The sequence below is a fragment of the Corynebacterium suranareeae genome, assembly GCF_002355155.1.
In the GTDB taxonomy this organism is placed as follows: Bacteria; Actinomycetota; Actinomycetes; order Mycobacteriales; family Mycobacteriaceae; genus Corynebacterium; species Corynebacterium suranareeae.
In genome coordinates, this window is sequence record NZ_AP017369.1 from 519,043 (window position 1) to 576,713 (window position 57,671).

The 57,671-nt window shown below is 50.2% G+C and carries 48 protein-coding genes (1 of these 48 running past the window's edge); 34 read left to right on the forward strand and 14 right to left on the reverse strand.

Going from position 1 to position 57,671, the window contains the following annotated elements; genetic code table 11:
• The first annotated feature begins 484 nt into the window (after positions 1–484).
• The 13 genes from N24_RS02505 (at position 485) to N24_RS02565 (ending at position 16,066) form a co-directional block, all read left to right on the forward strand.
• A complete protein-coding gene (locus tag N24_RS02505; RefSeq protein ID WP_096454041.1) occupies positions 485–1,921 on the forward strand; it encodes a polysaccharide biosynthesis tyrosine autokinase in 1,437 nt (478 codons plus the stop codon).
• Positions 1,911–2,516, forward strand: a complete 606-nt coding sequence (locus N24_RS02510) for an arsenate reductase/protein-tyrosine-phosphatase family protein (protein WP_096454043.1) — start codon at positions 1,911–1,913, stop codon at positions 2,514–2,516. Before N24_RS02505 ends, N24_RS02510 begins: the two co-directional genes overlap by 11 nt.
• On the forward strand, positions 2,516–3,490 hold the full coding sequence (locus tag N24_RS02515; RefSeq protein ID WP_231910841.1) for a WD40/YVTN/BNR-like repeat-containing protein: 975 nt from the start codon (positions 2,516–2,518) through the stop codon (positions 3,488–3,490). Before N24_RS02510 ends, N24_RS02515 begins: the two co-directional genes overlap by 1 nt.
• Positions 3,481–5,277 (forward strand): polysaccharide biosynthesis protein, encoded by a 1,797-nt coding sequence (locus tag N24_RS02520; RefSeq protein WP_096454045.1) that lies wholly within the window; start codon positions 3,481–3,483, stop codon positions 5,275–5,277. Before N24_RS02515 ends, N24_RS02520 begins: the two co-directional genes overlap by 10 nt.
• A 106-nt stretch (positions 5,278–5,383) precedes the next feature.
• Positions 5,384–6,376, forward strand: a complete 993-nt coding sequence (locus N24_RS02525) for an MraY family glycosyltransferase (protein ID WP_157736388.1) — start codon at positions 5,384–5,386, stop codon at positions 6,374–6,376.
• The gene (locus N24_RS02530; RefSeq protein WP_096454049.1) at positions 6,373–7,368 is read left to right on the forward strand and encodes an NAD-dependent epimerase/dehydratase family protein; all 996 of its coding nucleotides are present in this window, start codon (positions 6,373–6,375) and stop codon (positions 7,366–7,368) included. Before N24_RS02525 ends, N24_RS02530 begins: the two co-directional genes overlap by 4 nt.
• 7 nt (positions 7,369–7,375) lie before the next feature.
• A complete protein-coding gene (locus tag N24_RS02535; protein WP_096454051.1) occupies positions 7,376–8,617 on the forward strand; it encodes a glycosyltransferase family 4 protein in 1,242 nt (413 codons plus the stop codon).
• Between the two features lie 41 nt (positions 8,618–8,658).
• On the forward strand, positions 8,659–9,678 hold the full coding sequence (locus N24_RS02540; RefSeq protein ID WP_096454053.1) for a polysaccharide biosynthesis protein: 1,020 nt from the start codon (positions 8,659–8,661) through the stop codon (positions 9,676–9,678).
• Entirely contained in the window at positions 9,679–10,791 is a 1,113-nt protein-coding gene (locus N24_RS02545; protein WP_096454055.1) for a polysaccharide biosynthesis C-terminal domain-containing protein, read from the forward strand.
• A 2-nt stretch (positions 10,792–10,793) separates the two neighbouring features.
• Entirely contained in the window at positions 10,794–11,924 is a 1,131-nt protein-coding gene (wecB, locus tag N24_RS02550) for a non-hydrolyzing UDP-N-acetylglucosamine 2-epimerase (RefSeq protein ID WP_096454057.1), read from the forward strand.
• Positions 11,924–13,300, forward strand: a complete 1,377-nt coding sequence (locus N24_RS02555; protein WP_096454059.1) for a hypothetical protein — start codon at positions 11,924–11,926, stop codon at positions 13,298–13,300. Before wecB ends, N24_RS02555 begins: the two co-directional genes overlap by 1 nt.
• A 62-nt stretch (positions 13,301–13,362) precedes the next feature.
• Positions 13,363–14,727 carry a phenylacetate--CoA ligase family protein gene (locus tag N24_RS02560; protein ID WP_096454061.1) on the forward strand — a complete coding sequence of 455 codons (1,365 nt, stop codon included), beginning with the start codon at positions 13,363–13,365 and terminating at the stop codon, positions 14,725–14,727.
• A gap of 130 nt (positions 14,728–14,857) precedes the next feature.
• Positions 14,858–16,066, forward strand: a complete 1,209-nt coding sequence (locus tag N24_RS02565) for an MATE family efflux transporter (protein ID WP_096454063.1) — start codon at positions 14,858–14,860, stop codon at positions 16,064–16,066.
• Between the two features lie 402 nt (positions 16,067–16,468).
• Here the strand turns inward: N24_RS02565 and N24_RS02575 are convergent, their stop codons facing one another.
• Both N24_RS02575 and N24_RS02580 read right to left on the reverse strand, forming a co-directional pair.
• The gene (locus N24_RS02575) at positions 16,469–17,419 is read right to left on the reverse strand and encodes a glycosyltransferase family protein (RefSeq protein WP_096454065.1); all 951 of its coding nucleotides are present in this window, start codon (positions 17,417–17,419) and stop codon (positions 16,469–16,471) included.
• Complete coding sequence (locus tag N24_RS02580; protein WP_231910843.1) at positions 17,416–18,717, reverse strand: nucleotide sugar dehydrogenase; 1,302 nt, start codon at positions 18,715–18,717, stop codon at positions 17,416–17,418. Before N24_RS02580 ends, N24_RS02575 begins: the two co-directional genes overlap by 4 nt.
• A gap of 717 nt (positions 18,718–19,434) precedes the next feature.
• Here N24_RS02580 and lpdA point away from each other — a divergent pair.
• The 3 genes from lpdA to ybaK all read left to right on the forward strand — a co-directional run bounded on the left by lpdA (position 19,435) and on the right by ybaK (position 22,487).
• Positions 19,435–20,844, forward strand: coding sequence for a dihydrolipoyl dehydrogenase (gene lpdA, locus N24_RS02585; RefSeq protein ID WP_096454069.1), 1,410 nt, complete (start codon positions 19,435–19,437; stop codon positions 20,842–20,844).
• A 157-nt stretch (positions 20,845–21,001) separates the two neighbouring features.
• Positions 21,002–21,925, forward strand: coding sequence for a UTP--glucose-1-phosphate uridylyltransferase (locus N24_RS02590; RefSeq protein WP_096454071.1), 924 nt, complete (start codon positions 21,002–21,004; stop codon positions 21,923–21,925).
• A 40-nt stretch (positions 21,926–21,965) separates the two neighbouring features.
• Complete coding sequence (gene ybaK / locus N24_RS02595; RefSeq protein ID WP_162493166.1) at positions 21,966–22,487, forward strand: Cys-tRNA(Pro) deacylase; 522 nt, start codon at positions 21,966–21,968, stop codon at positions 22,485–22,487.
• A gap of 50 nt (positions 22,488–22,537) precedes the next feature.
• Here ybaK and ramB read toward each other — a convergent pair whose 3' ends face one another.
• The gene (gene ramB / locus N24_RS02600) at positions 22,538–23,962 is read right to left on the reverse strand and encodes an acetate metabolism transcriptional regulator RamB (protein WP_096454073.1); all 1,425 of its coding nucleotides are present in this window, start codon (positions 23,960–23,962) and stop codon (positions 22,538–22,540) included.
• 438 nt (positions 23,963–24,400) lie between these two features.
• Here ramB and N24_RS02605 point away from each other — a divergent pair, with 438 nt between their 5' ends.
• From N24_RS02605 to N24_RS02625, 5 genes are all read left to right on the forward strand, one after another.
• Positions 24,401–25,174 (forward strand): succinate dehydrogenase cytochrome b subunit, encoded by a 774-nt coding sequence (locus tag N24_RS02605; protein ID WP_096454075.1) that lies wholly within the window; start codon positions 24,401–24,403, stop codon positions 25,172–25,174.
• 21 nt (positions 25,175–25,195) lie between these two features.
• Positions 25,196–27,205 (forward strand): fumarate reductase/succinate dehydrogenase flavoprotein subunit, encoded by a 2,010-nt coding sequence (locus tag N24_RS02610; protein WP_096454077.1) that lies wholly within the window; start codon positions 25,196–25,198, stop codon positions 27,203–27,205.
• Entirely contained in the window at positions 27,205–27,954 is a 750-nt protein-coding gene (locus N24_RS02615; RefSeq protein WP_003855467.1) for a succinate dehydrogenase/fumarate reductase iron-sulfur subunit, read from the forward strand. Before N24_RS02610 ends, N24_RS02615 begins: the two co-directional genes overlap by 1 nt.
• Before the next feature lie 58 nt (positions 27,955–28,012).
• Complete coding sequence (locus tag N24_RS02620) at positions 28,013–28,342, forward strand: hypothetical protein (protein ID WP_096454079.1); 330 nt, start codon at positions 28,013–28,015, stop codon at positions 28,340–28,342.
• Positions 28,343–28,480: 138 nt separating this feature from the next.
• A complete protein-coding gene (locus tag N24_RS02625; protein ID WP_197702369.1) occupies positions 28,481–29,362 on the forward strand; it encodes an ABC transporter substrate-binding protein in 882 nt (293 codons plus the stop codon).
• Positions 29,363–30,079: 717 nt separating this feature from the next.
• Here the strand turns inward: N24_RS02625 and N24_RS02630 are convergent.
• The 7 genes from N24_RS02630 to N24_RS02660 form a co-directional block, all read right to left on the reverse strand.
• Complete coding sequence (locus N24_RS02630; protein ID WP_096454081.1) at positions 30,080–31,273, reverse strand: aminotransferase-like domain-containing protein; 1,194 nt, start codon at positions 31,271–31,273, stop codon at positions 30,080–30,082.
• A gap of 35 nt (positions 31,274–31,308) precedes the next feature.
• Positions 31,309–32,940, reverse strand: a complete 1,632-nt coding sequence (locus N24_RS02635) for a dipeptide ABC transporter ATP-binding protein (RefSeq protein WP_096454083.1) — start codon at positions 32,938–32,940, stop codon at positions 31,309–31,311.
• A gap of 14 nt (positions 32,941–32,954) precedes the next feature.
• Entirely contained in the window at positions 32,955–33,800 is an 846-nt protein-coding gene (locus N24_RS02640; protein WP_096454086.1) for an ABC transporter permease, read from the reverse strand.
• Positions 33,797–34,819, reverse strand: a complete 1,023-nt coding sequence (locus N24_RS02645; RefSeq protein ID WP_197702370.1) for an ABC transporter permease — start codon at positions 34,817–34,819, stop codon at positions 33,797–33,799. Before N24_RS02645 ends, N24_RS02640 begins: the two co-directional genes overlap by 4 nt.
• On the reverse strand, positions 34,804–36,477 hold the full coding sequence (locus N24_RS02650) for an ABC transporter substrate-binding protein (protein WP_096454090.1): 1,674 nt from the start codon (positions 36,475–36,477) through the stop codon (positions 34,804–34,806). The genes N24_RS02645 and N24_RS02650 overlap by 16 nt, the downstream gene beginning before the upstream one ends.
• 26 nt (positions 36,478–36,503) lie before the next feature.
• Positions 36,504–37,922 carry an FAD-binding oxidoreductase gene (locus N24_RS02655; protein WP_096454092.1) on the reverse strand — a complete coding sequence of 473 codons (1,419 nt, stop codon included), beginning with the start codon at positions 37,920–37,922 and terminating at the stop codon, positions 36,504–36,506.
• Between the two features lie 439 nt (positions 37,923–38,361).
• On the reverse strand, positions 38,362–39,339 hold the full coding sequence (locus N24_RS02660) for a winged helix DNA-binding domain-containing protein (RefSeq protein ID WP_096454094.1): 978 nt from the start codon (positions 39,337–39,339) through the stop codon (positions 38,362–38,364).
• A gap of 71 nt (positions 39,340–39,410) precedes the next feature.
• On the opposite strand from N24_RS02660, the gene N24_RS02665 reads away from it, so the two are divergent.
• The 6 genes from N24_RS02665 (at position 39,411) to N24_RS02690 (ending at position 45,528) form a co-directional block, all read left to right on the forward strand.
• Complete coding sequence (locus N24_RS02665; protein ID WP_167382001.1) at positions 39,411–40,715, forward strand: DUF445 domain-containing protein; 1,305 nt, start codon at positions 39,411–39,413, stop codon at positions 40,713–40,715.
• 15 nt (positions 40,716–40,730) lie between these two features.
• Positions 40,731–41,153 (forward strand): CGLAU_01105 family protein, encoded by a 423-nt coding sequence (locus tag N24_RS02670; protein WP_096454096.1) that lies wholly within the window; start codon positions 40,731–40,733, stop codon positions 41,151–41,153.
• 18 nt (positions 41,154–41,171) lie between these two features.
• Positions 41,172–41,477: a DUF2516 family protein gene (locus N24_RS02675; RefSeq protein ID WP_096454098.1), complete on the forward strand. Its 306-nt coding sequence runs from the start codon at positions 41,172–41,174 to the stop codon at positions 41,475–41,477.
• A 144-nt stretch (positions 41,478–41,621) separates the two neighbouring features.
• Entirely contained in the window at positions 41,622–42,275 is a 654-nt protein-coding gene (locus N24_RS02680) for a TetR/AcrR family transcriptional regulator (protein ID WP_167382002.1), read from the forward strand.
• Positions 42,272–43,921, forward strand: coding sequence for a DHA2 family efflux MFS transporter permease subunit (locus tag N24_RS02685; protein WP_096454100.1), 1,650 nt, complete (start codon positions 42,272–42,274; stop codon positions 43,919–43,921). Before N24_RS02680 ends, N24_RS02685 begins: the two co-directional genes overlap by 4 nt.
• A 74-nt stretch (positions 43,922–43,995) precedes the next feature.
• The gene (locus N24_RS02690; RefSeq protein ID WP_231911057.1) at positions 43,996–45,528 is read left to right on the forward strand and encodes an MDR family MFS transporter; all 1,533 of its coding nucleotides are present in this window, start codon (positions 43,996–43,998) and stop codon (positions 45,526–45,528) included.
• Between the two features lie 80 nt (positions 45,529–45,608).
• On the opposite strand, the gene purU is transcribed toward N24_RS02690, so the two are convergent.
• On the reverse strand, positions 45,609–46,523 hold the full coding sequence (gene purU, locus N24_RS02695) for a formyltetrahydrofolate deformylase (protein ID WP_096454104.1): 915 nt from the start codon (positions 46,521–46,523) through the stop codon (positions 45,609–45,611).
• 49 nt (positions 46,524–46,572) lie between these two features.
• On the opposite strand from purU, the gene deoC reads away from it, so the two are divergent.
• Together deoC and N24_RS02705 are read left to right on the forward strand one after the other, a co-directional pair.
• Positions 46,573–47,265 (forward strand): deoxyribose-phosphate aldolase, encoded by a 693-nt coding sequence (gene deoC / locus N24_RS02700; protein ID WP_096454106.1) that lies wholly within the window; start codon positions 46,573–46,575, stop codon positions 47,263–47,265.
• A gap of 621 nt (positions 47,266–47,886) precedes the next feature.
• The gene (locus N24_RS02705) at positions 47,887–48,732 is read left to right on the forward strand and encodes a hypothetical protein (RefSeq protein ID WP_096454108.1); all 846 of its coding nucleotides are present in this window, start codon (positions 47,887–47,889) and stop codon (positions 48,730–48,732) included.
• Here N24_RS02705 and N24_RS02710 read toward each other — a convergent pair.
• Genes N24_RS02710 through N24_RS02720 form a run of 3 tightly spaced genes read right to left on the reverse strand, consistent with a single transcriptional unit; the run spans position 48,719 to position 51,776 of the window.
• On the reverse strand, positions 48,719–49,003 hold the full coding sequence (locus N24_RS02710; RefSeq protein WP_096454110.1) for a metal-sensitive transcriptional regulator: 285 nt from the start codon (positions 49,001–49,003) through the stop codon (positions 48,719–48,721). The two genes, N24_RS02705 and N24_RS02710, sit on opposite strands and share 14 nt — an antisense overlap.
• Positions 49,004–49,012: 9 nt before the next feature.
• Positions 49,013–51,259 (reverse strand): heavy metal translocating P-type ATPase, encoded by a 2,247-nt coding sequence (locus N24_RS02715; protein WP_096454112.1) that lies wholly within the window; start codon positions 51,257–51,259, stop codon positions 49,013–49,015.
• A gap of 58 nt (positions 51,260–51,317) precedes the next feature.
• A complete protein-coding gene (locus N24_RS02720; protein ID WP_096454114.1) occupies positions 51,318–51,776 on the reverse strand; it encodes a hypothetical protein in 459 nt (152 codons plus the stop codon).
• A gap of 276 nt (positions 51,777–52,052) precedes the next feature.
• On the opposite strand from N24_RS02720, the gene N24_RS02725 reads away from it, so the two are divergent.
• From N24_RS02725 to N24_RS02745, 5 genes are all read left to right on the forward strand, one after another.
• Positions 52,053–53,921 carry an HtaA domain-containing protein gene (locus N24_RS02725; protein ID WP_096459633.1) on the forward strand — a complete coding sequence of 623 codons (1,869 nt, stop codon included), beginning with the start codon at positions 52,053–52,055 and terminating at the stop codon, positions 53,919–53,921.
• An 8-nt stretch (positions 53,922–53,929) separates the two neighbouring features.
• Positions 53,930–55,009, forward strand: coding sequence for a heme/hemin ABC transporter substrate-binding protein (locus N24_RS02730; RefSeq protein ID WP_096454116.1), 1,080 nt, complete (start codon positions 53,930–53,932; stop codon positions 55,007–55,009).
• Complete coding sequence (locus tag N24_RS02735) at positions 55,010–56,086, forward strand: FecCD family ABC transporter permease (protein ID WP_096454118.1); 1,077 nt, start codon at positions 55,010–55,012, stop codon at positions 56,084–56,086.
• Positions 56,087–56,902 carry a heme ABC transporter ATP-binding protein gene (locus N24_RS02740; protein WP_096454120.1) on the forward strand — a complete coding sequence of 272 codons (816 nt, stop codon included), beginning with the start codon at positions 56,087–56,089 and terminating at the stop codon, positions 56,900–56,902.
• 116 nt (positions 56,903–57,018) lie between these two features.
• On the forward strand, positions 57,019–57,671 hold the 5' portion of the coding sequence (locus N24_RS02745) for an HtaA domain-containing protein (RefSeq protein WP_096454122.1). It continues 226 nt past the right edge of the window; 653 of the gene's 879 nt are visible here — the first part of the coding sequence; the start codon lies at positions 57,019–57,021; the stop codon falls past the right edge of the window.

Here is a 57,671-nt window from a genome sequence, read left to right on the forward strand (position 1 = left end):
AGCCCGTTGTGCACTGCATCTTGGAATAGAATGTGGCGCACCTTTCATTTACATCGAGAACTCAAGCAACAACGTTAACAGGCATCTCAGCTTTTCGGAATCATCCTGTTAAGAATCCGATAAACAAAGCCGAATAGATCCCACTCAATTAATGCCTTTAAATTCAAATACTTCCCGTCGTTCACTCCCCTAGAAGTACCCCCTCAAATTGAGATCACGAATCGAAAGCGTCTAAGAAATACTAAGGTCAATCCGAAAATAACTTAAATCCTGCATAAGAGTAACGCCTGCTATGTATCTTAAATTTCATGTCCTGCCCCACAAATTTGGAAATTGCGCTGAACTAAAATCAATTTCAAGCTAAATTAAGGAAACTGAGCTTCTGACCTATTCAGCGCTGGATTATTTCTGGCATTTTCTTGGCAGTCAGTGAGTTGCAAACGTTCTATTGGTTAAAAAATGATCTGCAAGAGGACTGCAAAATATGGAATTACGGGAATACGCGACGATCCTCATAAAGAATTGGGTGCTTATTGTTATTGCAGCCATTCTTGGTGTTGCTGCAGGCGCAGGTTTTTCGCTTTTGGCTACTCCGGAGTATCAGTCTCGTACTCAGTTGTATGTTTCGGTGCGTTCGGGGGCTGGAACGACTTCTGACATGGTTCAGGGTGCTAACTTTTCGCGTCAGATTGTGAATAGTTATGTTGATGTCATTAAGACGGGTGTTGTCTTAGAGCCGGTTGTTGATGAGCTGGGTCTGGAGCTGACGGCTAATCAGCTGAGTTCTCATATCACTGCGGCTTCTCCTGCTGATACTGCGTTGATTAACATCACTGCGTCTAGTCCCTCTCCTCAGCAGGCGGCTGAGATCGCCAATGCAGTGGGGGAGAGCTTCAAAAACGTTGTGCAGTCTGAATTGGAACCGGATACCGGCACGGGCATGAGCCCCGTTAACCTGACTACCACCCAGGAAGCCTTGGAGCCTAGTTCTCCGGTCAGCCCTAACGTCTTGATGAATATCCTTCTGGGACTTCTCGTTGGTCTTGCAGTCGGTGTTGGTATTGCAGTGCTTCGTGCGGCTTTGGATACTCGTATTCATTCCTTGCGCGATATTGAAGAAGTTACTGATAAGCCACTTCTGGGTGGAATCGTTGCGGATTCTGAGGTTGAGAAGCACCCGTTGATCATTAAGCACAAGCCACATAGTGCTATTGCTGAGTCTTTCCGTACTTTGCGTACTAACCTGCAGTTCCTTAATGTCGGCGGCTCATCTTCGGTATTTGTTTTCTCCTCCGCTAATCCGGGTGAAGGTAAGTCGACCACTTCTGTAAACCTTGCTTTGGCGCTTGCGGAGGCCGGCTCCCGTGTGGCACTGATTGAAGCTGACCTGAGACTTCCTCGCGTAAGCAAGTACCTCGGAGTTGAGGGCAACGCAGGTCTGACTGACATTCTCATTGGCAAGGCTGAGGTTAATGATGTGTTGCAGCGTTGGGGTAGGACTCAAATGTACTATCTCCCGGCCGGTCGCATTCCGCCGAACCCGAGCGAGTTGCTTGGTTCTGCTGAGATGGACAAGGTCATCGCGGAGCTTGAGGAAAGCTTTGATTACGTGATCATCGATGCCCCTCCAGCGTTGGCGGTTACCGATGCTGCGGTTATTGGTCATGGCAAGGCTGGCATCCTGATTGCCGTCTCCGCAGGTTCCACGAAGAAACCTGAGCTGGAAGCTACCCTGTCCACGCTTGACAATGCCGATGCCAATGTTGTTGGCGTTGTCGCTACGATGCTTCCTCCAAAGTCTGTGGCTGGTTATGGCTACGGAAATTACGGCTACGGCGACACCTCCAAAATCAACGCCCCAAAGCCCGAAAACACCGACACCACCAACACCGACACCACCAAGGCTGACAATGAGCAATAGCTTCACTATTCTCACTGTCTGTACTGGAAACATTTGCCGCTCCCCGTTAGCTAAGCAGCTACTTGAGCTTGAGCTTCCGGGGGCAGATATAATCCGCGTTGATTCTGCCGGTGTTCAGGCGATGGTTGATTCGCCTATGCCGGAGCAGTCTTTGGAAATCGCACGTCAACAGGGCATAGATAACCCTGAGGGGCACCGAGCTAAGCAGATTACTGAGAAGCTCATAAACCAATCTGATCTCATTCTTGCGCTGGATCGGGGGCATCGAAAATCAATTGTCCAGCTAAGTCCGCGTGCAACCCGTAAGGTTTTTACTGTTGTTGATCTTGCCAGGTTAATTGAGGTAACAACTGATGCTGATCTGCAGGAAGAGCTCAATCTGGCAGGGGATTCTGCGATCGAGAGGCTTCATGCGACAGTCGAGGCTGCTCGTCTTAGCCGCAGTGAATTGAATCCTCTGGATAACCCCGCAGATGAAGATATTGTTGACCCGTACGGAAAGAGTCAATCGGTTTATGAGGCATCGGCGAGTCAGCTAATTCCAGCTATTCGTTTGATTGCTTCTTATTTGAACAAAGCACTGGAGTCTGCCTAATGGCGAGGAAGTATCGGGTGGGTCAACGCCAACGTGCTTGGCCTATATGGTTAAGCATTCTTGTTATTGTCGTGCTTTTGGTTGGGGCTGGAGCGCTTTCGGTTTTTGCCCTTAAAAGCGTAAAAGAAAGCGATAAAAACGAAGGCTTTTCGACGACTAAAGATGCTTTCGTAGAGCAGGCAAACACTGAAGCTCCTGCTGAAGTAGTTGAAGAGGCTTCAATTGTGGAAAGTGACGCGGCAGGGGCAGAAGTAGTGCCGCTAGTAGCACCGCAGCGACAAATTGCTCAATATGAAAATACAGCGGTGCGGGCAGAGGTTGGTACTTGTACGGACCCCGGCATGCTAGAGGTTTCCACCAATGGTGGAGAAACGTGGGTCTCTTCAGAATCCTTTACTAAAACCAGCGCGACTCAGGTACTCCGACTCATTCCAGTAAGTACCTCAGACATTTTTGTTGTGGCACTCAATGCAGACTGTGAGCCGAGGATTTACGGAACTACTAATCAAGGCCAAAACTGGCAGGAGCCAGTTTCCGCAGTAGGTACCTGGTATTTGAATCCTTTAACTCCTACTCAGTTGACAGCACCTGGTGGAACAAAAACGATTGGGTGTGAGGCACTCTCGATCTCTGCGAGAACCGACAGCAATGTAGATGTGCTGTGTACAGACGGCCAGATCATTTCCACAACTGACGGTGGCACAACGTGGTCGGATCCGATTCATATTGATGGTGCTCTGAACGTAGGGCATTCAAATGGTGACCAAGTCTTGATGGCACAACAGCCCGGTGTGTGTCGCGGCATTCAGTTCAGTGCGGGTACGCAGGACTCAGATAACAGTACGTGTCTGGAAACTGAGCTCCTTGGTGAGGATGCTGGTCAAATCGCAGCAACCCGATTTGGAGAATCAATTTTGGCCTGGGTTGGTCAGACCCAGTTTATTTCTGAAGATGGTGGACAATCATGGCAATAATAGCTGGCAAGGCTGGTCAAGACCTTAGGGGTTCAGTTCCTGTAGGAAAGGTACTTTTCTTAAATGACGCATTAGCTTGGGTTGCTGCGTTGTTTATCGGTGTCATCTTGAGGTATGAATTCAACATCGATTCCATCAATTGGGCAGCTTATGTTGGGTTTGCCATTGCTGCAGTTGTGTTGCAGTTTGTACTTGGCCTCGTCCTTCACCTGTATCGAAAAGGTCTGCGTTATCCTTTCGGAAGCTTTGAAGACACGCTTAACGTTTCCATTTCCGTCATCGTTGTTGGTGTTGTCCTCTGGATGGCATCGATGTTCTTGGGGGAGCGTTTAGGAATCTCACGGGGAGTAATGCTGCTTGTTATTCCCTTGGCACTCGTCATGGTTTTGAGCATTCGTTACCTTGCTCGTATGCGCGTTGAGCGTCTGCGCCGTCCAGCGGCCAATTCGACACCTGCATTGATTCTTGGCGGTGGATACATTGGTACAAACCTAATTCAATGGATGATGTCGGATCCGAAATCGCCTTTCCGCCCAGTTGGTGTCATTGATGACAATCCTGAATTAGCCTGGCAACGAGTTCGTGGGGTCCCAGTTCTTGGAACTTTTGATGATATCGCGAGCGTTGCTTCCGATACCCGTGCGGAGCTGTTGATTGTTGCTATCGGTGATGCCAACTCCGCGTTGTTGAGGCGGGTCCAGGATGTAGCAAATAAGAACGGCCTTTCAGTCAAAGTTATGCCAGCAATTGACCGCGTGGTGTCAAAGGGCGTTCGTGGCAATGATCTTCGTGATCTCTCTATTGAAGATTTGCTTGGTCGCCAACCAGTTGAAACCAACGTTTCAGAGATCACTGGCTACCTCACTGGCAAGCGTGTTCTCGTTACCGGTGCTGGCGGTTCGATCGGTGCGCAGCTGTGCACGGAAATTGCTAAATATGGACCATCTGAGTTGATCATGCTGGACCGTGATGAGACCGGTTTGCAGCAAGTTCTGATCAACGTTGCTGGCAACGGTCTTCTTGATACAGATGCAGTGGTACTTGCTGATATTCGTGAAGCGGATGCTTTGAAAGAGCTATTCTTGAAGCGACGCCCAGAAGTTGTTTTTCACGCCGCAGCTCTCAAGCACTTGCCAATGCTTGAACAGTATCCAGATGAAGGCTGGAAGACTAACGTCTTGGGAACTCTAAATGTTCTTGCTGCCGCTGAAGCCGTTAACGTCGAAACCTTTGTCAATATCTCCACCGATAAAGCGGCCAACCCCACCAGCGTCTTGGGACACTCAAAGCGAGTAGCCGAAAAACTGACTGCTTGGTACGGCAAAAATTCCTCCAGTAAGTACCTCTCCGTTCGTTTCGGAAATGTCATTGGTAGCCGCGGTTCTATGCTGCCAACCTTCACACGATTGATCATGGAGGATAAACCTCTGACAGTGACACATCCAGATGTCACTAGGTTCTTCATGACAATTCCAGAGGCATGTCAGTTGGTTCTGCAAGCTGGTGGAATTGGACGTTCCGGTGAGGTTCTGATTCTTGACATGGGTGAACCTGTAAGCATCCTTGAGATTGCTCAGCGCATGATCGCGATGTCAGGTAAAGATATTGACATCGTGTTCACTGGACTTCGTGAAGGTGAAAAGATGCACGAAGAGCTGGTTGGAGAAGGCGAGACGGAAGACCGTCCATTCCACTCAAAGATCTCTCATGCACATGCGGAGAGTTTGGCTCCCAAAAACCTAGATAGGGATCGTTTTATGGAACGAGCAGGAAAGCGAGCTCACTAGGCTCTTTGGTATAAGAGCAGGACAAGGATGTCTCAACGCTAGTCGTAAAATTAGTTTCTACAGTATTAATGCGGAAGTTTGAATTAAAGATGAAATGGTTGGATTAATGAGCTATTCATTATCGGCTGCAATATTGATCGCTGGATTAATAAGCGCGTTCGCACCGTTACTAGTTCGAGCAGTTTTAGGTAAGCTCAACGTCTTTGATGTCCCAAATAGTCGGTCATCACACACCAAGCCAACTCTACGTGGTGGCGGAATTGCCCCCATGATCGCGCTAGTTGCAGCATCGATATATTCATTTTTAGTGATTGATGATATTGAGCTGTTTAATTTCAAATTTGTCGCATTAGTTTCGATTGCTATTGCGTTAGTGGGATTGGTGGAAGACTTAAAAGGTCTACCAATGAAAGTCAGAGCATCTCTCCAGCTACTTGGAGGAGTTGGTTTATCTACCTTTCTACTACTTGGTGAAAATGTGGGAATAGCTGCATGTGGAATAGCAGTTTTCGTGTTTGCATATAACATCAATGCGGCCAATTTTATGGACGGAATTAATGGAATATCGGCACTTCAAGGCTTCGTTGTTGGTTTAATCTTCGCTATTTCGGGGTGGATATATTCATTGCAATGGCTGGTCTTGAGCGGGTTGGTGCTGTCTTTGATTTTTGTGGCGTTTTTGCCATGGAATTTGATATCGCCTGGAATGTTCCTCGGAGATGTTGGAAGTTATTTGTTAGGTTCGATGATCATTTCAACATCAATGTTGGCATGGGCTGACGGAGTTAGTTGGATTGTTGCAATTGCGCCATTATTTATTTATTGGGCCGATACTGGGTTTACGCTAGCTCGGAGATTTGTAGCAGGTAAGCCAGTATTTGAGGCGCATCGGACTCATGTCTACCAACAGCTCACTGACAGAAAGCTCTCTCATATAAAAGTTGCGGTAATCGTCACCCTATTTACGGCAGGATGTGGAGTTGTCGCATTCGCAGTTGCCACTTCAAAGCTTGATCAAGTAGTTGGAGCTCTTCTTTTGTTTGTAATTGCAGCTCTCTATCTCCTCCTGCCGACGATCCTTCGTAGAGGAATTAAATGAAATATTATATTAAAAAAGTGGCTGAACCACCAGTTTATTCAGAGCTAACTGATTGGAAACCTAAAAAGTGGGCAGTATTTGGTGCTAGCGGATTTGTCGGTAAGAACATAGTCCGCGAACTGACGCAAGCTGGGATTGAGGTTGTGGCAATTTCAGCTCCGAGGATGAGTCTCTTGAACGAGCAACCCACAACTCAATCTGTTATTGAAGCTGCACAGACAAGCTCGGTGGTTCACGACTTAGCAATGAAAGTCAAAGGCGTGGATGTGATTGTAAATGCTGCGGGTTTAGCTAAGCCTGACTCTGGTGATTTCAATGCATTGCTCGGCGCTAATGCATTGCTTCCAACTGTGCTTGCAATGGCATCGGCTGAAGCTGGAGTTGGAAGGCTTATTCAATTGAGCTCTGCGGCAGTTCAAGGAGAGAAAGAAACTTTGGATGATACAGCGGAGGTTGCACCCTTTTCACCGTATTCATTTTCAAAAGCTTTGGGAGAGCTTTCACTCATTGAATTAATTCACTCAAATTTAGCTTGTAGAGTATTGATAGTTCGAGCCACATCTGTACAGGGAATAGGAAGGCAAACTACAGAGTCTTTAAAAAAGTTTTCGAAATCCTGTTTGGCAAGTGTTGCTTTTCCAGCTGATCAACCAACAGTAGTGAGTAGCGTGACTTCGTTGAGCTGTTTCGTGCGGATGGTTGGAACATTTTCTGGAGCAATGTCTCCAATACAATTACAACCCTGGGAGGGCCTGACTACCCTTCAGGTATTAGAGCTAGCTGGTGGAAAAAGACCGCTGATCCTTCCAAACCGTGTTTGTAAGTCGCTGGTATGGGGTGGCAAATGGATAGGAGCCATGTTTCCAAGAATCGCAGGGCCAGTTCGTCGTGCTGAAGTTACATGGTTTGGTCAGCATCAAGAATCTTTTGGCGTTCGAGTGCCATTTTCATCTAATCCAACACTAATTAGACAAATATTGCAGGAGAGTTGAAAAACTTATGAAGATTGGAATGATCACTCAGTGGTTCGACCCAGAACCCGGTCCGGCATCACTTCCAGGTGTGTATGCTCGAGAATTTGTAAAACAAGGGCATACCGTGCGAGTCCTCACTGGGTTCCCAAACTATCCTGATGGAGAACTGTATTCAGGCTATTCGATAAAACCAAGGGCTGATGAAGGCGGGAGTCCGCTTGAAATTAGACGGGTGGCGTTGTATCCAAGTCACAATTCTTCAGCTCTTGGCCGAGCACTGAATTATCTGTCATTTGGCTTTTCTGCTTCAGTTTTTGGTGGAAGATTTTTGAAGGATGTCGATGCCATCTGGGTTTATAATTCTCCGATTACTGTAATGCTGCCGATGCTGTGGCATAGTAAATTCGGCAAGAAGCCAGTATTTTTGCATGTTCAGGATCTTTGGCCCGACTCACTTCTTGAAAGTGGAATGATTTCTGAGGGGAAGATAAACAGAATAATAAGCTCTATGGTAAAAGCTCTAGTTAGGTTGATGGAACGTAAGTCTTCTGTGATCGGAGTTATTTCAGAGAGCGTTGAGAGTATCATTTTGCAGAGGAATCCGAATGTTGATTCAAGCAAAATCGTATATGTACCAAATCCTACAAATGAAGAGCTATTCAAGCCTAATACTCAAGATTTTGAGAGTGAATCTAGTAACGAAAATTCAGTCCTTGAAGTAATGTACGCCGGAGCGATTGGCGAAGTTCAAGGCTTGACGACTTTAGTGCAAGCTGCGGCGCTGTTAAAGCATCGTACAGATATTAGATTTACGATTGTTGGTGATGGCATAAGAAAACAGTCCCTCGAGCAAGAGGCTCGAGAACTCGGAGTTTCAAATATCACATTTACAGGTCGCGTTCCTCAACATGAAGTTCCAAAACTAATTGATCGCGCAGATATACAAATTGTAAGTTTGGCTTCAAATAAGTTCCTTTCTTACACAACACCGAGCAAGATTCCTACGCTGCTTGCTTCAGGTGTGCCAGTACTTGCACAACTGGAAGGCGATGGGGCGAGCTTGTTGGAGCGCTCTGGGGCTGCAATAGTTGTCGAGCCAGGAAACCCTGTTGAGTTTGCCGAACAGTTGGAATATTTGGCAGACCTTGAGCCATGGGAAAGGAAGGAAATGGGGGATGCTGGACGTAAATTTTATGAAGAGCATTTATCGGCAAGTTCTGCAGCATTGAAGATTATCAATGCGTTGACAAGTAAAAATCGTGGATAAGTACACAGTTGCTTAGTTAATTAATTCTTGAAAGGTTAAAAATGACTACTATTTCTAACTCGATTGTGACCATTACTGGCGGAACCGGCTCGTTTGGTACCACCATGGCGCGGCACCTTCTTAATCGCGGCGCTAAACAGGTTAATATTCTGAGCAGAGATGAAGCTAAACAAGATGAGATGCGTAGAAGGTTTTCGGACGAAAGGCTTCGCTTTTTCTTGGGAGATGTGCGGAATGCGGATAGCCTAGCGCCGGCGATGCGTAATTCTGATTTTGTGTTTCACGCTGCGGCATTGAAGCAAGTCCCCAGTTGTGAGTTTTTTCCTCAACAGGCCGTGCTTACAAATGTTGTTGGAAGCGACAATGTAATTAAGGAAGCTCAAAAGGCGGGGGTTCGCTCGCTTGTATGTTTGAGTACGGATAAAGCAGTGTACCCAGTTAACGCAATGGGAATGTCCAAAGCTCTAATGGAAAAGACAGCACAGGCATTTGCAAGGAACTTTAGTGATACTGGGTTGACTATTTCAATCACTCGATATGGAAATGTAATGTATTCCAGGGGTTCTGTTATTCCTCTCTTCGCGAAGCAGCTAGCTGATAAAGCTCCTTTGACTCTGACGGATCCAACGATGACACGTTTCTTGATGTCGCTTGATGATTCGGTTGATCTTGTTGAACATGCATTTACTCATGCGCAACCAGGAGATACTTTCGTAAAAAAAGCACCAGGTTCAAGTGTAGAAGTTCTCGCTCGTGCGGTTGCCGATCTAATGGGTGAATCCGACCCGGAAATTCGAGTAATCGGTGCGCGGCATGGAGAAAAACTACATGAAGCGCTGCTAAGTCGAGAAGAAATCGCAAAGGCCTCGGATGAGGGAGATTATTTTAGGGTGCCGCTTGATGCTAGATCGCTTCAATACGAGCTCTATTTCGACGAAGGTGAAACCAAAATATCTCGAGAAGAAGATTATACTTCGGAAAACACAAAACAATTGACCATTGAGGAAACAAAGGAGCTCTTAATGAAGCTTCCTGAGATTCAGAAATTGCTGGGAGAGTAGATGTCCAACGTTGAAACGAACTTGAAAGTAGTTGTCACCGGTGGAGGTGGCTTCTTAGGTTGGCACACTCGAATTGCGTTGAAAGAGCTTGGATCTGAAGTTTCAACGCTTCGTGTTGGAAATAACTTTAGCGAAGCGGCTGCAGTTAGTGCACTAGAGGGGTCTAGTAAGTTAATTCATCTAGCCGGGGTTAACCGTGCCAGCGATGAAGAGATTCTCAATGGAAATATCCTGTTTGCCACCCAAATGGCTCAAGCCTTGACAAAATTGAGTTCCCCTCCTCAAATGGTTGTGTTTGCGAATTCCACTCAAGCTAATAATGGTACTCTTTACGGAGAGGCAAAGAAGCGAAGCTCGGAAATATTAGAGCAAGCAGCTGCATCTATTGGAGCTAGTTTTGTCAGTATTGAACTTCCAAACTTGTTCGGTGAACATGGCCGTCCATTTTACAATGCAGTGACCTCTACATTTTGTAAGATTTTGGTGGATGGGGGAGAACCTGAGGTAGAAAGCGACAAAACGCTGACTTTGATGCATGCTCAAGATGCTGCAGATCTTTTGGTTGGAAATTTAGGAATTGAATTTCAGGAGTCAGTAGAGCAGCACGAGTCCGTTTCTGGATTGCTTGGTCGAATTAGATCAATGCACCAAACATATGCGGTGGGACAGATACCAAATATCTCCACGAAATTTGAGCGGGATCTTTTTAACACCTACAGATCCTATGCAGCAGAAAAGAGCATTGGTTTTAATCTTATAAAACACTCCGATCCAAGGGGCTCTTTCACAGAATTGATTCGCGTTCATGGAGGTTCAGGTCAATCCTCTTTCTCTACAACTGAACCTGGGATTTTAAGGGGTGGACACTTCCATCGACGGAAAGTCGAAAGGTTCGTAGTGCTTTCGGGTAAAGCACGAATTTCCGTTAGGAGAGTCTTTACAGACCAAGTGATTCACTTTGATGTAGATGGAGATAGCCCACTGGCTATTGATATGCCTACCATGTGGGCGCATTCTATTAAGAATACCGGTGACGAGTTATTGTTGACCCATTTTTGGACCGATGATCTTTTTGACCCCGCAAACCCAGATACGATTGTAGAGGAAGTGTAAGAATGTCTCGTAAGCTCAAAGTGCTAACTGTAGTTGGTACCCGTCCAGAAATTATCCGGCTATCTTCAACTATCAAGTTGCTTGATGATCATACCGACCACGTATTGGTTCATACTGGTCAGAACTATGATTATGAATTGAATCAAGTGTTCTTTGAAGATTTGGGGTTGAAGCAGCCTCGCCATTTTCTCAACGCAGATACCAGTACTTTAGGAAGCGCATTGGGAAGTATCCTTTCTGAGATTGAATCGGTTATTGCAAAAGAGCGCCCGGATGCTTTCTTAGTTTTAGGTGACACTAATAGTTGTATCTCCGCGGTTATGGCCAAAAGAATGGGTGTCCCAGTATTTCACATGGAAGCTGGTAATCGGTCATATGATGAGAATGTTCCCGAAGAAACCAATCGTCGACTTGTGGACCACATCTCTGATTACAATCTGGTTTATACGGAGCATGCTCGTCGAAATCTGTTGTCTGAAGGTATTCATGCGTCAAGGATCTTGCTGACTGGTTCTCCAATGAATGAAGTCCTTACACAAAACAAGGATCAAATAAGTAAGTCTAAGATTCTCGAGGAACAGGATTTGGTTCCTCAGGGGTATTTTCTTGTAAGTTTGCATCGACAAGAAAATGTTGACAATGACTCTCGGCTTAAAGCAGCTATTCAGTCCTTAGAAAAGATTAGTGAAACGTATAACCTTCCAGTCTTAGTCTCCACGCATCCTAGAACTAAGAAACAGCTGGAAAAAGCATCAATTCAAAGTTCCTCGAATTTGATTTTCCATGCTCCTTTTGGATTCCATGACTATATCTACTTGCAGCAAAATGCGAAACTAGTAGTTTCGGATAGTGGAACCATTAGCGAGGAATCAACGCTTCTAAACTTTCCTGCAGTTACAATAAGAGACTTTATTGAACGTCCCGAAGCCCAGGATACTGGTTCAATAATTACGACCGGGTTGAATTGGGAAGACGTATTGAACTCAGTAGAAATCGCATTGTCCCTTTTTGATGATCGGAAATCCAACACTATACCACATGATTATGCGGTAGAAGATACATCTAAGAGGGTCCTGTCCTTTATTCGATCAACTGCGCATTCACATCATGCTCGACTAGGTTTGAGAAGGTAATGCGTTCAGCTAAATCCGACTTTGCAGAACCAGTTTTGAAGACTCCACTGCGAGACCTTTTTTTAATCTGCGTCGTGTTCGCTTTTCTTATTTCGTTGATACCTGGTAGCCCATTTATCGACGTGGATGGGATTGTGTACCCAGGTGTTGTACTTGCATTACTGAGTCTCGTTTCATTCTTTGCTTGTGGACAGAAACAGATAAATGCCTCGAGTGTTACCAGTTATGCGATTTTGGTATTTATAGGTTTTCCTGCTATTTACGGTGGATTTGGGTTCTATGAATCCGGGAAAAATTATACGCCGTGGAGTTTACTGATTGTCGTCATACTTGCATTTGTTTTACAGCTTTTCATCTTAGTGCTTTCGAGTACAGCACCTCGAGAAAGCAACATTACAAAATCCAAATTGACAGAAAAGTCGAAAATAAGTGGGGCTTTAACTATTGCAACAGCTATGCTCCTCGGTACATTTGCTGCGCAAGTATTAGGCTTTTCTATTGGTGCTGCTGGTTTTTCCTGGCTATCAATACTGTTTGCGTCTGCTGTTCTTTTTCTTGAACAGGGTAAGTTGAGACAACTATTCGCTGTGGCATTGATGATTGTCGTATTTGCGATGGAGTTCGGAGCGGATCTTGGAGGATTTGGTCGTCTAAACCTTGCGGTCTTGGCGATTTCTGTAGCCACTGTAGCTTCTTTTGGAATTCGCAAATGGTGGATCAAGGCAGTCACAGTTATTCTGACTGGTCCTGCGTTAATGTTTTTAGTAGAACAGCGTGTCGCCTTCTTGGAAAGCTCAAGAGGAGTTTCAGTAGATGATTCTGAAGGTATTGGATCAGTAGTTGGCCCATTTCATAGTGCTGGAACAATTGTCAATGCGCTTCTTCAGGGACAAATCGGCTTGGACTGGGGGGCAACTTTTTTTGCAGCCGCAATGGTTTGGGTACCTAGACGATTTTGGCCAGATAAACCAATTGGATTTGGTCGAGAGATAGTTGAGGTTACGCAGCCCTATTTGATTTCAAGCAAGGGGTATAGCGATGCCGGTACGTTTATCGGTGAAGCTGTTTGGAATTTTGGTATCGGAGGTGCAGTTTTACTACTTGTTCTTTTTTCTTTCATGCTCGTAAAATTTGACAAACTGGTAGGTAAGCAAGCTTTTAAAACTAATGCGATTGATAACATAGTGCAATCGATATTCTTTGTTGTAGTAATTGCGGGTTTTATCAACGTTATTTGGGGTGGTTTATTTACCACGACCACTCGCCTCTTATTTCCAGTAGCATTACTTCTTATCATTGGTGTGATTATTCCAAAATCACGAGTATCGAGAGAGCAGTCAACGGGGCGACAGCCTTCAATTGAAAATTCTATTTAAGAGACTAATACCACATCAGAGGTCTGTCACACTAGAACTCTTAAGCTACAAAAAGGAACTGAATGTTTGCCATTTTTCCAAAGAGACTTGTAGAAATTTCTATCGGGTCCAGTAGACGTAAACTAGCAAAAAGAGATCACGAACTATTTTCTAACAATTGTTTGGAATCTGAGATAGATGAACAACAGCGGATCCTTTTTAACCAGATGTGGAAAGAGGCAATAAAACTGCCATTTTATGAGCACTGGCGCTCAGTTCACTCCCTTCCAAATAAAATTGGAACTTTAACTGAACTCGATGATTGGCCACTGTTAACTAAAGATAAATTACGTCAAAATCTTGATTTGGTGTCTAATACTCCCTCAATTTCAGGGTACTATTCGACCAGCGGTTCTACAGGGCAACCATTTCATTTTCCGAAAGGAGTGGTTGATCAAGACAACTCTTACGCAGCAATGTGGTCCTATCGGATTGACCAAGGACTTTCTGCTTTTGATGCGTCCCTAATCGTCACAAACCTGCACGCCGGCAGCTCTCAGAATTGGAATCAACGAGTAACGGCGAAACTGATTCGATCTGCTAAAGATCTACTTGTAAACTCACGTCGAGTTGATGGTTTTATAGCTTCATCTGAAAAAGCGGATAAAGCCATTAGAAAGATTCAACAATTTAAACCAAAGTACATCATTGGGTACCCGTCCGGAATACTACAAATTGCGTTGCGAGCGAAGCAACTCGGTGTTGATTTGCCAGTTATCGAGAGAATTATTCTGACCAGTGAAAGTATTTTTTCAGAGGACATTGAAATCATCGAAGATGGTTTACAAAGTCGAGTTTCAATCGAATACGGATCGATCGAAACTGGGGTATTAGCAGGTACACCTGGCTCAGGAGAAGCCTGGCCTTTACGAACTCTGTGGTGGCACAATTTGATTCGGAGTGGGGACAATAATGAAGCATTGGTGACTAGCCTCAGCCCGAGGGTTTTCCCGCTTGTGAATTACTCTTTAGGCGATGTTATTGAAGTTGGTAAAGTATCATCTCAAGGCTCTGTCCTGGAGATACAAAATGTCGAAGGTCGTACACGAGATACACTGAAGCTTCCGTCTAAAAATGGAGAAATCGTCTCTTTTTCGGCTCGTAGCTTGGTGAACTGTATTCGAAATTCGGCCGCGATGCAGTCGGTTCAGCTTGCCCAAATTAATGAGTCAGAAGTTCGGGCGCTCATTGTCGCGCCTGATGCTGAGCCCCAACTCATTGTTAATGGTATGGCTTCTTCATTGAAGCGATCATTCCCAAGCTTTAAGTTTCATTCAGTATCAGTAACGTTTATCGATGCGCATATTAGCAGTGCAAGAGGCAAACGAGGCGTCGTTGTGGATTTAGATTCTGTGCCTGAGTGTGAGAAATCTTTTTGGCTTAATTGAATTAGAAAACTGAAATTAACTGTATCAATTTCATCTACTTCTAAATTCTCAAGGAAGTAATAGATTGAAATGGCAACGCTAATCAAATTTAAACTCTGTTTGTTGAACTACAATGAAGGTGAGCTAGTGGGTGAACGGGATATTTCTTAAAATATTGAGAAGTAAGCGAATTTTTTTAGCACTCGCAGGTAACGGATCTGTTAGTGTAGCTAGCTTTATGCTAGCAATGGGGGTCGCTAGAGCTTCTACAATTGAAGAGTTTGGTGCTTTTTCCCTTGCGATTGTGGCCCATTTGTTTGCATCGGGACTCATAAATGATTCACTTGTGAGCGCTACATTAGTCAAGCGACCACACGAAAGTTCGTATTCTGAAAATCTAAAGAGATCTTCGCTTGTTGGAATTATGAGTGGGGTAGTTCTCATTATTTGGGGATTTGCTTCATCCAACTTTTATATTCTTTCTCTTGGCGTTTTTATTCATGGCATTCTGCTTTCTAAATTTCAACGAACAGTAAACTCTGCAAGCGGTAACCAAATCTTTGCAGTGAGCTACACGCTCTTGTCTTCTGTACCAACTGTGGTAGTGGTATTGGTTTCATTCTTTATTTCGATTGAGCCTATTGTCGTATTTCTAGTTTGGGCAATTTCTGGAGCGTTGAGTGGATATATGTTGGCAATCCATGAAGGCCTGTCAATTCGTCCAATTTGGCCGAAAAATAGAGAGGAAACTCGAACTAATTTTGTATTTGGAGTTGATTTTTTAGTTGGCCAAGGTGGCGCGCTCATTACGACTGGGCTGTTAGGAATACTTGATAATTCTCGAATTCTAGGTGCAATTCGTGGTTCCGGTACATTGCTCGGCCCGCTTAATTTAATTTCTTCAACGGCGCGACCACTGGTTTTACCCTACTTAGCAAGGGAGAAGGAAAATTCAAGCAAGCAATTTCGAGCAGCAGTTTCAGTCACATTATTCCAAGTGATCACTGTATTGCCGATACTTGTGATGATACAGTTTTTGCCTGATTGGTTAGGATACCAAATCCTCGGAGAGACTTGGATTCTCGCATCAATTGTTATTTTGCCGATGAGTGTGGATTCTATTTTTTCGCTTATAGCGGGTACAGCGATGTCTGGGCATCGAGTAGAGCTAGCAGGGAAAAGGATCTTGGCTATTCGAACTACAACCGGAATTCTTCGCCCTACCCTTGTTCTTTCATCGGCGGCTATCTGGGGGCCGATCGGGGCTGCATGGGGCATGGCTGCCATAGCCATAATTAATACAGTGGTATGGTGGTGGAGCTTCTACTTACTTAGTTCTCGATCGATAGAAATAAAGTAGCTTCCTTGAATTTGTTAGGAGGGCTGACTATTAATGATAAATTCTGACGTTGGCCCGGGTCCGACACCTGTGTATTCTTTCCAGATGTTGGGGCCATCAACGGACGCCTAGAACATCTGCGTGGGATTGCTCTAGGTTTCCGTAATCTCAACCACAACATTTCGTGGTATCTTATTCGCTCAGGCCAGCTGGCACATAGGATCAATGCGCCCTAAATCGGGAAGAGCCGCTTATCATTGCTAAAGAGCGGGGAAGTTCCTAGATAGGAACACCCCTACCTAAAAACCCGCTCGGAACAACCTAGCACCAACTGATGATTTAAGCCGATGGAACTATGACGGCTCCCTTGGTTTAAATCTATTGCAACAGGCTGAGCTTGATTGATTATTAATACGATAAATATTAATAATTTTCTGAAAACAAGTCGGCAAAGTATCTATTCGGGGAAAAAGCGAGCGGATCAGGCTCGATCGAAACTTCGACACTTTTAATCACGGCTTCTCGAAGCTCTAGATCTGTCTTATAACTGAACAGTGCAGATCCGGCAATTTCCCTATTTTGCCCAGTGTTAGGTGCGATCACTGGCCGCCCACCGCATCGAGCTTCAGCTAAAGCATATCCAAAAGACTCGAGGGAAGGCGGGAAATAGATGGCGGCGGATTTTCCCCACCATGAGGCTAGCTGTTCTGCAGGCATTTTCCCTATCGGAAGATACTGAGGATGTCCATCGGCTGCCGGAATTTCCCCAGGTGAGGAGGTTACCGCAATTTTTACTCCAGTTCCTTCTGCAGCTTTTAGAATTCGGGGAATGTGGAAGTCGAGTCGTTTATATGATTGGGGAATAACCGGAACTAAGATTATTTTCTGGTTCTGATCTGGCTCGACTGATGCCCATCCGCGTGGAGACACGGGGTGAAACATAACTTTAATTCTGTTTTCTAGAGTCGGCTCGTGGTACGAAACCCGTTCTGCCATCGCTGAACACGGAACAATTATGGAATCTGCTTTCTTAGCAAGAAACCTAATAACTGGAATTTGACGCTTCATATGTTCGCTTGGGGTATAATTGAGTTCTTTGAACTCAGAATCACTTGCGAAATGTAATGCATTACGCAGGAGGACAGTTTTATGTCTTCCAGGTAGCGCGAATGATGCATTGTTTAATGCAATTCGCTCAGATTTTAAAGCGCATAACTCTCGCTTTATGAGCCATTTGGAGCTGAGCCTTTCGCCTCCAATAAGTGACACCTCTGGTCGAGGATGGTTTTCTAAGTAGTCCTCTAGTTCGAGAAGAAAACGACGGGCGCCACCTTTTGTTGCGCCCGCTTTATCTACAACAATTTGGCGACTCATAGACGATCCACACCTGATGAGTCAGGAACTACATTGCGAGTGTCAAATACTCTTGTGGAACTGTTAGACAGGAGATCCAGATCAAATCCGTCGTGTTGATTAATCAGCAAAACTAGGTCAGCATCGTCGATTGATTTGGCAGAATATTCAACTCTCATTACACCTGAAGGCCAGTTCTTTTCCGACACAAAGGGGTCGGCACCTGATATCTGCGCTCCTCTAGCCTGCAGCAAATTAATGATGCGGAGTGCTGGTGCTTCGCGAGTATCACCGGTGTTTGGCTTATATGAAATGCCTGCTAGAAGGATATTGGCACCTTTTACCGATAACGATTCATCGTTCAATATGTCAGTGACTCGTTGAACGACGTAATCCGGCATATGATTGTTGATATCGTTGGCTAGGTCTACAAACCTAAAAGGCATTCCGAGTGCGGTTTGCACTTGCCAGGATAAGTATGAAGGATCGATGGGGAGGCAATGTCCTCCGACGCCAGGTCCGGGTGTGAATTTCATAAAGCCAAATGGTTTCGAAGATGCGGCGTCGATAGCTTCCCAAATATTAATGTTCAATTGCCCCGCGAACTGAGCGAGCTCGTTGATTAGAGCAATATTGACATGACGGAAAGTGTTTTCCAACAGTTTTGCTAGTTCTGCCTCTCGTGTTCCTGAGGTTGGAACAGTCTCAATAATAAAACCATCGAAGAAGTCCTTAACTTTTTGTAGCGACTCCTTATTCATTCCTGAAACGACCTTTGGTGTTTCTTTTAGACCGTATTTTGGATTTCCTGGATCAATACGCTCAGGAGAGTAGCCTAGGTAGAAATCAATTCCTGCTTTGAGCCCAGATTTTTCTTCGAGAATCGGAGCTAGGAGTTCTTCAGTTGTTCCAGGGTAGGTCGTTGATTCTAGAATTACAGTTGAATTTTTTCTTATGTAGGGGGCCAATGCGGCACCAGAAAGTTCAATATAACTCAAGTCAGGCTTTGTTTCGCGTAAAGGCGTTGGGACGGAAATTACGGCGACGTCAAAGCCTTCCGCATCAGTGTAGTCAGAACTGGCTCTGTATGATCCGGCCTCAGAGAGCTTTCGTATCTGTTCATCTGAGATGTCCTCAACAGGTGAAACGTAGTTGTTTATCATTTCAACCTTTGAGGTGTCCAGATCGATGCCCACTACATTCCAGCCGGCTTCTGCGGCGGAAACTGCTACTGGTAGCCCGACGTATCCCTGGCCTATTACGATTGCTTTACCTTTGTACTGGTCCAATACATTCCTTCCGTTAATTTTATTGCTCAAGGTTTCAATTTAAAGCGCTCTCCGAAAGAAGCGAAGCGCCAATGTTGACTAAATGTCGTTCTCAATTCTGAGAATCCATAATCAAGTTTAAAACTTGCAAACCTATCAAGAAGGATAGTAATTCATTTTCTTATTTTTAGATGTCTAGAGCTGAAATTTCTTCTGCTACGTAGCTTCGTTGTGAAATTATCCTGGTAAGAATTGTTTCGAACTATTCTGTTTTCAATAAAGACTATTGAATAATTTCCCGGTGTGTCTAATTTTGCTGCGAAGTTTTCAGAATCGGGATTCCTCACTATTGAGCAAATTACAGATACGGAGTCATTACCCAAATCCTAGATTCCATTCACCTGTTAACATTCCTATGAGTTTCAGCGCTAATATCTCTAGACCCTAAAGGAGTGGGCTGTCTACTGTGTCGGCCTCTCATTAAGAAACACTTAAGGATGGACATCAATGTACCAGGTTTTTGAGCAAGTAATTTTCTTTATCAACACCATTTTGGGCTACGGGCTGCACGCTGGTTCCTCAGCGTCAAGCAACCTGTCCCATTCAATTGGCTTGTTCTAAAGTCAAAGGTAATTAACCCCGCTGTTTGGAAGCTTTTGTGATCAAACAGCGGGGTTAGTGCATTATTGCCCGCATATAGGTGGATTGCGTGATTGCTAGCCACCCACGTGGACGACAACAATGATATGAACACGTATCCTTGAATGCGTGACTGAACATTATGACGTAGTAGTACTCGGAGCAGGCCCCGGTGGCTATGTCTCCGCCATCCGCGCAGCCCAGCTTGGCAAGAAGGTAGCTGTAATTGAGAAGCAGTACTGGGGCGGTGTCTGCCTTAACGTTGGCTGCATCCCTTCCAAGTCTCTGATCAAAAACGCTGAGGTTGCCCATACCTTTACCCACGAGAAGAAGACCTTCGGCATCAACGGCGAAGTCACCTTCAACTACGAGGACGCGCACAAGCGTTCTCGTGGCGTTTCTGACAAGATCGTCGGTGGCGTTCACTACCTGATGAAGAAGAACAAGATCACCGAAATTCACGGTCTTGGAAACTTCAAGGATGCTAAGACACTCGAGGTTACTGAAGGCAAGGATGCTGGCAAGACCATCACTTTTGATGACTGCATCATCGCAACCGGCTCGGTTGTCAACACTCTGCGTGGGGTTGAATTCTCTGAGAACGTGGTTTCATATGAAGAGCAGATCCTTAATCCGGTTGCTCCAAAAAAGATGGTTATCGTTGGTGCCGGTGCAATCGGCATGGAATTCGCGTACGTTCTTGGCAACTATGGTGTCGATGTAACTGTCATCGAGTTCATGGATCGTGTGCTTCCAAACGAAGACGCTGAAGTATCTAAGGTTATTGCAAAGGCATACAAGAAGATGGGCGTTAAGCTTCTTCCAGGCCATGCAACCACTGCTGTTCGTGACAACGGTGACTCGGTTGAGGTTGATTACCAGAAGAAGGGCTCTGACAAGACAGAGACCCTCACTGTTGATCGCGTCATGGTTTCCGTCGGCTTCCGCCCACGTGTTGAAGGCTTTGGTCTTGAAAACACTGGCGTCAAGCTCACCGAGCGTGGCGCAATCGACATTGATGATTACATGCGTACCAACGTTCCAGGAATCTACGCTATCGGTGACGTCACCGCGAAGCTTCAGCTTGCTCACGTTGCAGAAGCACAGGGCATCGTTGCTGCAGAGACCATCGCTGGCGCAGAAACCCAGACCCTTGGCGATTACATGATGATGCCTCGCGCAACATTCTGTAACCCACAGGTAGCTTCCTTCGGTTACACCGAGGAGCAGGCAAAGCAGAAGTGGCCTGATCGTGAGATCAAGGTTGCTTCATTCCCATTCTCTGCAAACGGTAAGGCAGTTGGTCTGGCGGAAACCGATGGTTTTGCAAAGATCGTTGCTGATGCAGAATTCGGTGAACTGCTCGGTGGACACCTGGTAGGTGCAAACGCTTCTGAACTCATCAACGAACTGGTTCTGGCGCAGAACTGGGATCTCACCACTGAAGAGATCTCTCGCAGCGTTCACATTCACCCAACGCTGTCTGAGGCTGTCAAGGAAGCCGCTCACGGTATTTCTGGACACATGATCAACTTCTAATTTGACCGTTCGAATGGCCCTGATTGCAATCGCAATCAGGGCCAAAAGTTTTTGTATCACGAAAATACAAAACAACCTTTTAATAAGTGCTCATCTTCACATAACCTCTTTAGCCGTCATGGAGAATTATTCCCAAAAGTAGGTAACGTCATCAGCCATGAGTTTGCCAATAGCTCAGCATCAAAATGCTGTAAAAACTGTCGTTGTTCCTGCCGCTGGAATGGGTACACGGTTCCTTCCTGCAACCAAGACAATTCCAAAGGAGCTCCTCCCCGTAGTTGATACTCCAGGTATTGAGCTCGTTGCTAAAGAAGCTGCGGATCTTGGTGCATCTCAATTGGCAATTATCACTGCGCCAAACAAGGACGGGATTCTCAAGCATTTTGAGGCTTTCCCTGAGCTAGAGGCAACTCTTGAGGCCCGTGGTAAGACTGATCAGCTGAATAAGGTTCGCGCTGCTAGGGAATTGATTGCAACAGTTCCAGTGGTTCAAGAAAAGCCATTGGGGCTTGGTCACGCTGTTGGCCTCGCTGAGTCTGTGCTCGATGATGACGAAGATGTTGTAGCTGTCATGTTGCCAGATGATCTGGTGCTGCCGTTTGGTGTGACTGAAAGAATGGCTGAAGTCCGCGCTAAATTTGGCGGATCTGTTCTTGCGGCAATTGAGGTGGCTGAAGATGAAGTCTCTAGTTACGGAGTATTTGAGCTAGGCGAACTCGATGCAGAGTCTGAAAACGAAGGCATTAGGCGTGTTGTAGGAATGGTTGAAAAGCCTGCGCCTGAGGATGCCCCATCAAGGTTTGCTGCAACGGGCCGTTATCTACTTGATCGAGCTATTTTTGATGCACTGCGTCGAATTGAGCCTGGTGCTGGTGGGGAACTGCAGCTAACAGATGCCATTGCTTTATTGATTGAAGAAGGCCATCCGGTACACATCGTGGTTCATGAAGGAAAGCGCCATGATCTCGGAAATCCAGCTGGGTACATTCCCGCTGTTGTGTACTTCGGGCTTCGTCATGCAGAGTACGGTTCCAAGATTCACCGTGCGGTGAAGGAAATAATCGCTGAGTTTGAATCTTAAAAAGGAAACCGCCTTCCACATTGTGGGAGGCGGTTTTCTCATGCGATTAGAATCTTACCCCATGGCTAAGAAAGTAGACACCTCGAACGCTACCCCCGCTCTAGCCCTTCTTACGGAGAGGCAGATTCCTTTTGAGTTGGACGTTCATGATGTAGATCCAAAATCATCAAAGGGCTTTGCATTGGATGCCTCTGAAGTAATGGGTGTGGAGCCGGAAGTGGTGTTTAAAACGCTTATGGCAGATATTGATGGTGAACATGTGGTCGCGATTGTTCCAGCCAGCAGCACGTTGAATCTCAAGCAGTTGGCTAAAGCAGGAAAAGGCAAGCATGCGAACATGATGGATCGCAGCCGTGCACAGGTAGTCACCGGGTATGTTCCGGGTGGAATTTCACCGATAGGGCAGAAGAACAAACATCGCGTGTTTTTGGATGAGTCTGCAATTCTCCAGGAACGAATCTACGTCAGTGCAGGACGCCGAGGCTGGTCGCTGATTATCGCCCCGGATGATGTTCTTCTGGCTACCGATGGGGTTTACGCGGATATTGCTGATCATTCATAAAAGATAAAACCCACCCCCGCAGGGGTGCGTCGTAAAGCAAGCTCCTTTTCTTAGTAAGGCGCAATCGTCGATTCGTGGGCGTCGATGTTGATGCGCCCATGCACGGATGGGAAGGCGCGCTGCGCGCAGTTCTCGCGGGTGCACACTCGGCAGCCGGACCCGATGGGGGTGGCGGTGGAAAGGTCCTGGAGGTTGAAGCCGCGGGAGTAGACGGTGCGGTCGGCGTGGCGGGCTTCGCAGCCTAGGCCGATGGCGAACATTTTGTCCACTTCGCCGAACCGGGCTTCGTGGTGTCGTACGGTGCGTGAGATCCACAGGTAGTTGCGTCCGTCGGGCATTTGCGCGAATTGGCGGAGCACTTGGCCGGGGTTGGTGAAGGTTTCAAACACGTTCCACAGGGGGCAGGTGCCGCCGTAGTGGGTGAAGTGGAAGCCGGTGGCGGATTGGCGTTTGGACATGTTGCCGGCGCGGTCGACACGCACGAAGGTAAACGGGATGCCGCGCAGGTTGGGTCGTTGCAGGGTGGAAAGACGGTGGGCGGTGGTTTCATACCCCACGCCGAAGAGTTGGCCGAGGTATTCGATGTCGTAGCCGGATTTCTCGGCTTCGGCGTGGAAGATTTTGTAGGGCAGCATAACGGCGGCGGCGAAGTAGGAGGCCACGCCGCGGATGGCTAGGGTGCGGGCTTCGGGGGTGGACCAGATGCCGTCGTCGACGATGCCTTCGATGAGGTCGTTGGCTTCTAGGTAGCCGAGTTCGGTGGCCATGCGGAAGGCGCGTTGCCCGGGGTTGAGGCGCGCGTGGATGGTGAGCAGGCGGGTTTCGGGGTCGAAGTGGTGCAGCGTGCCGGATTCCTCTTTGGAGGAAGTGATGGTGACATCGTGGTCGATCTGTAGGCGCCTGGCGATGGAATCTTCCATGGCGCGCGAGTCATAGGGCTGCCAGCCAAGTTGCGCGGCGATGGCTTCGGCGCGGCGGTCAAGGGCATCGAAGTAGTTCTGGCGGGCGTAGATAAAATCGCGCACCTCTTCGTGTGGCATGCTCACCGCCTCCGCAATCGGGCGGCGTTCCTCAGGGGTATTGGTGCGATTGTCCACCGCGATGGACAGTTTGTCGCGCACGTTTCGGTAGCGCTGGTGCATCTCCACCATGGCGCGCGCTAGTTGGGGGTGGTTGTACACCATCTCCGAAAGCTCTTGCAGCTCCACATTCGCAGGATTGATCTCCCGGTCCAGCATGACGTCTTGGACTTCGGCTAGCAGGCGGGAGTCATCGTCGCGGGAGAAAAATGTTGCGTCCACGCCGAACGCCTCGGTGATCCGGAGCAACACCGGGACGGTGAGCGGGCGCACGTCGTGTTCGATCTGATTTACATAACTTGCAGATAAGCCGAGCGTCGCTGCCAACGACGCCTGGCTCAGGTCTCTTTCGCGGCGCAGTTGGCGCAGCCTGGACCCAACATATGTCTTTCCCATGGCGCAACTATAGCGTGATCGCCATCACCTTAACCACTCTTGGCAATGAGGTGTTGCAAAGTTGTTGATTTTTGCTTTTCGACGCCACCCCCTGTCGTCCCACGCCCGGCGTGGTCTGGCCACAGGTTTGCGCTTCCTGTGGAAAGCGGGGGAGGGGAGTGTCTAAACTTTTTGGTTGATACCAAACGGGGTTAGTCTGGGGTCGCGGGCGGGGCTTGTGAGCAACCTCACCTTGGATTTGGATTGTTGAAAAAGCCTCACGTTTTCGCAGGTAGATCACCCTCGATTTAACAAGCGTCAAACGACAATGAAGCAAGGCTACCCTAAGAAGCGACCTTTAGGGGGTGTTTAGACCCTGTTTAGGGTGGTGAGCAAGCACACTGCGACTGGTTAATGCCTCGATCCGGGACGTACAGTAATCACGACACTGGAGGTGCCATGACTGTTAGAAATCCCGACCGTGAGGCAATCCGTCACGGAAAAATTACATTGGAGGCGCTGCGTGAGCGCCCCAAATACCCGACCTGGGCAATGAAGCTCACCATGGCCATCACTGGCCTTATCTTCGGTGGCTTCGTTTTGGTCCACATGATCGGAAACCTGAAAATCTTCATGCCGGACTACGCAGCCGATTCTGCGCATCCGGGTGAAGCACAAGTAGACGTCTACGGCGAGTTCCTGCGCGAAATCGGATCCCCGATCTTCCCGCACGGCTCGGTCCTCTGGATCCTACGTATTATCCTGCTGGTCGCATTGGTTCTGCACATCTACTGTGCATTCGCCCTGACCGGACGTTCCCACCAGTCCCGCGGAAAGTTCCGTCGCACCAACCTCATTGGTGGCTACAACTCTTTCGCAACCCGCTCCATGCTGGTTACCGGAATCGTCCTGCTTGCGTTCATCATCTTCCACATCCTCGACCTGACCGTAGGTGTTGCACCAGCAGCATCCACCTCATTCGAGCACGGAGCTGTGTACGCAAACATGGTGGCATCCTTTAGCCGCTGGCCTGTAGCGATCTGGTACATCATTGCCAACCTGGTTCTGTTCGTTCACCTGTCTCACGGCATCTGGCTTGCAGTTTCCGACCTGGGCATTACCGGACGCCGCTGGAGGGCAATCCTGCTCGCCGTCGCATACATCGTTCCTGCACTGGTTCTGATCGGCAACATCACCATTCCGTTCGCCATCGCCATCGGCTGGATTGCGTAAAGGTAAAGGTAGGAAGAATTAATGAGCACTCACTCTGAAACCACCCGCCCAGAGTTCATCCACCCAGTCTCCGTCCTCCCAGAGGTTAAGGCTGGCACGGTCCTTGATGCTGCTGAGCCAGCAGGCGTTCCCACCAAAGACATGTGGGATTATCAAAAAGACCACATGAACCTGGTTTCCCCACTTAACCGTCGTAAGTTCCGCGTCCTCGTCGTCGGAACCGGCCTGTCCGGTGGCGCTGCAGCCGCAGCACTCGGCGAGCTCGGATACGACGTCAAGGCGTTCACCTACCACGACGCACCACGCCGTGCGCACTCCATTGCTGCACAGGGTGGCGTTAACTCCGCCCGCGGCAAGAAGGTAGACAACGACGGCGCATACCGCCACGTCAAAGACACCGTCAAGGGCGGCGACTACCGTGGCCGCGAGTCCGACTGCTGGCGTCTAGCCGTCGAATCCGTCCGCGTGATCGACCACATGAACGCCATCGGTGCACCATTCGCCCGCGAGTACGGCGGCACCCTGGCAACCCGTTCCTTCGGTGGTGTGCAGGTCTCCCGTACCTACTACACCCGTGGACAAACCGGACAGCAGCTACAGCTGTCCACCGCATCAGCGTTGCAGCGCCAGATCCACCTGGGCTCCGTAGAGATCTTCACCCACAACGAAATGGTTGACGTCATCGTCACCGAGCGTGATGGACAGAAGCGCTGCGAAGGCCTGATCATGCGCAACCTGATCACCGGTGAACTCACCGCCCACACCGGCCACGCCGTCATCCTGGCAACCGGTGGCTACGGCAACGTCTACCACATGTCCACCCTGGCGAAGAACTCCAACGCCTCGGCCATCATGCGTGCATACGAAGCCGGCGCATACTTCGCGTCCCCATCCTTCATTCAGTTCCACCCAACCGGCCTACCAGTGAACTCAACCTGGCAGTCCAAGACCATTTTGATGTCCGAATCGTTGCGTAACGACGGCCGCATCTGGTCCCCTAAGGAGCCGAACGATAACCGCGATCCAAACACCATCCCTGAGGATGAGCGCGACTACTTCCTAGAGCGCCGCTACCCAGCATTCGGTAACCTCGTCCCACGTGACGTTGCTTCCCGTGCGATCTCCCAGCAGATCAACGCTGGTCTCGGTGTTGGACCTCTGAACAACGCTGCATACCTGGACTTCCGCGACGCCACCGAGCGCCTCGGTCAAGACACCATCCGCGAGCGTTACTCCAACCTCTTCACCATGTACGAAGAGGCTATTGGTGAGGACCCATACTCCACCCCAATGCGTATTGCACCGACCTGCCACTTCACCATGGGTGGCCTCTGGACTGACTTCAACGAAATGACGTCCATCCCAGGTCTGTTCTGCGCAGGTGAAGCATCCTGGACCTACCACGGTGCAAACCGTCTGGGCGCAAACTCCCTGCTGTCCGCTTCCGTTGATGGCTGGTTCACCCTGCCATTCACCATCCCTAACTACCTCGGCCCATTGCTTGGCACCGAGCGTCTGCCAGAGGATGCACCAGAAGCACTTGCAGCAATCGACCGCGCCAAGGCACGCATCGACAAGCTCATGAACATCCGTGGCGACAACCCACACGGCCCTGAGTACTACCACCGCCAGCTCGGCGACATCTTGTACTTCTCCTGTGGCGTTGCACGTAACGTAGAAGACCTCCAAGACGGCATCAACAAGATCCGTGCACTCCGCGAGGACTTCTGGAAGAACATGCGCATCACCGGAACCCCAGATGAGATGAACCAGGTCCTCGAATACGCAGCACGCGTAGCCGACTACATCGACCTCGGCGAACTCATGTGCGTCGACGCCCTCGACCGTGACGAGTCCTGTGGCGCTCACTTCCGCGACGACCACCTCTCCGAAGATGGCGAAGCAGAACGTGACGACGAAAACTGGTGCTTCGTCTCCGCATGGGAACCAGGCGAGAACGGAACCTTCGTCCGCCACGCAGAACCACTGTTCTTCGAATCCGTCCCACTGCAGACAAGGAACTACAAGTAATGAAACTTACACTTGAGATCTGGCGTCAAGCAGGCCCAACTGCGGAAGGCAAGTTCGAAACCGTCCAGGTTGACGACGCCGTCGCGCAGATGTCCATCCTGGAACTGCTTGACCACGTAAACAACAAGTTCATCGAAGAAGGCAAAGAACCATTCGCGTTCGCGTCTGACTGCCGCGAAGGTATCTGCGGTACTTGTGGCCTCCTCGTGAACGGCCGCCCTCACGGCGCCGACCAGAACAAGCCTGCCTGCGCGCAGCGCCTGGTCAGCTACAACGAAGGCGACACCTTAAAGATCGAACCACTGCGCTCCGCCGCATACCCAGTGATCAAGGACATGGTCGTTGACCGCTCCGCACTGGACCGCGTCATGGAACAAGGTGGCTACGTGACCATCAACGCAGGTACCGCACCTGACGCTGATACCCTCCACGTCAACCACGAAACCGCTGAACTCGCACTCGACCACGCAGCCTGCATCGGCTGCGGCGCCTGTGTTGCAGCCTGCCCTAACGGCGCAGCTCACCTGTTCACCGGCGCAAAGCTAGTCCACCTCTCCCTACTCCCACTGGGTAAAGAAGAGCGCGGATTGCGAGCACGTAAGATGGTTGATGAAATGGAAACCAACTTCGGACACTGCTCCCTCTACGGTGAATGTGCAGATGTCTGCCCAGCAGGCATCCCACTGACCGCCGTGGCGGCTGTCACCAAGGAACGTGCACGTGCAGCTTTCCGTGGCAAAGACGACTAGTCTTTAATCTAAGCAACTAACGGTTCAGACAGTTAAACCAGAAAGACGAGTGAACACCATGTCCTCCGCGAAAAAGAAACCCGCACCGGAGCGTATGCACTACATCGATGGCTACATCCCCGTGGCGTATAACTCTCCACACTCATCCCTCGAGCGCAGCGCAACTTGGTTGGGCATGGGATTCCTCCTCACCGCACTAGCAGGCGTAGGCGCAATCCTCTTCGCGGTCGGCGCAAACAGCGTTGGCCAGCAGCAGGAACACTGGGTTCTTTACGCCATTATCGGAGCAGTATTTGCGGTGCTTTTCCTGGTGATCGGTACAGTTTTAATTAAAATTGGCCGTGCTCCATATCACCGTTATGTCAAAGAAACTGGTCGCGAGCATTAAAGTTTAAGTGGCATCTCCTTAAAACACCCTTTCTTCCACTTCGGTGGGGGAGAGGGTGTTTTTTGTTTACCTGTGTTTGGTTTGTATAGTTTAGCCTGTCCTAATATGTTGAATGTTTGATCGAATTTGGAAGGCGTTATGAAGAAGTATGTAATGGGAGCTGTTGTCGCGGTGGCGTTGGCAGGATGTTCGACGGCGGCTGAGGAGGCTAGTGGGCCTGTGGCGGATCCGCAGAGGATTGTGATTGCCCAAGCCAACTTCCTTGACCTTGCCCTCGCCCTCGACCTCGAACCAGTCGGATCCACCTACTGGGGAGGTGCCGGTGGAATCCAGGAATATTTGCAAGACTCCGTACCATCCACAATGGAAGTCGTAGGAAACGACGACGAACCCAACTTCGAAGCCATCGCCAAACTCCAACCCGACCTCATCATCGGCGACGAAGAACTCGAACCCAACCTCGAAAAATTCGAAGCCATCGCACCCGTTGCCACCATCAACTCCCGCGACGACAACGGATCCAACAGCTGGCGCGACCAACTCAACGCACTCGCAGAACTCACCGGCACACAAGAAAAAGCAGCCTCCGTCATCGCAGCCGCCGATGAATCCGTAGCGGCTTTGGATTCTAAAATCACCTCGAGCGGACAAAGCACCATGCTGCTTCGCATCCGCGAAGAACAAGTCCGCCAATACCTCCCCGACAGCTTCGTCGGCGCCGGGGTCCCCCAACGCCTCCAAAACATCAACCTCGTCGAATCCGCCGTCCCCTCCGAAAACGGCCAATGGTCAGTCATCCCACCAGAAAACATCGGGCTTCTCGACGCCGACCGCATCATCGCCTTCATCGACAGCCCCCAAGCCCTCCAAAACGCCCAAGCCAACCCACTGTGGAGCCAACTCCCCGCAGTCAAAAATGGCCAACTATGCACCAGCGAAAACCTCACCCCGTGGATCCTCACCGGACCAGCAGCAGCTGAGATTGTAACCTCTGACCTCGAGGCCTGCTTCGCTGCTTAGGTGGGGTGTCGAAACCCTGCAATTTCTGGGAAAAATACGCAGTCCATGATGCCGCTAGGCTGTGTTTAGCCAGGTGGTTTCTCCACACTGTCGAATTAAACCAAAGGGGCAATTGATCTGCAGGGTCTTGGTCTTGATCGGCGTTTATCAGCCATGATTATGTGATTTTTAGGCCAAGGACGGCCAGGCCATTGAGGGTTTTGGTTTAATATGACGATCCGCCGGTGAGCGCCACAAAATGTGGAACAGTGACCGAAAAAAGTGGCCTCTCAGAATTGCCTCTAAGCGCCTCAAAGCACCCTTTCCATATCAATGCTTATCCCACTTTTTCGATCTCTTAAAACGCCTTCTGGATTGAGTCCTTACATAAAAGCTTGGAATACGAGTATGGAGCAGAATCGAATGGTCCTGCTGAACACATCAAGGCAGCGGAACGAGGGGAGAGCCAGCATACCGACTTCAGGAGGAACAAGGCCACCTGATGGATGTAGCCTTGATTCCTCCCGAGCGCTTAGCGTTGATGGCATTCGTGTTGAATTACAAGAAGTAATAGAGCACTTTGGTTTTTAAATTTCGGATCTTGAATCCGAAATTAAAGGGTTTCGCCGGAGGTTGGCGTCGACAAGCAAAAATCTTTGCTCGGCTTTGGTTGCTGCTAGGAAGGATAGAGGATAGCAGAAGCGCGCAACACACGTGTGCGGCCGCTAGAACCGTTTGTTAACCAAGTGATTGAAGCGCGTTTGCTAATCGACGCGCAGCTTCTGCAATCTGGCTTTCATTGACATTGCTGTAGGCCAGTCGCAGGCGTCGATCTGCATCTGTACCAGAACCAGAACTAAAGAATGCACCACGCTGATACTCAACACCATGTGCACTCGCAGCTTCAGCAAGCTTATCTGAATCTATATCTGGGTTGGTCAGCTTAGGCCATAGGAAGAATCCACCCTCAGGTACCGGAATGCTAAAAGAACCGGGGGCTTCTTTTTCAAGCGCCGTAGCAAGTGTCAATGCTCGGGAGCGATATACACTGCGAGCAGTATCCAGCAAATCATCAAAAACGCCAGGCGAAGAAGTTAGGTAGTCGGCAACTACTGATTGCACAAGCAACGAAGTATGGGAATCTTGTCTACTGCGGAGAGCGACTCCATCCTTGATTAGATGCTTGGGTAAACGAACCCAACCCAACCGCAACCCAGGTCCAAGAGTCTTTGTGAAGGTATTGACGTGGATAACCTGATTTGATGTATTAAACAGAGTTACATCGGCGCTTTCGGGCCCGAAGCGGAGCTCTCGATAAGGGTTGTCGGCGATCACGATAAAACCAAAACGTTCAGCTAACTCAACTAATTTCCGGCGCCGCTCATCAGACAAAGTAGCTTGGGTTGGGTTATGGAAATCTGGCACAGTATACAAGGCGCTGATTCGAAGGCCTGACAAGAGTTGGGCTTCTAGTTCATCGACAACTAAACCTTGGTTATCAACATTAATTGGCAGAATTTGACCCGCGTTGAGTTCCAATCCACGCAGGAATAATGGGAAGACAGGATTATCAACAGCAACCAGATCGCCACGCTCCACCACGAGTGAAAGCGCAAGGGAAAGCCCATGGAAACCTCCGTTTGTGATGAGGATTTCTTCGACTGGAACCTGTTCCCGGTCTGCAATCCATTCCCTCAGCAAGGTTAAACCTTCAGTGCGTCCATATTGAAGTGACGGAGCTCCAGGTTGCTTCAGGATTCGGGCGGTAGCTTCAGCTAACTCATCAGTTGGTAGGAGTAGCGGGTCAGGGATTCCACCGAGTAGTTCGATAGCATCGGGGCGGGGGTCTCGGAGGGTTGAGTCTCCAAAACCTTTTGGTGCTGAGAGACCTTGGATGAGTAGTGGTCGTCGGAAATTGATGATGCTGGTCATTTATATCCTTCAGTGTTGAAGTTTAGTTATATAGATCAGTGACTAAAGACAGGGGATTTTTCTTCTGTAAATCGTTGGCCAAGCGGAATCGCATCGATTAATGCCGCAGTATATTTATCCTGAGGATTTTCAAATACCTCATGGACCAGTCCTTCTTCGACGACGCGGCCTCGCTGCATGACAGTGACAGTATCTGCAACTTGTCGCACCAAACTGAGATCATGCGAAACAAAAATGTAGGTCAGGCCTAGTTTTCTCTGTAAAGCGAAGAGCACATCAAAGATCTCAGCTTGGATTGAAACATCTAGTGCGGAAGTGGGCTCATCAAGAACTAGTATCTTCGGATGCAATACTAATGCCCGTGCAATTGCCACCCGCTGCCGCTGACCACCAGATAGTTGGTTCGGTTTGCGAGCGAGTAACTCAGCCGACAAACCCACTGATTCCAGAGCTTCATTAACAACCTCACGTCGTTGGGAACGTGGAACGATTGCAAACCTATCCAGAGGTTCTCGTATAATTCTCTCCACCGACCACGTTGGATCCAAAGAAGTAAATGGATTTTGATAAACGAGTTGAAGGTCACGGTAAATATTCTTCAATTTGCGGTGATCAAGCGAATCGATACGCACACCCTCAAGGTAGATTTCTCCTATATCGGCCTCTTCTAGCTTCAACAAGGTACGAATCACTGTGGTTTTACCGGAACCAGATTCTCCGACAATTGCATGAGTGGTACCACGTGCCACTTTTATACTGACATCTTGGACCGCCTGAAATGACTTTCCACCAACATTGAAAGACTTAGAAATATTCTCTATCGAGACAGCAGGTTCAATAGCTTTGGTAATTACGGAGTTGCGGATTTCTCGGTCTGCTTTATAACGATCTGGATTAAGCGTAGGTACGCTTTCCTGTAGTTTTCTAGTGTAAGCAGAAGCCGGGTTGGCAAAGATTTCAGATGTGCGTCCCGTCTCTTGAATCTGACCATCTTTGAGTACGACAACTGAGTCAGTTCTCTCTGCAGCAATCGCAAGATCGTGAGTGATGAGAATCAAAGCGATGTGCGTCCTACTTTGCATTTCGCTGAGTAGATCAAGGATCCGGCGGGAGACTGTGACATCTAATGCACTGGTTGGTTCGTCCGCAATGATTACTTCGGGTTTGGGGAGAATAGTGATGCCAATTAGTGCGCGCTGCAGCATACCGCCAGAAAGTTCATGTGGATATGAGTTATAAACCCGAAGAGGGTCTGGTAATCCGACATCAGAAAACGTAGAGAGAATTTTCTCTTTCTGTTCTTCCTTAGTCAGGTGTGGCAACAAGGCAGCAGCCTCGTGTGCTTGTGAGCCTATTGTTCGTACAGGATTAAAAGCGTTTCCAGGGTCTTGAGGGATAAACCCAATGGTGCGACCGCGCAGCGACCGAAACTGGCGCTCTGTCACTCCTAATAGATCTCGGCCAGTGGCATCAAAAACTTCTCCCTCAACAACTGCATTTGTTGTCAGCAAGCGAAGAAGAGCGCGAGCAGTTGTAGATTTTCCAGAGCCTGATTCTCCGATAATTGCCAAACTTTCGCCAGCTTCGAGGCTGAAACTGAGGTTTTTAACGACAGTTGCAGACCCATAAGTGACGGACAAATTCCTGACCTCTAGTACAGAGTTCATTGGTGTCCTCCTGATTAGGCTGTGTTACGCAGCCAACGACTGATGCGGTTAATGGAAAGTACAGTGACCATAATGATTAAGGCGGGAAAGTACACCAGCCAGGGAGCAATTGTGTATTCTTTGCCTGCTGATACCAACAGACCCCAGTCTGATGCTGGAGGTGGGTCACCGTAGCCAAGGAAAGCTAGCCCCGCGATGATGAGAATGGACATTCCAAATTGCAACACAGCAAGTGAAAGCACAGATCGCGATGCATTTGGAACAACATGCCAGATCATGGACTGCAGCCGCGTACCGCCGAGAATCCGAGAAGCCTCAACAAATACTGATTGTCGCGCGGAAATCACTTCAGCTCGCATTACCCTGGCAAAAACTGCTACAGCAGACACCCCAGTAGCGATTGCAGCGTTGATAGTTTCAAAACCAAGAGAGCTAACAATGACCACAGCCAGCAAAAAACTAGGAATAGCGAGAAGGACGTCAATTAGCCTAGACAAGGCGCTGTCTACCCATTGTCCAAAGAAGCCAGCTACTAAACCAATTGCACTTCCAACCAGTAAGCCAATTATTACTGCGACTAAAGCACTGCTTACTGAAGAGCTAGCGCCATAGACCACACGGGCGAACATATCGCGCCCAATGTGATCTGTGCCAAACCAGTGCTGAGCGCTTGGCCCCTGCAAACTCTCGCTGGGGCTGCCATAGTCCGGGGAATATGAAGTAAATAATGATGGGGCAAGCGACCAAAGACCGATAATGCTCAAGACGATGATTGATATCGTCACCGTTGGAGGTATCTGTCGAATCTTTGAAACGCCAGTCGATTTAAGATCCGCTTGGGTAAACGAAACGAGCGTCATGAGACCGCCACCTCGAGTTCGGTAATTTTAGGTTTTTTCTTGGTTTCCTGGCGTAGCTTTACGCGAGGGTCGAGTAGTGGATACATAAGATCTGCAAGTAAATTGGCTAGCACAAAGATAACTGCAGAAAGTGAAACTACAGCTTGAAGTACAGGGAAGTCTTGGCTAGCGACCGAGCGTTCAATAACTGCGCCAATTCCTTGGCGTCCAAAAACCATTTCTGTAATTACTGAGCCACCAAGCAGTTCTCCGACAGTGAGTGCTAACACTGTTATTGCTGGTAACGAAGCAGGCTTGAGCAGATGTCGGAAAACTAAACTCAGTTTGTTCGCGCCTCGAGATTTCACCACAGATGCATATTCTTGGTTCGCTTGTTGGTCCAAGTTTGTAATCAGAACTTCTGCTAATTGAGCAGATACCGGAATTCCAAGTGCGAGGGCCGCTAAAAATGTCGCAAATGGAGTTTCTGGGTTAATGATTCTGAACCAACCCAAACTAAAGGCGAAGATGTTGATCAGAAGCAAACCGATAATAAAGTTCGGCACAGAAAGAAAGAGCGAAGGAAAAGCACGGATTAGTCCCTGGCCATAACGCTTAGGAACTAACTGAGAGCCAATCGCGATCAAGAAGGCTAGAGTTATCGCGACTACGAGAGCTACTCCAGCCAAAGACAGGGTGGACAGGATCGCTTCCTTGATTATCCCCGACACGGGTAGCGAGCTGGACAAAGAGATTCCAAAATCGCCGACAATGAAGCGAGAGAAAGACTCCCACAATTGCACGACAATGGGTTGATCCAAGCCGTAGTAGGAAACTAGAACAGCAATCTCTTGATCCGACAGCCCGCTTTCCGGACTTTGTAAGCGGGTTGTTATAGGGTCTCCGGGCAAAATAGTGATGATAAGAAACGTGGCGATGTAAGCCAACACCACGACAAGAATGGCTTGTGCGATTCTTCGTCCTGCGAATTTTAGGTATTGATTTCTCATGGCTCCACTAACTTCTATCGCTCTAGCCACGCAGTGGCGAAGCTGGCATAAGCTAAGCCGTTATACGTAACATCGTGAAGATCTGGAGAGGTGACGTAGATTCGCTGGACAATATCCACAAGTGGGATATATAGCCCTTGCTCAAGGATGTACTTTTGAAGTTCGTCGAGGTCTTCAGCGCGGTTCTCTCGATCCGCTGACCCAAGTACATTTGTGGCTAGCCTGTTTAGAGTTTCATCAGTCGTTCCCACCTTAAACCAGTCTTCGTCGCCCTCTTTTGCGCCAACGATTACTCCAGCAACAGTGCCCGCATCCACGAAGCTACGGGAAATTGGCTTAGCCTGAACTTCTTTGTTGCTATTTACTCGTTCGGTGTAGGTGGGCACATCGTAGACCTGAATGTTTACATCGAAACCTAAATCACCAAGTTGCTGAGCAGCTAGTTCATCGGCTGCTTGAGAAGTTGAAACATATGGATTCGGAAATAACGTTACTGAAAGCGTCTTGCCGTCTTTGACTCGAATACCATTCGTGCCTTCAACCCAGCCTGCTTCATCCAGTAATGATTTTGCGAGATCAGGGTCGTAAGAAAACACATCAGTGTTGTCGGTTGATTCAGGGACGTTGCTTTGAATGAAAGACTGCGCTGATGACCAGTCTTCGGTGTACACAGTTTCTAAGATCTGATCTCGGTCAATTCCGCGTTGGAATGCTTGACGTACTCGGACATCGTCGAAAGGAGCAACTTGAGTATTGAGAGCATACCCTTGCACGAAACCGAGATACTTAGGAGTAGCAACGTTGTAACCTGCATTTTTTAGACCACTGAGCTCCTGCGGTGTCAGGTTATATACAACATCAGCTTGATTGGACTGGAGTGATCCAGCGCGCAAGGAGGTTTCCGGGATTTGCTTATATGTGATGCTATCTAGATAGGCAGGACCTGTGTGACCGCGTGCTTCTGGCCCCCAGCTATAGTCCTCCCGCTTCTTCAAAGTCACGAAATCAGCATTTGCCCAAGATTCCACCACAAACGGTCCGGAGCCAATATTGTTACTCAAATCGCCCTGCTCTTCTATAGAGTTGGACAATGAATCTGGGGAGATAAGAATTGAGCCGTGGTAACCCAAAGTTGGAATGAACCCCAAGGTGGGCGCAGAGAACTCTACCTCAACGGTAGTTGAATCGATCGCGGTTGATTTCACATAGTTTGATGATGGGAAAAGTCCGATGCGAGAAATACCTTCATCCGGGGCACCCTTTGCCCAGATATCTATGTTGGCTACCACTGCTTCGGCATCGAGAGCAGAGCCGTCAGAAAAAGTCACGCCGTCTTTCAGATGCAGAGTAAAAGTAGTCGCATCTTCTGACTCTTCCCAGCTTTCTGCGATCCAAGGCGAAATCTCACCCTTTTCATCTACATACACCAACTTATCGGTGATCTCGCCCCAAATATTGCCTTGAAAGCTAGAAATTGAACTGCTGTTAGGAACCCAGTTGTCTCCCAGGGAGTCAATCTGGAAAATAAGATCGCCACCATTGTGTGGCTCTCCGTTTGCTGCGGAAGTCTCTGAGGCGGATGTGCCACATGCTGCTGTGCCCAGCACAAGCGTAGCTGCGGTTATAAGAGCCGCCGTCTTTCGAAGCCAGCTGCGGGAGATAATTCGATGAGAATATGAGTGCGTCATTTTAGTGTTCTAGGTGTTCGTTTCTACTAAATGGCTTTGCCAGGATTGAGGCGGGATAGGGGATCAAAAGCGAGTTTGATTGCACGCTGGATTTCTAAGCTTCGAGAGGACAACTCCAGTTCTGCAAGATGACGTTTGGCTGAACCGAGCCCATGTTCCGCAGTGACGGTTCCTCCAAGGGAAAGAGCGAATTTGATCAGATCAAGGTTGGCGGCAGTTAGCGCAGGATCTGGGATTGAAGGGTCGGCTCCCACTGGAATTTCCTTGGTAATCAAGGGATGGAGGTTTCCGTCACCGGCATGGCCAAGAGCACTAACTTCGACGCGGTATTTCTGTTCCAGAGTTGGAAAATACGCATAGATCTCTTTGAATTTTGAGCGTGGCACGGCAATGTCACTGCTTAGTGACCATTTACGTGGGTCTGGGCCACCGCGCCCAGAGCGACGTAGTTCCCAAAGAGCCTCGCCTGCAATTGCTGTTTCTTCAACAACAGATCCGCCGGCTTTGCTGAGTGCATCACTCAAATCCCGAAACTGCTCATTCAGGCCGTAGCCATCGAGTTCAATAAGAATCAATGAACCGCCACGTTCGCGCAACTGTGTACCACTCGCAGCATCAATGTTGCTAAGAGTAGGCCCATCAATGAACTCAATGATGCTAGGACGAACCGGAGTTCGCGAGATTGCGGATAGTCCAGCTGCCCCTGAAAGGGTATCGGGGAACCATACTGAGACCGTCTTTCGCGCTGCAGGGATAGGGCGAAGGCGAACAGTGGCGCGTACAACGATGCCAAGGATTCCTTCGGAGCCAATGACTAGGGAACGTAAATCTAAACCGGTGACTCCTTTAAGCGTCCGCTGACCGACAGTAATTAGCTCACCATCAGCTAGTACGAGATCTAAGCTGAGGACCGATTCTCTGGTCACGCCGTACTTCACGCAGCGAAGTCCTCCGGCATTTGTAGCGACATTTCCGCCGATGCTGGAAATCGTCCAGCTTGCTGGATCTGGCGCATAAAAAAGACCGTGTGGTTGAACCCTTTCGTTGAGCTCGGAATTAATCACTCCGGCTTCAACTACCGCTAGTTCATCGTCAACGTTAATCTCGACGATGCTATTGAGGAGTTGCGTGGAGAGGACAAGTTGATCTGACGTTGCGGCCGCACCACCGGATAGGCCACTTCCTTCACCGCGGGGAATGATTTTGACGTCGTATCTTGCAGCTGCCCTAATAATTTCTTGAACCTGTGGTACAGAGGTTGGCCACACTACAGCGGGTCCGGATGTCTGAGACTTTATTTTTGGGGTGGTTCCAGTGTCATAGCTGTATTCACTGGTGTCTACTGAAGGTGGTGCAATCTTAAGCTCAGGGAACTCTGTCACCAATTCGGTTACAAGGAGCTCGATGCTATCGGTCTTTGATTTGAGATTACTATTTGCTGCCATAGATGATTCTTTCTGTTGAATTCACGGATAACAGCCTATGAATAGAACGGTCTGTCCACAACAGTTTCATCTACTCTGAATATTCCCACTTCAGGCATGGTTTTTTTTATTTTTGTGGTTTAGATTTTGGGCGCAGAGTACCTCTCCTTGCCTGGTAATTGGCGGGAATCTCGGCGGGAAAGTAGTTAATTGACTGCCGTTAAGGAAAAATAGTAGACAGAATGGTTCGCTTTCCCTGAACCAAATAGTCCTGAATGCTGATTTCCGGGAATAACCGCTGACGTAACTTCAATGACGCTCCCATTTGACGCTGATTCGTTTGATGTCAACAGAAAGATGACATGAAATCACTAATTCAAGTCTTAGATTTCTGATCGAGAGCAGAGCAATTTGCTTCACTTGTATCACTCAGAGTGATACAAGTGAAGCTTTTAAAGAACTAAACCGGCAGCGCCTCACCCTGAACCACTTTGAATGGTTTGAACACACCGTTTTTGCCGGGGCCGATGCTGAAAAGGTGCTCTGGATCCATAACGTGGCTGCGGTCGGTGTAGGAAAGTAGGTATTCGTCGAAGGCGGGGAGGGTTAGTTCCAACGCTAGTGCATCTGCAACCTCTGCGTCTGTGACATCATCTGCCCAGGTAGGCATCCACATTTCTTCACCGTTCGGGCCTTCAACTGAGTGAATCAACCCATCCGCAGCCACCGCAGCGATACCTTTCTTTACATCACGTACCGTCAGTCCGGTCCACCACACCAGATCTTTTACAGTGGCAGCGCCGCGGGAGTGGAAGTAGCGGCGGGTCATTTCTGTAAGTGCTTCATCGCCGCTAAGGGCTAGTGAAAGGGGGCAGATGGAATCGAGAAGCACAAAGGAATCTTCCGTACCGATGGGTGGGCCTTGCACGATGTCACCCTCGCCACCGAAATGTCGAAGGAGATGTTGGCCTCTGTGTTCACCGGGGTCAACGTCCACGGAGCGGAAAATTTCATAGGCCTGTGTGCGCGATACGGGGGATTTTTCAGCCGCAGTTGCTAGGGCGGTGCGGGCGCGGTGGACTGCGGCGCTATCAAGCGAAAGGCTGGATCGGCGCTTTGCTGAAGCGGCCAGGATGCGTGGGGAACACAGCAGCGTCATCCAGCGGACATCTTCGGCGGCGAGAATTTGGTGGGTGCCGCGTTGTGTCCAGCTGCGGATGAGCAGTGATTTTTCTAATGCCGTGGCGGCGTCGGCGTTTTCCGCGCGGGTGTCTAACGCGACGAGTGCCGAACCGCGTTGTTGGGCCTGGCTGGCGAGCATGTGTTTTGCCACGTCGACGGCATTGCCCTCGGGCTTAAAATTCAACGCCACAGACGGGGCAAGCAGCTGCGAAATGAGGCGTAGGGCGCGGACGCGTTCTAGAGAAAGTGCAGGCATAACCCCTAAAATACCCTGATCTTCCCCCGTCTCCTGCCCCCGTGTCCACCCCTGCGTACATAATAGGACGCATGGGAAAACATGAGGTTGCTCAGCAGACGGTTCCGGGTCCTTCGCCGGAAATGGAAGCGCAGCGGCGTAAAGAGTTACGCAAGCACAAGGCCATTGCCACTGGCCTGTTGATTTTTGCTGCCGCTGTGTATTTTCTGTGCCGTTTTGTGGAGACTCGTCCGGGCGAAACCGCAGCGTGGGTAGGTTTTGTGCGTGCTGCGGCAGAGGCCGGAATGATCGGTGGTTTGGCGGACTGGTTCGCGGTCACTGCATTATTCCGCCATCCGTTGTGGCTGCCCATCCCGCACACCGCGATTATCCCGCGCAAAAAAGACCAACTAGGTGAGGCACTTAGCGGGTTCGTGGGGGATAACTTCCTAAACGCCCAGCTTATTACGGAAAAAGTATCGCAGGCGCAGATCCCAGAGCGCGCCGGGGAGTGGCTTGCGCAGCCGGAAAATGGTGAGAAAGTTTCGCGCGAAGTCGGCAAATTGACCGCCAATATTGTGCGCGCCATCGATCCGGCAGATGCTGAAGCGGTGATCAAATCCGCGGTGATCGATAAGCTTGCGGAACCCACCTGGGGTCCGCCAGCTGGGCGTTTGCTGGAGCAGCTGCTGGCAGAAGGCAAGGCCGAACCGGTTGTCCAGGAACTCGCGCAGTGGCTGCACAAAAAGGCGCTGGGTTCCGAGCCTCTGATTGATCGCCTGCTCAACGAACGCCGTCCGATTTGGGCGCCGAAGTTCACCGCGCAGCTGGTCAGTGGCAAAGTCTATGATGAGGTCATCAAATTCACCGAAGCCGTCGCTGCCGATCCCAACCACGAAGCCCGCAAATCGCTGCGCCGATTCCTCAACAAATTGGCGCAAGACCTGCAGCATGACCCAGACATGATCGTCAAAGTCGAGGAAATCAAACGCGACATCATGGGCTCCGGCGCCATCGCGCAAGCCGCGCCGACCATCTGGGCATCCGCCTCCGAGTCGCTCATCGAATCGGCCACCGACGAGTCATCAATTCTGCGCCGCAAAATCGCCGAAGCAGCTACCAGCTGGGGTCAAAGATTGCTTGTCGACGACTCCCTCCGGCAATCACTCGATACCCGGATTACCGGCGCCGCCGCTTTCCTCGCCGACAATTATGCCCCCGAAGTCACCGGCATCATCTCCGAAACCATTGAACGCTGGGACGCAGAAGAAGCTTCGGAGAAAATCGAACTCATGGTGGGCAAAGACCTCCAATACATCCGCCTTAATGGCACAATTGTAGGTGCATTAGCAGGACTGGCCATTTACACTATTTCCCATATACTCTTCGGAGCCTAACTAGGAGTAACCATCATGTCCGATGCAAAAGACGATTCCATCCTGTCCAAGTGGAGCAACGCAGCCTCCGAACTCGGCGATGCCGTCAGTGGAGTAGCCAAGAAGGTCCGTGAAGAACTCTCCGAGAAGGAAACCTTCAGCAAGCTTAAAACCGAAGCCACCGAAGCTGTCGACCAAGCAAAGTCCGGATCCTACGTTGATGCAGGTAAAGAATTCGCTCGTGATGCCGGGTCCATCCTCAAAGATGTGGCCAACACAGTAAAAGGTGCCGTCAGCGATTCCGATAAAGACGACGTGAAATCCGCCTTCGGCGACGCCGTGGAAGCTTCCCGCGATAAATTTGATGACACCCTAGATAAGCGCAAAGCAAAGAAGGATTCCCCAGAACCAGGCGATGACGATATCATCGATGGAGAAGTAATTCCTCCGCAGAATTAAGGAAGTCGGTTTCACCCCATGGACATCTCCCTGCTCAACATATTGACCACCTACACCATTTGGGCAATTTTCGGCATCATCGGCATCTGCGGCTTCATTGGCGCTTTCTTGGCAGCCACCACCAGAGAAGATGCATTTGAGGTTGCTGATCGCCAAAAGAAAATGGTGTGGGTAGCAATCCTTATCGCATCCGGATTTGTCCTCACCGTGCTAGGCCCAACGATTCCGATCCTCCCATGGGTTGCCATCATCATGATCGGCCTTTATTGGTTTGATGTTCGCCCGCAAATCAAGAGCATCCTTGAAGGTGCCGGCGGCTGGTAAATAAATTCTCCCTCACTGTTAAAGTGGGGGATTTTTTCATGCCTAAAAGTGCTTTGTGAGCTAACTCATTGATGTCATCTAACGCTCATAATTTCACTCGGTGCAATATTGCACTCGGTGTAAGTTTGCACTAGGTTTACTTCAGTGGATATTGAAGAGCAGCCCTCGTTAAGAGAAATCAAGCGCCAAATGACCCTGGAAGCGATAGAAGATAACGCGACCCGGCTCATTCTGGAGCGTGGCTTCGACAATGTCACAATCGAAGACATCTGCGCAGAGGCAGGGATATCCAAGCGCACATTCTTCAACTACGTGGAGTCCAAAGAGTCTGTGGCCATCGGGCACACAGCAAAGCTCCCAACGGATGAAGAACGTGAAGCATTCCTGGCAAAGCGACATGAAAATATTATCGATACGGTGTTTGACCTGGTAATCAACCTCTTTGGCAACCACGACAATTCCAAGTCTGGAGTTGCAGGTGACATTATGCGTCGCCGCAAAGAGATCCGGGTGCAGCATCCAGAACTGGCAGTGCAACATTTCGCCAGGTTCCACCAAGCACGCGAAGGGCTAGAACACCTAATTGTTGAGTACTTCGAAAAATGGCCAGGCTCCCAACATCTAGATGAGTCTGCAGATCGAGAAGCAATCGCCATCGTTGGCCTGCTGATCTCGGTCATGCTTCAAGGTTCTCGTGAATGGCATGACATGCCACAAGGCTCGCAAGCTGATTTTGAAGCTTGCTGCCGCAAAGCAATTAAAAATACTTTTCTTCTTAGAGGTGGATTTTCAGAATGACATCAGAGTTTAAACCGGACGACGAACGTCCGGTAACAACAATTTCAAAAAGTGGAGCACCTTCTGCCCACACCTCAGCCCCCTATGGTGCAGCGGCAACAGTAGAAGCTGTTGAGGAAAAAACCAAAGGTCGCGTTGGTTTAATCATCGCAGCCCTCATGCTGGCGATGCTTCTGAGCTCCTTGGGTCAGACCATTTTCGGTTCCGCCCTGCCAACGATTGTTGGTGAGCTCGGCGGCGTTAACCACATGACCTGGGTGATTACGGCCTTCCTGTTGGGCCAGACCATTTCCTTGCCGATCTTTGGCAAGTTGGGTGACCAGTTTGGTCGCAAATATCTGTTCATGTTTGCCATCGTGCTGTTCGTGGTAGGTTCCATTATCGGCGCGCTGGCACAAAATATGACTACCTTGATTGTGGCTCGTGCACTGCAAGGTGTTGCAGGTGGCGGTTTGATGATCCTGTCCCAGGCCATCACCGCTGATGTCACCACAGCTCGTGAACGTGCAAAGTACATGGGCATCATGGGTTCTGTCTTCGGACTGTCCTCCATCCTTGGACCATTGCTCGGTGGTTGGTTCACCGACGGCCCAGGTTGGCGCTGGGGTCTGTGGCTGAACGTACCAATCGGTATCGTTGCGTTGATTGCTATTGCAGCGCTGCTGAAACTTCCTGTTCATGAGCGTGGCAAAGTCACCATCGACTGGTTGGGTAGCATCTTCATGGCTATCGCCACCACCGCTTTTGTGCTCACCGTGACATGGGGAGGCAATGAATACGAGTGGGGATCGCCAATAATTATCAGTTTGATCGTCACCACAATAATTGCTGCGATAGTGTTCGTGCTCGTCGAAAAGCGAGCTGTTGACCCACTGGTCCCCATGGGCCTTTTCTCCAACCGCAATTTCGTGCTCACTGCCGTCGCCGGTATCGGCGTAGGCCTGTTCATGATGGGCACCATCGCCTATATGCCTACCTACCTGCAGATGGTGCATGGGCTGAACCCAACTCAGGCGGGCCTGATGCTGATCCCAATGATGATCGGCCTGATCGGAACCTCCACCGTGGTGGGCAACATTGTGTCCCGGACCGGCAAATACAAGTGGTTCCCGTTTGCAGGCATGCTCATCATGATCCTGGCCCTAGTACTGCTGTCGACGCTCACCCCTTCGGCAAGCTTAGGTCGCATTGGGCTGTACTTCTTCATCTTCGGATTCGGCCTCGGTTGCGCAATGCAGATTCTGGTTCTCATCGTGCAGAACTCCTTCCCAATCACTATGGTTGGCACCGCAACAGGTTCCAATAACTTCTTCCGCCAAATCGGTGGAGCAGTAGGTTCCGCACTCATCGGTGGGCTGTTTATCTCCAACCTGTCCGACCGATTCACCGAAAACGTCCCCGCAGCAGTGGCTTCCATGGGTGAAGAAGGCGCACAATATACAGCCGCAATGTCCGACTTCTCCGGTGCCTCCAACCTCACCCCACACTTGGTGGAATCACTGCCACAAGCAATCCGCGAAGCAATTCAACTGTCCTACAACGATGCACTGACGCCAATTTTCTTGGCACTCACCCCAATCGCCGTAGTTGCAGCAATCCTCCTCTTCTTCATCCGTGAAGATCACCTCAAGGAAACACACGAATAATGACCAATCCAACTTCCGTAGAGGAAACGAAGCCGCGAAAACGACGCGGAAAGAAGGAAAAAACTCCTTCATCAATGACGCCTGAACAGCAAAAGAAAGTCTGGTGGGTCCTCAGCGCGCTGATGGTCGCCATGATGATGGCGTCACTCGACCAGATGATCTTCGGTACCGCGCTGCCAACGATCGTTGGTGAACTCGGCGGCGTCGACCACATGATGTGGGTGATCACCGCCTACCTTCTGGCTGAAACCATCATGCTGCCGATCTACGGAAAACTCGGTGACCTGGTTGGACGTAAAGGCCTGTTCATCGGAGCGCTGTTTATCTTCCTGATCGGCTCGATCATCGGTGGCCTTGCAGCCAACATGACCTGGCTGATTATCGGCCGCGCCGTACAAGGTATCGGTGGCGGTGGACTGATGATTTTGTCCCAAGCGATCATCGCCGATGTTGTTCCAGCACGTGAACGTGGCCGCTACATGGGTGTCATGGGTGGCGTGTTCGGACTGTCTGCAGTTCTTGGGCCACTACTCGGTGGCTGGTTCACCGAAGGACCAGGCTGGCGCTGGGCATTCTGGATGAACATCCCACTGGGCATTATTGCGATCGGTGTGGCCATCTACTTCCTGGACATTCCAAAGAAGAGCGTGAAATTCCACTGGGACTACCTGGGCACCTTCTTCATGATCGTTGCCGCCACCTGCCTGATCCTGTTCACCACCTGGGGCGGATCACAATACGAATGGTCTGATCCGATCATCATCGGCCTGATTGTTGCCACCGTCGTTGCCGCAGCATTGCTTGTTGTTGTCGAACTTCGTGCCAAAGATCCACTGGTACCGATGGAGTTCTTTAAAAACCGCAACTTCACTGTCACCACCATCGCAGGACTTATCTTGGGTGTGGCAATGTTCGGAATCATTGGCTACCTTCCGACCTACCTCCAAATGGTTCACGGCATTAGTGCTACCGAAGCCGGCTACATGCTGATCCCAATGATGGTCGGCATGATGGGAACCTCCATTTGGACTGGTATGCGCATCACCAAGACCGGACGGTACAAGCTCTTCCCACCAATCGGCATGGTTGTCACTTTTGTGGCATTGATCTTCTTCGCCCAAATGAACGTCTCCACCACCTTGTGGCAGATCGGCATCTACCTGTTCGTACTTGGTGTCGGCCTTGGTTTGGCCATGCAGGTACTGGTTCTGATCGTGCAAAACACCCTGCCCACGGCAGTTGTTGGATCTGCAACCGCAGTAAACAACTTCTTCCGCCAGATTGGTTCCTCACTTGGATCCGCGCTGGTAGGTGGCATGTTCGTTGGTAACCTTGGTACCTTGATGGGCGAAAGAATGCCCGCAGCCATGGCACAACTAACGGCAGAAGAACAAGCCGCAATGGCAACACAGGGCGGACTAGACTCCAACGAACTCACCCCGGCCATCGTGAACCAACTACCAACCCCGCTTCACGACGCCTTTGCCGGAGCATACAACGACGCACTCATCCCAGTGTTCTACGTAATGATGCCACTGATCGGCATCGCACTGCTCCTCCTACTGTTTGTGAAACACGAAAAACTACGCGAAACCACAACAGACTAAAAAACCTCCCTACACGAAACGCGACCTCCCGAAAGGGAGGTCGCGTTTCGTGTAGGGAGGCGTCGAAAAGCAAAAAGCCTTTAATCAAAAACCACCGTGCGATTACCGTAAACCAACACCCGATCCTCCAAGTGGAAACGCAAACCACGCGCCAACACCTGCTTCTCCGCATCACGACCCAGCCGCTGCATCTCCGTCGGCGTATCCTTATGCGTCACACGAATAACATCCTGCTCAATAATTGGACCATCATCCAAATCCGGCGTCGCATAATGACACGTCGCACCAATCAACTTCACACCACGGCTATACGCCTGATGATACGGACGCGCACCCATAAACGACGGCAAGAAACTGTGATGAATATTCAACACACGACCAGCCCACATCTCACACAAATCCGGCGGCAAAATCTGCATAAAACGAGCCAACACAATCGCATCCGGCTCATAACCATTCACAATCTCCGCGACCTGATCAAACGCCTTCCGCTTACCAACCGCATCCTTAGGAAACGGCACATGGAAAAACGGAACATTATGATTCTCCGCAATATAACGCAAGTTCTCATGGTTACCCACAACCGCAACAACTTCCATCGGATAATCATTCTCCGCCACACGACCAAGAAGATCATGCAGGCAGTGCCCCTCCTTAGACACCAACAACACAGCCTTCTTCACCTGCGCAGTATCCGTAAACTTCCACTTAGCCCTCGGACCGAACTCCTCCGCAACCGGAGCGAACTCCTCCCTCAACTGCTCAATGGAAGCATCAATCGACTCCGCGCGAATCGCCTGACGAGTGAAAAACCAATTCGAATCAGGATCCGTGAAATACCCCGCCTCAGTAATCCAACCCCCACGCTCCGCAAGGAACGACGACAACTTCGCCACAATTCCAGTGGAGTCAGGACAACCAAAAGTAAGCACAAACTGACGCTCTTCAGGCGCTGTGCTCGGACGATTACGAACTTCAGGAGAACTCGGAGTCATTTCACGAATTCTACCTTGGAAAAAAACAATGTCTAAGTAGGGTATGGGTATGACAAATTCCCATGCAGATTCCCACGCGATTTCCCGTTCAGAGATGGCCAAAATCCTTGACTACACCCTCCTCGGCCCAGAGGTAACCAATACACAGCTCGCAGAGTTCATCGACTCCGCCATCGAACTGGGAGTAGGCACAATCTGCGTACCCAACAGCATGGTCAACCAAACAACAAAAGCCCAAGAAGCCGGAATAACAGTAGCCACCGTTGCTGGATTCCCACACGGAAAAACACCCGCATTAGTAAAAGCTGCCGAAGCTCGCCTTGCAGTTCAATCCGGAGCCTCTGAAGTAGATGTTGTTTTAGATATCGCAGCAGTGAAAGAAGGAGACGCCAACCGGTTACTGCAAGAAATTGTGGCCATTAGGGAAGCTGTTCCGCACCCAGTGGTGTTGAAATTCATTTTGGAAACAGCCGTTGTTAGTGATGAGGCTATTGTGACGGCAGTTAACGCACTTATTGCCGCGGGGGCGGACTTTGCTAAAACATCCACGGGATTCCATCCCGCCGGGGGAGCGACTGTGGAGGCAGTGAAGGTTATGGCGGGAGCTGCCCAGGGAAGGATTGGGATTAAAGCTGCCGGTGGGGTGAAAACTTGGGAAGATGCAGTAGCTTTTGTGGAGGCAGGGGCTACTCGGATTGGAACTTCTAACGCGGCTGGGATTTTGGAGGGTGGTTTGGAGTAGAGGTGTGCCGAGGTGTGCCGAGGTGTGCCGATTCACCATTTTTCGGGGGTGGGGATGGGAAAATGGTGAATTGGCACGTTTTTTGGGGCTAGAAACGTGAGGATTTACCATCTTTTAGAGAGTGAGGTCGGAAAATGGTGAATCCTAACGCGACGCGTAATTCTTGCTCCAGGGTGCTGAAAAAGATGGGACTCTGTGTGCCGTTTTAAGGGGCGATCTCACGATGTTTGATACCTAGGGAACCTTTTGCGGGAAAAGGCAGTCTAACCAGAATATGAAGCCAGTGACTTTCACGGTGCTGTATTAAAGTTGGGGCGAATGTTGGTGCGGTAAAGATAATGGCAGGGGATTGGAGTTGAGGCGTGCCGAGGTGTGCCGATTCACCATTTTTCAGGGGTGGGGACGGGAAAATGGTGAATTGGCACGTTTTTTGAGGCTAGAAACGTTAGGATTCACCATTTTTTAGAGGGTGCGTCGGAAAATGGTGAATCCTAACGCGCCACGCAATTCCTGCTCTGGGAAGTCAAAAAACTTGAGGCTCTGTGTGCCGTTTTAAGGGACGAACGGATGATGTTTGATACCTAGGGAACCTTTTGCGGGAAAAGGCAGTCTAACCAGAATATGAAGCCAGTAACTTATTCTGAAGTATCCAACGAAATGACCAGGCGACAGTTTCACAAGAAATATACAAGAGTTGTGGGTTCCATTTACATTGATAAAAATTATGTTGATGACCCAATAGCCGTGGTAGATGCCTTATTGAAGCGATTTCCCAATGGAGTTATTAGAGGATTTGCGAGCTTACATTTGATGGGTTTCAAACTCTTAGACGAAGGTTGGGTGCCTGAAATTTCGATTCCTCTAGAAAGCAGCAATGTAGCAACGGTTATTGGGAAAACTGTAAGGCGGAAAACTCCAGATGCGTATTTGATTAAGGAAAGGAGGACAGTCGATGCCGTCCAAGCTGTTAAAGATGTCCTGGTCAAGTTGGAATTTGAGCAACAAATTGCGTTACTCGACCATCTGGTGAGGCAAACCCCAAAGCTGTATCCAATTTTGGAAGAATCGAACGAATTCAAAGGCACACTGGAATGGGTCAGCCACTTTTCGGAGTCCAGACCAGAATCCATTATGAGGGTACGGATTCGGCAGGCAGGGATTGTGGGGTTTGAACCGCAAATTGGTGTTTCAGTGGGAGGGCAGATGCGATTTGTTGACCTTGGAAACGCCGAACTACAGATAGGGCTGGAGTATTTAGGCGCAGTTCATTTTGATTCAGCAGAGAAGAGAGCTCAGGATAGTGATCGCCAGAATGATTTGAGATCAGTTGGATGGGTCTTAATAGAAGTGACCTGGCGGGATCTTAAAGATCACGCCAGGTGGTTGCACTTGGTAGAGAAGGTAAAGATGTTAGTTCGTGAGGCTGAGAAACTTAGAAACTCACGACTTCCGTTTAGGCCTTTGTGAAGCGGGCGATGGCGTCGGAAACTTCTTTGAGTTTGGCGTCTAGTTCCTCGCCGCCGAGTTCTGCTGCTTCTTTGACACAGTGTGCCAGGTGGTCATCGAGGAGTCCGAAGGCGACGTTTTTTAGGGCAGAATTCACTGCGGAGATTTGGGTGAGGATGTCGATGCAGTATTGTTCCTCGTCGATCATGCGGTGGATGCCTCGGGTTTGGCCTTCGATTCTTTTGAGTCGGGCCAGGTAGCGTTGCTTTTCATCGATGTAGCCGTGAGACATTTTGTGCTCCTAGGAAGTTGTGAATCCTCGCAGTCGCAAGGAGTTTGTGACGACAAATACTGAGCTGAAGGCCATGGCGATGCCGGCGAGCATGGGGTTGAGGAGGCCTACGGCAGCTACTGGGATTAGTGCAACATTGTAGGCGAAGGCCCAGAAGAGGTTGCCTTTGATGGTGCCAAGGGTTTTGCGGGAGAGGCGGATGGCGTCGACGGCGGAGCGGAGGTCGTTGTTCATTAGGGTGATGTCGGAGGCTTCGATGGCTACGTCGGTGCCGGCTCCCATTGCTAGGCCAAGGTCGGCTTGGGCTAGGGCTGCGGCATCGTTGACGCCGTCGCCGACCATCGCTACGTTTTTGCCCTCGGCTTGGAGTTTTTCGATGTTGTGGACTTTTTCATCGGGGAGGACGTTGGCGATGACGGTGTCAATTCCCACTTCTGCCGCCACGGCTTTAGCTGCGCCTTCGTTGTCTCCGGTGAGCAGGATTGGGGTGAGGCCTAATCCTGTCAGGCCACGAATGGCTTCGGCGGAGGTGTCTTTGACGGTGTCGCGGACGGTGATGATTCCGGAATCTACGCCATCCACCGTGACGACCACTGGGGTGCCGCCGATTGCTTGGGCGTGTTGATAGGGGTGGAGGAGGGCGTCGATAAGCGTGCTTGAAGGCTTGCCGACGCGCACCTCGTGTCCGCTGACCACGCCAGTGACGCCCTGCCCGGCGGTATTTTTAAAGTTTGTGACCGCTTCGTGGTCGGTTGAATTGGCGATTGCTTGGGCGATGGGGTGTTCGGAGGCGGATTCGACGGCGGCGGCGAATTTCAGGATTTCGGTTTCGGTGTAGTTGATGGCGGTGACGTCGGTGACGGACATGACGCCGGTGGTGACGGTGCCGGTTTTATCAAGTACGATCGTGTCCACTTTCTTAGTGGATTCTAAGATTTCGGGGCCTTTGATGAGCAGGCCTAGTTGTGCGCCACGACCGGTTCCGACTAGTAGCGCGGTTGGGGTGGCGAGGCCGAGCGCGCAGGGGCAGGCGATGATGAGGACGGCGACCGCGGCAGTGAATGCGGGGGCGAGTCCGGCGTCGGTGAACACGACATGCGCGATCAAAGTTAGTACTGCAACGACGATGACAACGGGAACGAATACCTGTGAGATTCGATCAACTAACCGCTGGACAGGAGCTTTTTTCGATTGCGCATCCGTGACCAATTTAGCCATTTGTGCAAGCGTTGTATCGGCGCCGATTCGGGTTACTTTCACCATGATTCGGCCGGATGTGTTCAGCGTTGCGCCGGTAACTTTGGAGCCTTTTGTGACTTCGACGGGGATGGATTCGCCGGTGAGCATGGACTCGTCGACGGCAGAAGAGCCCTCAATGACTTCGCCGTCGGTGGCGATTTTCTCGCCGGGGCGGGTGATAAAAACGTCTCCTAATTTAAGCTGACTCACAGGAACGCGAACTTCCGCATTATCCCGGAGAACCACGGCATCCTTGGCTCCCATGTCCAAAAGTTTGCGCAACGCTTCGGAGGATTGGCCTTTTGCTTTGGTTTCAAACCAGCGTCCAAGCAGTAGGAATGTGATCACGACCGCGACGGTTTCGAGATAAATTTCATCCATCGTGGAGTTGGACGGCAGCAGGTGCATTTCCATTTTCATGCCCGGGTGCCCTGCGTTTCCTAAAAATAGCGCCCACAGTGACCATAAATATGCAGCCGAGGTTCCAAGTGAAACCAAGGTGTCCATGGTGAAGGATCCGTGTTTGAGATTTGTCCACGTTGCTTTGTGGAATGGTGCGCCTCCCCAGAAGAAAACGGGGGTGACCAAAGTAAGTACAGCCCACTGCCAATTGTTAAATTGCAGCGCCGGAATCATGCTGAGCAACACGATCGGGACTGACAACAATCCTGAGACGATCACGCGGTGTTTAAGGTCGGCGGCCTCGAGGTCGCGGGCGGTGTCGATGCGGGATTGGCCTGCATCTCCGCCGGAATCTTCCTGCGTATCCTCCCCCGAATCCAAAGCCATCGTAAAAGCCCCATAACCTGCACCTTCGACAGTTTGAATCAGCTTTTCAGTATCAACTTTTGCTGGGTCGTAGCTGATCTGCGCGGATTCGGTTGCGTAGTTGACGGTTGCTTCAACGCCGTCGAGTTTGTTGAGTTTGCGCTCGACGCGGGCGGAGCAGGAGGTGCAGGTCATGCCGGTGACGCCGAGGTCAATGTCAACGAGATTCAGTGCGGATGGTTGAGCCATTGTGGATCGCTCCTTCGGTGGACTGTGTACACAGCCCACCTTATACCCCTAGGGGGTATTACTCAAGCTCTTCTTCCTTAACCTTTCGCGCAAACATTCCAGGTGTAAACCAGGTCAAGACCACCGCAATTATCGCCGCCACGATAGGTCCCCAGGCTGCGTCGACAAAGCGCAACATCACTAAGCTCACCACGGCAATGATCACCCAAATCAACGGTACAAAAAGTGATGTTCGACTACTTTGTGTGATTTCTTCCTCAATCCACTCCTCTTGAGGGAACCGTGCGCGCGCTTCTCGACGAATCCTCCGCGCCGTTTTCGATGCCGGCACGACCGTAGCAAACAGGACCAAAACGAGCCCCACACCTGTGATAATTAAGTCACCAGAAGCCGCGCCAAAAGCTAGCGTACCTGCAGCAACACATGCCGCGAGGCGTTCGCCAACAGTGACTGGAATGGGGGTTGATGGATCAACGTCTGGGTACAGATTTGGAAAAGCTACATTGTGAAAAGTCATGGTGGTATCTCGAGGTCTAGGTCAATCGGAAATAGGCCGGGGCTATTGGGGGAGGGGAATCAATCTTTTGGCGGGTTCTAAAATTAACAAGGTTTAAGTTAGCATAGCCTTAACTTCATTTATGCGTTGAATTTCTTGAAGTGGGCAAACTCGATACAAAGAGATGATGGCTTGATCTAAGGCGGGTCTTAGAGCCAAGGCATCGTTTTCTTTATGTCATGGGGCCTTGAAGAGATGTTCAACTCAAGAGAATTGTGGAAAAGGACACTGCTGTTCATGGAACTTGCACCTCGTACGCGGATGAGGGGCCACAAGACTGTCGCGGCCCTCGCTTCACTGGCATTGGTTATAGGGTTTGGTTCGGTACCAATTGCTCAGGCTCAAACTGAGTACCGAACCGCCTCCGGAGGCTCCCTCAATTGGGGGTTCAAACAGTCTTTCCGAAACTATATCCAAACCGGCGTGGCCAAGGGGTCGATCTCGCTTGGCGATGGCGCGCAGGATAACGGCGGAAACTTTGCCTTTTCCCCACGTGAAAATGGCACAACCGTAACCAGTGATTCTGAAGGTACCGTGGAGTTCAACGGTTCCGTGCACTTCCTTGGACACCAAGCTAATGATCAGTGGATTTTGGACACCACCATGTCTGATATCAAGCTGGTGATCAATGGTTCTTCCGCGCAGTTGAAGGTGGATTTGGTTGCCCGTGAATTCAAGGGCACCACTTATGAAGAAATCGGTGATTACATTGTCTCTGATGACATTGTTCTAGCCGATGTTTCCTTAAGCTCCCCAGCTGATTTCTCCCAAGACACCATTGACCTGACTGGTACCACCTCCTTGACCGCAGCAGGCGCTGAGGCCTTCGGCGGTTTCTACGACACCGGTGAAACCCTGGACCCAACCGGCGGTAGTTTGACCATCACCAGCACCACCACGGCACCTAGCTCTGGTTCAGGTTCTGGATCTGCATCAACTTCTGGTGGCAGCGGCACCGCTGACTGTTCCTCCGGCGCCCTTGGAGTTGTTACCACCGGCACCAATGATGGCATGCTCGGCACAATCCAGGAAGTAAACAACACGTTTGCGATCTGGAACAACCTGCTGGTTAACACCGAGCGCATGTTCTGCAACGTGGATACCCTAAAGGAACGTTTCGCTCCTGCAGAAACCGCAAGCCAGACCACCGGAACTACTTCTGGAACTTCCGGAACCACTGCAACTACTGCAACCACCACTTCTGGAACTACCACTGCAGGAACCGCTGCAACACCTTCCGGCACCACCGGAACTTCTGGAACCGCAGGCACTGCTAACACCGCATCTGCTGCTCAGGCTGTCACCAATGCACCTAGCGATAACAGCGTGTGCACCGCTTCCGGTTCTTTGGGTGTTACCCAGGCTGCAGCGCAGTGGGGCGTGAAGGCGTCCTTCCAGAACTACATTCGCGGATCAATCGCTAAAGGTTCTTGGACTCTTAACGGTGTTGGATTTGATAATCAGCAGTTCCAATTCTCGGGAAACTCAGGTGCTGTTGATGCGGAGAACCAGTCTGGAAGCATCAACTTCCCAGGTTCCATCCACTTCACCGGTCACGGCGGAATTTTAGATATGCAGATCGCTAACATTGAGATCAGCTTCAGCGGAAACACTGGCGAACTGATTGCCGATGTCGTTTCCTCTGACATGGAAGGCAATTCCACCAACTACGGCCGCACCGTGGTGGGTACCTTGAACTTCTCTAGCCTCAACGTTTCCGCAACCGAGGCTTCCGGCGCAGCGTCCGTTTCCCTGTCCCAGTCCGGTTCCCAGGCGTTCGCTGATTTCTACACCCCAGGCACCCAGCTGGATCCAATCAGCTTCAGCGCCACCCTCGGTGGAGACGCCAGCTGTGACACGGGCTCCGGATCCACTGGCACTGGTCCAGCGTCCACCAGCAACGCAGCCACTGGCACCACCGACGCTGCAGCTGGTGAAGAAAGCACCACCCCTGCTAATCAAAACAGCCAGTTCCAGATCCGCCAGGCCGGCGCAGAATCCACTGGCCTTGATACCACCACCACATTTTTGCTCATCCTCGCGGCTTTCGTTGTCGCAGGTGGCTCCATGACTCGCTTCACCGTCGGTAACCCGACTGGAAAATAAGGTTTCACATGAAATTCGCTTTTCGACGCACCCTCACCGCCGCAGTCCTTGCTGCCAGCATGGCCTTAACGGCCTGCGCCAGCTGGGATTCCCCTACGGCATCATCCAACAGTGATCTGATCGATGAAATTCAATCCAGTTCCACTTCGACAGATCCACACACCTTTACCGGCCTTAGCCTGGTGGAAGACATCGGCGACGTTGTCCCTGTCACCGATAATCCATCACCTGCGCTGCCAGTGTCTTTGACTGATGCTGATGGCCACGATGTGGTGGTAGAAGATGTTTCCCGCATTTTGCCGTTGGATCTGTACGGTACTTACTCCAAGACCATCGCAGGCCTTGGCTTGGTGGACAATATTGTTGGCCGAACTGTTAGTTCCACCGAACCTGCCTTGGCTAATGCTGAAGTTGTCACCACCGGTGGACACACCCTAAACGCCGAGGCAATCCTCAACCTGCATCCCACCTTGGTGATCATCGACCACTCCATCGGCCCACGCGAAGTCATCGAACAAATCCGTGCGGCCGGTGTACCAACCGTGATCATGTCACCACAGCGTTCCATCGCATCAATTGGTGATGACATCCGCGATATCGCATCCGTGGTTGGCCTTCCTGAAGAAGGGGAGAAGCTTGCGGAGCGCTCTGTTGCAGAAGTTGAAGAAGCCCGTACGGTTGTCGATGAACTCACCCCAGAAGATCCACTGAAGATGGTCTTCCTCTACGCCCGTGGAACCGGTGGCGTGTTCTTCATCCTGGGTGATGCTTACGGTGGACGCGATCTAATCGAAGGCCTCGGCGGCGTCGACATGGCAGCTGAAAAGGGCATCATGGATCTAGCCCCTGCAAACGCAGAAGCACTTGCTGAGCTCAACCCTGATGTGTTCGTGATGATGTCCGAAGGCCTGGTATCTACAGGTGGTATTGAAGGACTGATGGAACGACCCGGAATTGCACAAACAACAGCGGGACAAAAACAACGTGTTCTTGCCCTCCCCGATGGTCAATCATTGGCTTTCGGTGCCCAAACAGGTGAGTTGTTGCTTCGCGCATCCCGCGCATTGTATGTGCAGGACGGCGAGTAAATGGTTGTGAGGGAAGTAGACGTCGAAAAGCAAAAAACCACCGTCGTGCCTGGGGCGATCGCTAAGCGTCGGACCGTGCGCATCGCGTTGTTTATTGCGCTGGGCATCATCGTGGTCGTGGCGTCCGTGTGGTCGATTCTGGTCGGCCAATACACCATCCCGATTCGTGATCTACCTTCGATTTTGACCGCCGGACCCGTCGGCGCACAGTCGATGGAAGAGCAAGTTGTGTGGCAAATTCGTGTGCCGCGCATCGTGCTGGGACTGCTCGTCGGCGGCGCGTTAGGTGTCGCGGGTGCGCTGCTGCAGGCAGTATTTTCCAACCCGCTGGCGGAACCATCCATCATCGGTGTGACAGCTGGTGCCGGCGTCGGTGCGTCTGCGGTTATCGTGTTCAACCTGACATTCCTGGGCACCTCAACCGTCGCTGTCGGCGCATTTATTACCGCCGTGATCACGACCGTGTTGGTGTATCAGCTAGCCAGAAGCCGCGGACGCGTGCAGGTGATCAACCTGATTCTCACCGGTATCGCCATCAACGCGGTGTCCGGCGCGCTGACCTCGTTTTTCATTTACATTGCGCCAACGAGCTCCCGTGAAGAAATTATTTTCTGGCAGATGGGCTCCCTCAACGGCTCGCAATGGGCGCACGTGAATGTGGTGTTCGTGATCGTTGCCATCGGCCTGATCGCAGCTTTTGGGCTGGGTAAACAGCTTGACGTCCTAGCACTTGGCGAAAGCGCAGCCGGACACGTTGGCCTCAATGTGAAAAGGCTCCGCATCATCGCGATCGCAGTATCCACACTTCTTACCGCCGGTGCCGTGGCATACGCAGGATTGATCAGCTTCGTTGGCTTGATCATCCCGCACCTGCTTCGCACCGTCACAGGACCCGCCAATAAAATCCTCGTGCCAGCGTCAGCCCTTGGCGGCGCAGCCTTGATCAGCGTCTCTGACATCCTCGCCAGAACGCTTATCCCATACGCTGATCTGCCCATCGGTATTTTCACAGCGGTGGTCGGCGGCCCAACATTCTTTATCCTGTTGCGCCGAATGATGAAAAAGGGTGTGCACTAAATGCCAATCGTTTCATTAGACAACGTCACTGTCGCGATCGAAGGCAAAAAGCTTCTCGACGCCGTCTCCCTCAACGCTTATCCCGGCGAGGTCCTAGGACTCATCGGGCCCAACGGTGCCGGAAAATCCACTTTATTAAGCGTGCTCTCAGGTGATCGGATTCCTGATTCCGGTGTCGTAAACGTTGGCGGATTAGACCCCGCAACAGCGGCGTCATCCGACATGGCTAGAGTGCGAGCCGTCATGCTTCAAGACGTTAACGTGGCGTTCTCCTTCCTCGTGTGGGATGTCGTGGAAATGGGTAGGCGACCATGGCAAAAGATGTCCACGCCTGAACAAGACCACGAAATCATCGAAGCGGCCCTCGCTGCAACCTCGGTATCGCACCTTGCCGAACGTGAAATCACCACACTGTCCGGCGGTGAGCGAGCACGTGTGGCCCTATCCCGTGTCCTTGCTCAGCAAACCCCCATTGTGCTGCTGGACGAACCAACAGCAGCGATGGACATTAGCCACCAAGAACAAACTCTAGGTACCGCACGAGCGCTAGCAGCCGCTGGGGCAGCAGTGATTGTGGTTTTGCATGATCTCAATGCAGCTGCCGCCTATTGCGACAGCATTGTGTGTCTAAGTCAGGGTCGAGTAATTGCCTCCGGTTCCGTTGATGAGGTGTACTCCACGGAAACTTTGTCCCGTGTTTATGGTTGGCCGATCAGGGTCGATCATAGTGGAAAATATGTTCGAGTGGAGCCGGATCGCTCGACCGTAGAGATTTCGCCTGCTCTTCGTGTTAAAAGTGCAATTTCTGCAACTTAAGCACAGGGAAAAATAAGGGAACCCTACCCTCATGGGGGTAGGGTTCTTCCATTTTTTCCAGCTTAGGATAAGCTAATCTACGTTTTGTTGTGCTATCGAACTGGAGAGCAAAGAAAATGAACAAGTTTGCCACCCGTGCACTCGTTGCTTTGTCGGGATCTGCAATTGCCATGACTGGCCTGACCGTTGTATCCGCAAACGCCGCTGAGGAAACCGGCGAGTGCCGCGTTGTCACCACCGGTACCGCTGACTGGTCAGTGCGTGAATCTTTCAACAACTACCTTGAAGGCCCAATCGCTAACGGTCCTGCCTACAAGTACCACGGTGGCATCGAGGTCCGTGACGGTGTAGAAACCACCGGCACGAAGTCAGCTCGCGAGTTCACTTGGCCAGTACTTGGCAGCGAAGAGGGCGAAGTTAACCTCGGTGGCGGCGTGCACTGGACCGGTCACAACCACTACAACGGCGATGACGAGTCCCAGGCTGCGGACAACTTCATCCTGGACCTTGACTTCTCCAACCCAACCGTCAAGTTCGATGGCAACCAGGGAACCTTGCTGGTGGACTACAAGTCCCGTGAGTTCATTGATACCAAGACCGTCGCTGACTTCCTCACCGGAACTCAGGCAGAGCTGGCAACCATCACCTTCGATGCGCCAATCGACCTAACTCAGGAAAGTGTCACCGTCACCGGTCAGACCGCGCTGACTGAAACTGGTGTCGATGTCATGGGTACCTTCTACCCAGAAGGTGAAGCACTTGCTCCAAT

Bases quoted from the DNA above. Each gene is read 5' to 3' on its own strand.
- N24_RS02665 (WP_167382001.1), top strand. From the start codon at position 39,411: ATGGGAAAACATGAGGTTGCTCAGCAGACGGTTCCGGGTCCTTCGCCG.
- wecB (WP_096454057.1), top strand. From the start codon at position 10,794: ATGTCTCGTAAGCTCAAAGTGCTAACTGTAGTTGGTACCCGTCCAGAA.
- N24_RS02515 (WP_231910841.1), top strand. From the start codon at position 2,516: ATGGCGAGGAAGTATCGGGTGGGTCAACGCCAACGTGCTTGGCCTATA.
- N24_RS02730 (WP_096454116.1), top strand. From the start codon at position 53,930: ATGAAATTCGCTTTTCGACGCACCCTCACCGCCGCAGTCCTTGCTGCC.
- N24_RS02560 (WP_096454061.1), top strand. From the start codon at position 13,363: ATGTTTGCCATTTTTCCAAAGAGACTTGTAGAAATTTCTATCGGGTCC.
- N24_RS02655 (WP_096454092.1), bottom strand. From the start codon at position 37,922: ATGGCAGCAAATAGTAATCTCAAATCAAAGACCGATAGCATCGAGCTC.
- N24_RS02520 (WP_096454045.1), top strand. From the start codon at position 3,481: ATGGCAATAATAGCTGGCAAGGCTGGTCAAGACCTTAGGGGTTCAGTT.
- deoC (WP_096454106.1), top strand. From the start codon at position 46,573: ATGACAAATTCCCATGCAGATTCCCACGCGATTTCCCGTTCAGAGATG.
- N24_RS02670 (WP_096454096.1), top strand. From the start codon at position 40,731: ATGTCCGATGCAAAAGACGATTCCATCCTGTCCAAGTGGAGCAACGCA.
- N24_RS02650 (WP_096454090.1), bottom strand. From the start codon at position 36,477: ATGACGCACTCATATTCTCATCGAATTATCTCCCGCAGCTGGCTTCGA.
- N24_RS02685 (WP_096454100.1), top strand. From the start codon at position 42,272: ATGACATCAGAGTTTAAACCGGACGACGAACGTCCGGTAACAACAATT.
- N24_RS02715 (WP_096454112.1), bottom strand. From the start codon at position 51,259: ATGGCTCAACCATCCGCACTGAATCTCGTTGACATTGACCTCGGCGTC.
- N24_RS02725 (WP_096459633.1), top strand. From the start codon at position 52,053: ATGGAACTTGCACCTCGTACGCGGATGAGGGGCCACAAGACTGTCGCG.
- N24_RS02735 (WP_096454118.1), top strand. From the start codon at position 55,010: ATGGTTGTGAGGGAAGTAGACGTCGAAAAGCAAAAAACCACCGTCGTG.
- N24_RS02545 (WP_096454055.1), top strand. From the start codon at position 9,679: ATGTCCAACGTTGAAACGAACTTGAAAGTAGTTGTCACCGGTGGAGGT.
- N24_RS02710 (WP_096454110.1), bottom strand. From the start codon at position 49,003: ATGTCTCACGGCTACATCGATGAAAAGCAACGCTACCTGGCCCGACTC.
- N24_RS02635 (WP_096454083.1), bottom strand. From the start codon at position 32,940: ATGAACTCTGTACTAGAGGTCAGGAATTTGTCCGTCACTTATGGGTCT.
- N24_RS02575 (WP_096454065.1), bottom strand. From the start codon at position 17,419: ATGAGTCGCCAAATTGTTGTAGATAAAGCGGGCGCAACAAAAGGTGGC.
- ramB (WP_096454073.1), bottom strand. From the start codon at position 23,962: ATGGGAAAGACATATGTTGGGTCCAGGCTGCGCCAACTGCGCCGCGAA.
- N24_RS02705 (WP_096454108.1), top strand. From the start codon at position 47,887: ATGAAGCCAGTAACTTATTCTGAAGTATCCAACGAAATGACCAGGCGA.
- N24_RS02535 (WP_096454051.1), top strand. From the start codon at position 7,376: ATGAAGATTGGAATGATCACTCAGTGGTTCGACCCAGAACCCGGTCCG.
- N24_RS02630 (WP_096454081.1), bottom strand. From the start codon at position 31,273: ATGACCAGCATCATCAATTTCCGACGACCACTACTCATCCAAGGTCTC.
- ybaK (WP_162493166.1), top strand. From the start codon at position 21,966: ATGCGATTAGAATCTTACCCCATGGCTAAGAAAGTAGACACCTCGAAC.
- N24_RS02540 (WP_096454053.1), top strand. From the start codon at position 8,659: ATGACTACTATTTCTAACTCGATTGTGACCATTACTGGCGGAACCGGC.
- N24_RS02625 (WP_197702369.1), top strand. From the start codon at position 28,481: ATGAAGAAGTATGTAATGGGAGCTGTTGTCGCGGTGGCGTTGGCAGGA.
- N24_RS02740 (WP_096454120.1), top strand. From the start codon at position 56,087: ATGCCAATCGTTTCATTAGACAACGTCACTGTCGCGATCGAAGGCAAA.
- N24_RS02720 (WP_096454114.1), bottom strand. From the start codon at position 51,776: ATGACTTTTCACAATGTAGCTTTTCCAAATCTGTACCCAGACGTTGAT.
- N24_RS02640 (WP_096454086.1), bottom strand. From the start codon at position 33,800: ATGACGCTCGTTTCGTTTACCCAAGCGGATCTTAAATCGACTGGCGTT.
- N24_RS02620 (WP_096454079.1), top strand. From the start codon at position 28,013: ATGTCCTCCGCGAAAAAGAAACCCGCACCGGAGCGTATGCACTACATC.
- N24_RS02610 (WP_096454077.1), top strand. From the start codon at position 25,196: ATGAGCACTCACTCTGAAACCACCCGCCCAGAGTTCATCCACCCAGTC.
- N24_RS02590 (WP_096454071.1), top strand. From the start codon at position 21,002: ATGAGTTTGCCAATAGCTCAGCATCAAAATGCTGTAAAAACTGTCGTT.
- N24_RS02690 (WP_231911057.1), top strand. From the start codon at position 43,996: ATGACGCCTGAACAGCAAAAGAAAGTCTGGTGGGTCCTCAGCGCGCTG.
- purU (WP_096454104.1), bottom strand. From the start codon at position 46,523: ATGACTCCGAGTTCTCCTGAAGTTCGTAATCGTCCGAGCACAGCGCCT.
- N24_RS02615 (WP_003855467.1), top strand. From the start codon at position 27,205: ATGAAACTTACACTTGAGATCTGGCGTCAAGCAGGCCCAACTGCGGAA.
- N24_RS02555 (WP_096454059.1), top strand. From the start codon at position 11,924: ATGCGTTCAGCTAAATCCGACTTTGCAGAACCAGTTTTGAAGACTCCA.
- N24_RS02605 (WP_096454075.1), top strand. From the start codon at position 24,401: ATGACTGTTAGAAATCCCGACCGTGAGGCAATCCGTCACGGAAAAATT.
- N24_RS02660 (WP_096454094.1), bottom strand. From the start codon at position 39,339: ATGCCTGCACTTTCTCTAGAACGCGTCCGCGCCCTACGCCTCATTTCG.
- N24_RS02530 (WP_096454049.1), top strand. From the start codon at position 6,373: ATGAAATATTATATTAAAAAAGTGGCTGAACCACCAGTTTATTCAGAG.
- N24_RS02510 (WP_096454043.1), top strand. From the start codon at position 1,911: ATGAGCAATAGCTTCACTATTCTCACTGTCTGTACTGGAAACATTTGC.
- N24_RS02505 (WP_096454041.1), top strand. From the start codon at position 485: ATGGAATTACGGGAATACGCGACGATCCTCATAAAGAATTGGGTGCTT.
- N24_RS02675 (WP_096454098.1), top strand. From the start codon at position 41,172: ATGGACATCTCCCTGCTCAACATATTGACCACCTACACCATTTGGGCA.
- N24_RS02525 (WP_157736388.1), top strand. From the start codon at position 5,384: ATGAGCTATTCATTATCGGCTGCAATATTGATCGCTGGATTAATAAGC.